The organism is Paraburkholderia ribeironis, assembly GCF_900019265.1.
GTDB classification, from domain to species: domain Bacteria; phylum Pseudomonadota; class Gammaproteobacteria; order Burkholderiales; family Burkholderiaceae; genus Paraburkholderia; species Paraburkholderia ribeironis.
In genome coordinates this window covers 56,681-112,067 of the sequence record NZ_CYGX02000047.1, presented here as the reverse complement: position 1 = coordinate 112,067, position 55,387 = coordinate 56,681, and the positions used below count along the sequence as shown (strand labels likewise).

Genomic DNA, 55,387 nt, shown 5'->3' with positions numbered 1-55,387 from the left:
CAACGCGCTCGGCCGCAATCTCGACGACTGCGCGGTCTATAGCCGCGAAGGCGTGACCGGCGAACGCGATCCGTCCACCATCGGTTTTTCGGCGATTCGCGGCGGCGACATCGTCGGTGACCACACGGTGCTGTTCGCGGGCATCGGCGAGCGCATCGAGATCACGCACAAATCGGCGAGCCGTCTGTCGTATGCGCAAGGCGCGCTTCGTGCCGTGCGCTTCCTCGCAGGCCACGAAACCGGCTTTTTTGACATGCAGGACGTACTCGGCCTGCGTTGAACGCGTGTCGGGGGCAAGCGGCCCCTGGGCGCGCCCCCTGAAATCACTTGTCCACGGCGAGGTCAGATGGCAGCCAGCAGCGGCATCATCCACTACCTGCAAACCGGCGACGCGATCACGCATGGCGTCGCGTATGTGCTGCTGGCCATGTCGATTGCGAGCTGGTGCTTTCTGATCGTCAAGAGCTGGATTCTCACGCGCGCCAAACGTCAGGCCAAGCGGGCGATTGCGCAGTTCTGGCAAGCGCCCACGCTGTCCGAAGGCGTCGCAACATTGCGGCGCGCGGATCGCGAACGGGTCTTCACGCCGCTCGCCGAAGCCGCGCTGCATGCGGCTGAAGTGGACATTCCGGGCGTGCTGCTCGCACGCGTCGAGCGCAGCGAGCGGGTGCTGCGGGCGTTGCGCCAGGCGCTCAACGCGTCGCAGCGGCGGCTCGAATTCGGCCAGGTGCTGCTGGCGTCGGTGGGTAGTACTGCGCCGTTCGTCGGGTTGCTTGGCACCGTATGGGGCATCTATCATGCGCTCGGCAGCATTGCCGCAAGCGGCCAGGCACAGATCGAGAATGTCGCCGGGCCGGTCGGCGAAGCGCTGATCATGACCGCTTTCGGCCTCGTGGTGGCGATTCCGGCGGTGCTCGCGTACAACATACTCGGGCGTCTGGTGCGTCAGCTGACGGAGGACCTCGACGGTTTCGCGCACGACCTGCACGCGTACGTATGCGCGCCGGCCGACCAGGCTCACGCGCCGGTGCGTGCACAGCAGACTTCGACCCATGAGGCGCACCGCTAGGGCGGAAACCCCAGGCAGCACGCTCAGGCAGCACGCTCAGGCAGCACGCTCAGGCAGCACATGACCTAGCACACCGGGCAGCGCGTCAGGCAGCACGTTCAGGCAGAAGGAGGCGACATGGCATTCGGCGGACTCGAGAAAAAGCATACAGCCGCACCGATGGCCGACATCAACATGACGCCGCTGATCGACGTGATGCTGGTGCTGCTGGTGATTTTTATCATCACCGCGCCGTTGTTCACGCACGCGATCCGGCTCGACCTGCCGAAAGTCGCGGCGGCGCCCGCGCGGCAGACGCCGCAAACCATCGCGCTATCGATCGACGGCGCTGGGAAGCTGTACTGGAACGGCAATCCGATCACGCTCGCACAGATGCGCACGCAGTTCGCGCAAGCGGCCAAACAGGAACAGCAGCCGGAGATTCAGCTGCGCGCAGAGCGCTCCACGCGTTATGAGGTGATTGCGCAGGTGATGGGCGCGGCGCAGCAGGCCGGGCTCGAGCGTATTGGCTTCGTGACGGACCCGCCGCCGCCGGCTGCGCCGCAATAGCGATCGGCCGCGCGTCATGGTGCGTGCCGCACCGGCGGCTGGCTGGCACGAATCACGCGGCATGGCGCGACGCAAGGCGCGCACCATCCGGGCGAAGCCGGCCACAGCGCGCGAAGCCCGCGCAGCATCGCACGCGGTGCACCCGTGCGCGAACGGTATAATCAGCCTTTTCCCCGCCGAAGGGGAAACAACGCCATTTCATCCAGCAGAGCACCAAAACGGCCGGTGCGAAAGCACCGAACCCAGCGATCCCATCACACCATGCACGAAAAATACGTTCCCTCCGACGTCGAAGCCGCCGCGCAAGGGCAATGGCGCGCCATCGACGCGTACAAGACGACGGAAACCTCCGACAAGCCCAAGTTCTATTGCGTCTCGATGCTGCCGTACCCGTCGGGCAAGCTGCATATGGGGCACGTGCGCAACTACACGATCAACGACGTGATGTACCGCTATCTGCGGATGAACGGCTACAACGTGCTGATGCCGATGGGCTGGGACGCGTTCGGCATGCCGGCGGAAAACGCGGCGATGGCCAACAACGTGCCGCCCGCGCAGTGGACCTACGACAACATCGCTTACATGAAGAAGCAGATGCAGTCGATGGGTCTCGCGATTGACTGGACGCGCGAAGTCGCGACCTGCAGCCCCGACTACTACAAGTGGAACCAGTGGCTGTTCCTGAAGATGCTCGAGAAGGGCATCGCGTACAAGAAGACCGGCACCGTCAACTGGGACCCGGTCGACCAGACCGTGCTGGCCAACGAGCAGGTGATCGACGGCCGCGGCTGGCGTTCGGGCGCGCTCGTCGAGAAGCGCGAAATCCCGATGTACTACATGCGCATCACGCAGTACGCGGACGAACTGCTGCACGATCTCGACGGCCTCGGCTGGCCCGAGCGCGTCAAGATCATGCAGCAGAACTGGATCGGCAAGAGCTTCGGCGTGAACTTCGGCTTCCCGTATGAGATCGACGGTGAACGGAAGCTGCTGCGCGTGTTCACTACGCGCGCCGACACGATCATGGGCGTGACCTTTTGCGCGATCGCCGCCGAGCATCCGCTCGCCACGCGTCTCGCGCAAGGCAAGCCGGAGCTGCAGGCGTTCAGCGACGAATGCAAGCGCGGCGGCGTCGCTGAAGCCGACGTCGCGACGATGGAAAAGAAGGGCATGGCGACCGGCTTCTACGTCACGCATCCGCTGACGCAGGAAAAGGTCGAGGTGTGGATCGGCAACTACGTGCTGATGACCTATGGCGAAGGCGCGGTGATGGGCGTGCCGGCGCACGACGAGCGCGACTTCGCGTTCGTGAAGAAATACGGTCTGCCGATCAAACAGGTGGTGACGGTCGAAGGCAAGGCGTTTTCGACCGAAGCCTGGGAAGAATGGTACGGCGAGAAGAACGGCACGCTCGTCAACAGCGGCAAGTACGACGGCCTCACCTACGACCAGGCGGTCGACCAGATCGCCGCGGACCTGAAGGAGCTGGGTCTCGGCGACAAGCAGATCACGTGGCGTCTGCGTGACTGGGGCGTGTCGCGCCAGCGTTACTGGGGCACGCCGATTCCGATCATCCACTGCCCGACGTGCGGCGACGTGCCGGTGCCGGAAAAGGATCTGCCGGTCGTGCTGCCGGAAGACCTCGTACCGGACGGCACGGGCAATCCGCTCGCGAAGTCCGAAGCGTTCCTGAACTGCACCTGCCCGAGCTGCGGCGGCGCGGCCAAACGCGAAACCGACACGATGGACACCTTCGTCGATTCGTCCTGGTACTTCTACCGCTATGCATCGCCGGACGCGAAAACGATGGTCGACGAGCGCACCGATTACTGGGCTCCGATGGACCAGTACATCGGCGGCATCGAACACGCAATTCTTCACCTGCTGTACTCGCGCTTCTGGGCCAAGGTGATGCGCGACCTGGGTCTCGTCAAGTTCGGCGAGCCAGCCAGGAACCTGCTCACGCAGGGCATGGTGCTCAACGAAACGTACTACCGCGAAAACGAAGCGGGCAAGAAGACCTGGTACAACCCGGCCGACGTCACCGTGTCGTTCGACGACAAGGGTCGCCCGGTCGGCGCGGTCCTGAACGAGGACGGCAAGCCGGTGGTGCTCGGCGGCGTCGAGAAGATGTCGAAGTCGAAGAACAACGGCGTCGATCCGCAATTGCTGATCGATCAGTATGGCGCGGACACTGCGCGTCTGTTCGTGATGTTCGCGGCGCCCCCCGAGCAGCAACTCGAGTGGTCCGGCTCGGGCGTGGAAGGCGCGAGCCGCTTTCTGCGTCGCGTGTGGAATTTTGGTCAGGCGAACGAAGCCGCGTTGCGCGCAGGCGGCCAGTTCGACGCTGCGCAAGCTGGCGATGCCGGCAAGGTGCTGCGTCGCGAAATCTACAGCGTGCTGAAGCAGGCCGACTTCGACTATCAGCGTCTGCAGTACAACACGGTAGTGTCGGCGGCGATGAAGATGCTCAACGCGCTCGACGGCGCGAAGGGCGCGCAACCGGCCGTGCTGCGCGAAACCTACGGCGTGATGCTGCGCGTGCTGTATCCGGTCGTGCCGCACCAGACGTTCCAGTTGTGGCAGGAGCTCGGTTATGCCGACGAGTTCGGCTCGCTGCTCGACGCGCCGTGGCCGAAGGTCGACGAGAAGGCGCTGGAACAGGCCGAAATCGAACTCGTGCTGCAGGTGAACGGCAAGGTGCGCGGTGCGATCACGGTGGCGAAAGACGCGTCGCGCGAAGCGATCGAACAGTTCGCGGCCGCGCACGAGATGGTCGCGAAGTTCAGCGAAGGCAGGGCGCCGAAGAAGATCGTCGTGGTGCCGGGCCGTCTCGTGAACGTGGTCGTTTGACGGTCCACGAAAACATGTCGGCAGACAGGTCGTCGCTGCGTGCGGCGGCGCTTGTCTGCGCTGCGGAATTTACTGCGAACCGGGAGCCAATGTGACTCGCAGATCGTTTTTGACGCTGGCTTGCAGCGTGATGATGTTGTCCGCCTGCGGCTTCCAGTTGCGCGGCCAGCAGGACTACGCCTTCAAACGCCTCTATGTTGCCGGTGGTTCTCCGGCGGCTGTCGCGCGCCTGACGCGCATGGTGCAAGGTGGCAGCGACACGGTCGTGGTCAATTCGCCCGCGAATGCCGACGCGTTGCTGCAACTTACGCAGAATCGCGGTCAGAGCACGCTGACGCTGAACACGCTCGGGGTGGTCCAGGAGTATCAGCTGAATCTGTCGATGATCTACACGCTCACCGGCAAGGACGGCACCGTGCTGATTCCGCAGAGCGTGATTGCGCTGAACCGCGCGATGACCTATAGCGACCAGTTCTCGCAAGCGAAGGCCGCGGAGGCCGACATTCTCTTCGCCGACATGGAGAGCGACGCGATCGATCAGCTGATTCGCCGTCTGGGGGTCGTGCGTTCGATGAACCCGGCGCCGGGCGAAGGCGTGCCGGCCATCGCCCCGCGCGCACCGCTGCCGCCGCCGCCGCTGTGAGCGGCACGCCGTGTTCGATGCGCCGCACCTCTTCAACCTCGCCGATCGGTAGCCATGCAACTGCGACTTGACGCGCTCGAAGCGCATCTCGCGAAGGGCCTCGCCGGACTGTACGTCGTGTACGGCGACGAGCATCTGCTCGCGCAGGAAGCGTGCGACCGGATCCGTGCCGCGGCGCGAGCGGCCGGGTTCACCGATCGCTCGGTGTTCACGGTCGAACGGGGTTTCGACTGGAGCTCGCTGCTGGGCGCGAGCCAGTCGATGTCGCTGTTCGGCGACCGTCAGCTGGTCGAGCTGCGCATTCCGTCGGGCAAGCCCGGCAAGGAAGGCGCGGATGCGCTGAAGGCGCTCGCCGCGGCCGTCAATGACGACGTGCTGACCATGATCACGCTGCCGCGGCTCGACGCGGCGACGCAAAAGTCGGCCTGGTTCATGGCGCTCGCTGACGCGGGCGTTGCGTTGAAGATCGATCCGGTCGAGCGTGCGCAGTTGCCGAACTGGGTCGGGCAGCGGCTCGCGGCCCAGGGCCAGCGGGTGGCCGCGGGCGAAGAAGGGCGACGCGCGCTGGCTTTCATCGCCGAACGGGTGGAAGGCAATCTGCTTGCCGCGCATCAGGAAATCCAGAAGCTCGGGCTGTTGTACCCGGCCGGCTCGTTGAGCTTCGAACAGGTTCAGGACGCGGTGCTCAACGTCGCCCGCTACGATGTGTTCAAGCTGAACGAAGCGATGCTGGCGGGTGATGTCGGCCGCCTCGCGCGCATGCTCGACGGCTTGCGCGGTGAAGGTGAGGCCGCGGTGCTGGTGTTGTGGGCGATCGTCGAGGAAGTGCGCACGCTGCTGCGCATCAAGCGTGGCGTCGCGGCCGGCAAGCCGCTCGCGATGCTCACGCGCGAGAACCGCGTGTGGGGGCCGCGTGAACGGCTGATCGGGCCCGCGCTGTCACGCGTTACCGAAGGCGCGCTGGAAAAGGCGCTCGCTTTGGCGGCGCGGCTGGATCGGCAGGTGAAGGGCTTGTCGGGCGGCACGCCGGGCAATCATCGCGACGATCCACCGCCTGATCCGTGGGACGGCCTGTTCGAGCTGGCGATGACCGTGGCCGCGCCGAAAACAGCGCCGGTGCCGCCGCCACGACCTCGGGGCGGTGCCACGACGCCGGCGCGCAGGCCAGCCTGAATCACGACGCCAACGCAACGCAAACGCGACGCGACGCAAACGCAACGCAATGCAATGCAATGCAAACGCAACGTGACGTGACGCCACCAGGCCACGACGCGAAGCGGTCCCGACAAGCTTCGCGCGGCGGCTCGGCGATTGCACAGCGCTGCATGTCCCCGAGCGTGCTGGCGTCCGCCGCGCCAGGCGCAAGGCTTCGAATCTGCAGGACAACACCGGCCGCCGTCGCGAGCAAAGCACCGGCACCCGACTTACAATCGTTTGATCTTTCGCTAATTCTGCCTGTCCGCCGCACGTCGAAGTGCGCAGCACTATGAGAACGACCATGGATATCGACCAGTACATGACCGACCTCGGCCGACGCGCCCGCCAAGCCTCGCGTGCGATGGCGCGGGCCTCGACAGCGGCCAAGAACGCCGCGCTCGCGGCCGTCGCGCAGGCGATCGAACGCGATGCCGCGCTGCTCAAGGACGCCAACGCGCGTGACCTGGCGCGCGCACGCGACAAAGGCTACGACGCCGCCTTCATCGACCGGCTGACGCTGTCGGACAAGGCGCTGAAGACGATGGTCGAAGGCTTGCGGCAGGTGGCGGCGCTGACCGATCCGATCGGCGAGATCAGCAATCTGAAGTACCGGCCGAGCGGCATCCAGGTCGGCCAGATGCGCGTGCCGCTCGGTGTGATCGGCATCATCTACGAATCGCGTCCGAACGTGACGATCGACGCCGCGGCGCTGTGCCTGAAGTCCGGCAACGCGACGATCCTGCGCGGCGGCTCGGAGGCGCTCGAATGCAATACCGCGCTGGCGAAGCTGATCGCCGAAGGGCTGGCGGCCGCCGGCTTGCCGCAGGACGCTGTCCAAGTGGTCGCCACCTCGGACCGCGCGGCGGTCGGCAAGCTGATCACGATGACCGAATACGTCGACGTGATCGTGCCGCGTGGCGGCAAGGGGCTGATCGAGCGGCTGATCAACGAAGCGCGCGTGCCGATGATCAAGCACCTCGACGGCATCTGCCACGTCTATGTCGATGACCGGGCGGATCTGGCCAAGGCGTTGACCGTGTGCGACAACGCGAAGACGCACCGCTACGGCACCTGCAACACGATGGAAACGCTGCTGGTAGCGCGCGGCATCGCCGCGGCCGTGCTGCCGCCGTTGGGCAAGCTGTATCGCGACAAGGACGTGGAGCTGCGGGTGGACGCGGCGGCGCGCACGGTGCTGGCGGATGCGGGCGTGGCTCCGCTCGTCGATGCCACCGAGGAAGACTGGCGCACCGAGTACCTCGCGCCGGTGCTGGCGATCAAGGTGGTCGACGATCTCGACGCGGCCATCGACCACATCAACACCTACAGCTCACGACATACCGACGCGATCGTCACGGAAGATCACGACCGCGCGATGCGCTTCCTGCGCGAAGTGGATTCGGCCAGCGTGATGGTCAACGCGTCGACGCGTTTTGCGGACGGCTTCGAATTCGGCCTGGGCGCGGAGATCGGCATCTCGAACGACAAGTTGCACGCACGCGGTCCGGTCGGTCTGGAAGGGCTGACCTCGCTCAAGTACATCGTGCTGGGTCATGGCGAAGGCCGTCAATAAAGCCGCGTGATGTTCTTTCCGCGTGAGTTTCACGGAAGCGGGCAGGCGAGTGCGTCTGCCCATGCCAACGTGTCGTATGAGGACCGCTGATGCTTTGGGTAAAAACGTTTCACATCGTGTTGATTGCTTCCTGGTTTGCCGGCCTGTTCTATTTGCCGCGCATCTTCGTCAATCTGGCGATGGAAACGGAACCCGCCGCAACGGCGCGACTCCTGTTCATGGCGCGCAAGCTGTTCCGCTTCATGACGATCATTGCGGTGCCCGCCTTGGCATGCGGTCTGTGGCTGTGGCTCGCGGTCGGCATCGGCAGCGGGCAGGGCTGGATTCACGCGAAGGTCGGCGTGGTGGTGCTGCTGATCGTCTATCACGCGTATTGCGGCGTGCTGCTGCGGACTTTTGAGCGCGGCGAAAATCGTCGCTCGGACAAGTGGTATCGGATGTTCAATGAACTGCCGGTGCTCGGCATGTTGGCGGCGGTCGCGTTGGTGGTGATCAAGCCGTTCTGATCCGATCCCGATGTCGGGCCGCAGTGGCGGACCACATTCATCGTTGCAAGCAGGAAAGCGCAAGGGCGGTTTGCAGATTGGTCGGCAAACCGCCCTTGCTGTATCCGGCGTTGCGCGCGCCGCGCGAAAGCCACGCTGGCCTGGCACATCACCCACGCGCCACCCACGCATCACCCACGCATCACCCACGCATCATCCACGCATCACCCGCGTATCACCCGCGTATCACCCGCGTATCACCCGCGTATCACCCACGCGAATCCACCCGGCGCCGGTGAATCACCTCCTTGGTTTGCGCGAGTTTTTCCAGCAACTCCGGCCCGCGGCTGAGCGCCACGCCCACCGCGAGAATATCGCCGATCGCCAGATGCGAGACGCGCGAAGTCATCGGCGAAAAGATGTCCGTGTCTTCGTCCACATTCGCGAACAGACCCACCGTCGCGAGCCGCGCCAGCGGCGAATTGCCGTGCGTGATCGCGATCACTTTCGCGCCGGCGTTGAGCGCGGCTTTCGCGGCGTCGATGATGTCGCGGGTGCGGCCGGTGTTCGAGATCGCGACCACGACGTCGCCAACGCTCAGCAACGCCGCCGACATCAGAAACGTATGCGGGTCCGAATACGCGACACTCGGCATGCCGAGCCGGAAGAACTTGTGCTGCACGTCGAGCGCCGCGATCCCCGAGCCGCCCGCGCCATAGAACTCGATGCGCCGCGCCTGCGCCAGTATTTCGATGGCCGCCGCCACGCTGTCCGACGACAGATTGTTGCGCACCTGGATCAGCGCGCCGATGGTCCGGTCTAACACTTTCGCGGCAACGCCCGGGGTCGGCTCGTCGGGACGCACGTCGCGGTAGACGGCGGGCACCTCGGCGGCGATGCCTTGCGCGAGCCGGATCTTGAACTCGCGAAACCCCGAAAAACCGAGCGCATGACAAAACCGCGCGATGGTCGGCTGGCTGACGCCTGCACGCGCGGCGACTTCGGTCATCGACAGGTCGAGCACCTCGCGCGGCGCCTCGATCACGTAATCGGCCAGTTTGCGCTCAGACGGGCGCAGCTGGTCGCGCATCTCTTCCACTTGGGACAGCATCATCGCAAAACTCACACTATGCTGAAGAACGACTGGACTATATCCGATTGATCGGTGATGTACAAAAACTACATTGTGCGTTCTAGGTGTTATCCCTAGGTTTTGTTCATCAAGCGCCGATCGGCTGCCAGTAAAGCCGCAAAGCCCGTTTGTCGATGCGGCGACGCAGCAGGAGTTGGCGTTGCGATCATGTAGTTTTTCTACTAAGATGGCGTGGTCGGTTGAACCGACACCCCGCGATACCTACCCGGCACCGTGCGCGCACGCCCGCCGCCAGCGACGAAGGAGCTCCGATGGTTTCCCCGCATTCGCAATTGTTGAAAGTCACGCGGCGCGTGATCGAGCGCAGCAAGCCCACGCGCGACGCATATCTGGCCCGTATCCATCACGCGCAAGGCAAATTCCCGGCGCGCGGCGCTCTCTCCTGCGCCAACCTGGCCCACGGCTTCGCCGGACTGGAGGGCAACGACAAGTTCGTCATCAAGCAGATGCGCGAGCCGAACATCGGTATCGTGTCCTCTTACAACGAGATGCTGTCGGCCCACGCGCCGTACAAAAACTATCCCGACATCATCAAGCACGCCGCGCGTGAAAACGGCGGCGTCGCGCAAGTCGCGGGCGGCGTGCCGGCCATGTGTGACGGCATCACCCAGGGCAATGCCGGCATGGAGCTGTCGCTGTTCTCGCGCGAAGTGATTGCGATGGGCACCGCGGTCGCGCTCACGCACAACATGTTCGACGCGGCGCTGTGCCTCGGCATTTGCGACAAGATCGTGCCGGGTCTCCTGATCGGCGCGCTGCAATTCGGCCATCTGCCGACCATCTTCGTGCCGGCCGGCCCAATGGGCAGCGGCCTGTCCAACGACGACAAAGCGAAGACGCGGCAACTGTTCGCGACCGGCCAGTGCGGCCGCGACGCGCTGCTCGAAGCCGAGGCCGCCGCGTATCACAGCCACGGCACCTGCACGTTCTACGGCACCGCGAACAGCAACCAGATGCTGATGGAAGTGATGGGCCTGCACCTGCCGGGTTCGGCCTTCGTGCATCCGCATACGCCGCTGCGCGACGCGCTGACCGCGCAGGCCGCGCGCCGCGTGCTCGATCTGACGGCGGAGCGCGGCCACTACATGCCGATCGGCCATGTGATCGACGAGAAAGCTATTGTCAACGGCATCGTCGCGTTGCTGGCGACGGGCGGCTCGACCAATCACACGCTGCATCTGGTGGCGATCGCGCGGGCGGCGGGCATCGTGATCGATTGGGACGACTTCGACGCGCTGTCGCAGGCGGTGCCATTGCTCGCGAAGATCTATCCGAACGGCAAGGCCGACGTCAACCACTTCCACGCGGCCGGCGGCGTCGCGTTCCTCGTGCGCAATCTGCTGGAAGGCGGCTTGCTGCACGAAGATGTGAACACCGTCGCGGGCAAGGGACTGAAGCACTACACCGAAGAGCCGAAGCTGATCGACGGCAAGCTGCAATGGGTGCCGGGCGCGCAAGCGAGCGAGGACACGGCAGTGCTGCGCGGCATCAAGGAACCGTTCCAGCCGGATGGTGGCCTGCGTCTGATGCAAGGCAAGCTCGGTCGCGGCGTAATCAAGATTTCGGCGGTGGCCGCGCAGCATCGCAAGGTGAAGGCGCCGGCAATCGTGTTCGATTCGCAGGAAGCGGTGCAGGAAGCGTTCGATAACGGCGAGCTGAAGCGCGACTTCATCGCCGTGGTGCGCTTCCAGGGCGCGCGTGCAAACGGCATGCCCGAGCTGCATCGTTTGACGCCGCTGCTCGGCGTGTTGCAGGATCAAGGTTTCCACGTCGCGCTGGTGACGGACGGCCGTATGTCGGGCGCGTCGGGCAAGGTGCCGGCGGTGATTCACCTGTCGCCGGAAGCGTTGCTGCAAGGCCCGATCGGTAAGGTGCGCACTGGCGACATGCTGGTGATCGACGCCGAAGCCGGCGTGCTCGACATCGAGATCGACGCGGCCGAATGGGCGGCGCGGCCGAATGCCGAGCCGAAGCATCAGGCGGAAAACGAAGTCGGCTTCGGCCGCGAACTGTTCGGCGTATTCCGTGCGGCGGCGGCGCCCGCGGAGCAGGGCGCGTCGGTGTTCGGCAAGATGGTGGGCGAACGTCCGCTGCACCATGGCGAGCCGGCCAAAGCGCATACCGAAAAACACATCAGCACCACGCAAGCCAGCTAGGTGCTGCAGAAACCAGGAGTCTGACTATGACGTCGAAAACAGTAAGCGAGATCGTGCGCCTCGGCCCGGTGATTCCGGTGCTCGCGTTCGACTCGGTCGAACAGGGCGAACACGTGTCGCGCGCACTGCATGCAGGCGGCGTGAAGGTGCTGGAAATCACACTGCGTACCGCGGCGGGTCTGGAAGCGATCGAGCGCGCCAGCCAGCTGGCTGAGGACATCGTGGTCGGCGTCGGCACAATCACGAAGCCCGAGCACTGTGCTCAGGCGAAGAAGGCCGGCGCGCAGTTCGGTGTCTCGCCCGGTCTGACGAAGGACATGCACAAGGCCGCGCAGGATGCGGGTCTGCCGCTCTTGCCGGGCGTGATGACACCCACCGACATCATCGCGGCGCTCGAACTCGGCTACGAGATCGTGAAGTTCTTCCCGGCGCAGCAAGCCGGCGGCGTGCCGATGCTGCAGGCATTCCACGGCCCGTTCCCGACGCTGAAGTTCTGCCCGACCGGCGGCATCACGGCTGAAACCGCCACGCATTTCCTGTCGCTGCCGAACGTGGTGTGCGTCGGTGGTTCGTGGCTTACGCCGAAGGCCGCGCTGGCCGCACAGAACTGGGACGAAGTCACGCGTCTGGCGCGTGCCGCCAGCCAACTGGCCGGTCCCGCTCACTAGGTCGAAGCCGCGCCCCGGGTTGCCGTCAGGGCCCGACACACAGGAGCCTCGTCGTTACAGCCGCTCAGGCTGTCGCGCCGAGGCTCCTGTGCACTTTGCGCGCCGCAATCCCGCGCGTTTTCAGGAAACAAACAGTAAAATTCAGCGTCCGTGCGGTCAGCCGGGTTTTCAGGTGCCGCGCAGGTCGCCGTGAGGCGAAGTGCTGGCCGTGTCCTACACTCAATAACGCCAAAAAGGAGGCGCTTCATGGAAGCTGTCCACGGCAGCATGCTGCTGGTCTACGCGGTGATCGCCATCGCATTGCTGATCCTGCTGATCACGCGCTACAAGGTTTATCCGTTCCTCGTCCTGATCATCGTTTCGCTGCTGCTGGGTCTGGCAGCCGGCATGCCGATGGCGACTATCGTCAAATCGTTCGAGACCGGTAACGGCAACACGCTCGGGCACATTGCGATCGTGGTCGGTCTCGGCACGATGCTCGGCAAGATGATGGCCGAATCCGGCGGCGCCGAGCGCATCGCCACCACGCTGATCAACCTGTTCGGCGAGAAGAACATCCATTGGGCGATGATGCTCGTGGCGATCATCGTCGGTTTGCCGGTGTTCTTCGAAGTCGGTTTCGTGCTGCTGATTCCGATCGCGTTCAACGTCGCGCGGCGCACCAACAAATCGCTGCTGTTGGTCGGCCTGCCGATGGTCGCGGGTCTGTCCGTCGTGCACGGGCTGTTGCCGCCGCACCCGGCCGCCATGCTCGCGGTGCAGGCGTATCACGCGGATATCGGCAAGACGATCGCCTACGGGCTGCTGGTCGGTGTGCCGACCGCGATCGTCGCCGGTCCGCTGTTCGCACTGCTGGTAAGCCGCTATATCCAGTTGCCGAAGGAGAATCCGCTCGCCGCGCAATTCCTCGGCGACGGCGACGTCCCTGCGAAAGCCGGCGCGGCGAAGCGCGAATTGCCGGGCTTCGGCGTCACGCTGATCACGGTTCTGCTGCCGGTGATCCTGATGCTGGTCGGCAGTTGGGCCGATCTGATCTCCACGCCGAAGACCCTGCCCAACGATCTGCTGCGCTTCTTCGGCAACACTGACGTCGCGCTGTTGACGGCGGTGCTCGTCAGCTTCTGGACCTTCGGTGCGAGCCGCGGCTTCACGCGCGAGCAGATCCAGAAGTTCTGCGGCGAATGTCTCGCGCCGATCGCGGGCATTACGCTGATCGTCGGCGCGGGCGGCGGTTTCGGTCGCGTGTTGATGGATAGCGGTATTTCGAAGGAAATCGTCAATGTGGCGAACGTGGCGCATATTTCGCCGCTGCTGTTCGGCTGGCTCGTCGCGGCGCTGATCCGCCTCGCCACCGGTTCGGCCACGGTGGCGATGACCACCGCCTGCGGTATCGTCGCGCCGATCGCGGCGGCGGGCGCGGTGCAGGTCAAGCCGGAGTTGCTGGTGCTGGCCACTGGCTCGGGTTCGCTGATCTTCTCGCACGTCAACGACGGCGGCTTCTGGCTGATCAAGGAATACTTCGGTATGACGGTGGGGCAGACCTTCAAGACATGGTCGCTCCTCGAGACCATCATTTCACTGATGGGTTTGGCCTTGACCTTCGCGCTCGCGGCGGTCTTGTAAGGAGTTTCTGATGATTCTGATCGCAATGGGCGTGTCGGGCGCCGGCAAGACGAGAATTGGCGAAATGCTGGCGGAGCGCCTGCACTGCGCGTTCACCGACGGCGACGCGTTTCACAGCGCCGCCAACAAGGAGAAGATGCACCACGGCATTCCTCTCACCGACGAAGACCGGTGGCCGTGGCTGAAATCCATCCGCGTCGCGATCGAAGAAAAACAGAAGGCAGGCGAGACGGCGGTGTTCACGTGTTCGTCACTCAAGCGCTCGTATCGCGACATTCTGCGTGCCGGCGACAAGGACGTGTGCTTCGTCTATCTGAAGGGTTCGCGCGAGGTGCTTGAAGCGCGTCTGGGACATCGCACCGGGCACTTCTTCGATCCGTCGCTGCTGCAAAGCCAGCTCGACACGCTCGAAGAGCCGGGCGCGGACGAGGCGATCACGGTCAATATCGAGTTGTCGCCGGAACAGATCGTCGACGACGTGCTGAAGCAGGTCGCGCAACGCTGAGCTTTTCGCGCACGCGTGCTTGCATGAAGTGAAGCATGAAGCAGATCAACCGATCCGCTTGGCCAGTTCGACTGCCTTGCCGATGTATGAAGCCGGCGTCATCGCGAGCAAACGATCTTTCGCGTCTTGCGGAATCGCGAGGCCGCCGACGAAGCTCTGCAGCGCTTCGCGCGTGATGCCCTTGCCGCGCGTCAGTTCCTTCAACTGCTCGTACGGGTTCTCGATGCCGTAACGGCGCATCACTGTTTGCACCGGCTCGGCCAGCACTTCCCAGCAGTTGTCGAGGTCTTCGTTCAGACGTTGAGCGTTCACTTCGAGCTTGTCGAGACCGCGGATCAGCGAGTCGTATGCGAGCAGCGAGTAGCCGAACGCGACACCCATGTTACGCAGCACGGTCGAGTCGGTGAGGTCGCGCTGCCAGCGCGACACCGGCAGCTTGTCGGCCAGATGGCGCAGCGTCGCGTTCGCCAGACCCAGGTTGCCTTCGGAGTTTTCGAAGTCGATCGGGTTGACCTTGTGCGGCATCGTCGACGAACCGATTTCGCCGGCCTTGGTGCGCTGCTTGAAGTAACCAACCGAGATGTAGCCCCACACGTCGCGGTCCAGGTCCAGCAGGATCGTGTTGGCGCGCGACACGGCGTCGAACAGTTCGGCCATGTAGTCGTGCGGCTCGATCTGGATCGTGTACGGATTGAACGTGAGCTTCAGGCGTTGCTCGACCACTTCGCGCGAGAACGCTTCCCAGTCGAACTCCGGATACGCGGACAGGTGCGCATTGAAGTTGCCGACCGCGCCGTTCATCTTGCCGAGCAGTTCGACCTTCGCGATACGGTCGATCGCGCGCTCCAGCCGCGCGGCGACGTTGGCGATTTCCTTGCCGAGCGTGGTCGGGCTGGCCGGCTGGCCATGCGTGCGCGACAGCATCGGCTGGGCGGCGTGCGCATGTGCAAGCGCGACGAGACGTTGATGCACCGAGCGCAGCGCCGGCAGGATCACGTGTTCGCGTGCGCCGGCGAGCATCAGGCCGTGCGACGTGTTGTTGATGTCTTCCGACGTGCACGCGAAGTGGATGAACTCGCTCGCGCGTTCCAGTTCTTCCTGACCCTTCACCGACTCCTTCAGCCAGTACTCGACCGCCTTCACGTCGTGATTCGTCACGCGTTCGATTTCCTTGATGCGCGCGGCGTCGTGTGCGGTGAAACGCTCGGCCAGTTGCAGCAGGAATTGTTCGGACGCCGCGGAAAAACGCGGCACTTCGGCGAAGCCGGCGCGCGACAGCGCGATCAGCCAATGGATTTCGACCGTCACGCGATTACGCATGAAGGCGGCTTCCGAGAGCCAGTCACGCAGGGCTTCGGTTTTCGATGCATAGCGGCCGTCGAGCGGGGAGAGCGCGTTCAGCGCGAACAGGGTGTCGGGGTGCGTGTCGGACATGATGGGAGCGGGTGAAAGCATTGAGCGCTCAGGGAGCGGATCGGAAACGGAGGGAACCGCGCATTTTACCACCGTGCGCATGCCTGCCCGATCCCGACCGCGATCGGGTCGCGCAGCCGGCTACGAACCGTGCTGTACCACCCGTGCGCGCCTGCTTCGCATCCGCTCCATGATCCGGCGCCACCGAGCCGAACGCGTCACGCGGTGCGCCGGCCGCTAGAATGCTGACTTCTTCCCTCCCGCCGGCAGCACATCCCCGCATGGAACTGAAATGGCTCGAAGACTTCGTGTCGCTCGCGGAAACGCGTAGTTTCAGCCGTTCGGCCGAGCTGCGCCACGTCACGCAGCCGGCGTTCTCGCGGCGCATCCAGGCGCTCGAAGCATGGCTCGGCACCGAACTGATCGACCGTTCGGTGTATCCGACGCGGCTTACCGCGGCCGGTCAGGTCTTCAACGAGCAGGCGCTCGCCATGCTGTCGCAGTTCCACGAGGCCCGCGCGCTGCTGCGCGGCCATACGGCGACGCCGCAGGCGACCATCGAATTCGCGGTGCCGCACACGCTGTCGCTGACGTACTTTCCGCGCTGGCTGCAGCGCATCGAAGCGCAGATGGGCCCGATCCATACGCGGCTGCGGGCGCTGAACGTGCACGACGCGGCTTTGTCGCTGGTTGAAGGCGGCTGCGATCTGATGATGGGCTATCACCATCCCAGTCATCCGGTCGCGCTCGATCCGGGCCGCTACGACATGCTGACGCTCGGCACCGAGCCGATCAGCCCGTTCTCGGCGCCGGGCCGCGCCGGCCGGCCGCGCCATACGCTGCCGGGTACGGCCGAGGCACCCGCTCCGTACCTGTCCTACACGCCCAACGCGTACCTTGGACGCATGACCGAAGTGATCCTCGCGAATGCGCCGGAGCGCTTGTATCTGGACCGGCTGTACGAAACCGACATGGCCGAAGGGCTCAAGGCGATGACGCTGGCCGGCCACGGCATCGCTTTTCTGCCGCACAGCGCGGTGGAAGACGCGGTCGCCGACGGCAAGCTGATCCGCCTCGATCGCGCGACGCGCGGCACACCGCAAGGGCAGCTTACGCTGAGCATGGAGATTCGCCTGTATCGCGACAAGCTCGCGGCGAAAAGTGACGACGCGCGGCAGATCCTCGTGCGGCAGTTGTGGGACGTGGTGTCGGAGGAACTGGGCCAGGACGCCGGTCAATAAGCTGCGTCGCCACGACATGAATTTGCGTCTTTCCGATGGTTATGCAAAAAAAACATAATCGGATAAGGAAACGGCATTGGATTTAAAAAGGGCGTTTTTCGACAATGCACGTACTCGAACAACGCCGGAGCGTTCATGTCTTCCCTGCAGCAAGTCGCCCAATCCGCATCATCGTTGCAATCGGTTCCCTCTTATCTCAACAGCGAAGACCTTGGCCCCTGGGGCAACTATCTGCGCCAGGTCGACCGCGTCGCGCCGTACCTCGGCTCGCTGTCGCGCTGGCTCGAAACCCTCAAGCGCCCGAAGCGCATCCTGATCGTCGATGTGCCGATCGAACTCGATAACGGCACCGTCGCGCACTTCGAAGGCTATCGCGTGCAGCACAACGTGTCGCGCGGTCCGGGCAAGGGCGGCGTGCGTTATCACCAGGACGTGACGCTGTCGGAAGTGATGGCGCTGTCCGCGTGGATGTCGGTGAAGAATGCCGCGGTGAACGTGCCGTACGGCGGCGCGAAGGGGGGTATCCGCGTCGATCCGCGCACACTGTCGCGTGGCGAACTGGAGCGCGTGACGCGCCGCTACACCAGCGAAATCGGCATCATCATCGGACCGAATACCGATATCCCCGCGCCGGACGTGAACACGAACGAGCAGATCATGGCGTGGATGATGGACACGTACTCGATGAACCAGGGGCAGACGTCCACCGGCGTGGTGACCGGCAAGCCGATCACGCTCGGCGGTTCGCTGGGCCGCCGCGAGGCGACGGGCCGCGGCGTGTTCGTGGTCGGCTGCGAAGCGGCACGCCGGATCGGCTTCGATATCGAAGGTGCGCGTGTCGCGGTGCAGGGCTTCGGCAACGTCGGCGGGATCGCCGCGCGTCTGTTCCAGGAAGCGGGCGCGAAAGTGGTCGCCGTGCAGGATCACACCGGCTCGCTGTACAAATCGACCGGCATCGATGCGGGCGCGTTGCTCGAGCACGTCGCGAAGACAGGCGGCGTGGGCGGTTTCCCGGAAGCGGATGCCGTCACCAATGAGGAGTTCTGGAGCGTCGAATCGGACATCCTGATTCCGGCCGCGCTGGAAAACCAGATCACCGAAAAGAACGCGGCGAAGATCAGGACGAAGATCATCGTGGAAGGCGCCAACGGCCCGACCACCACGGCGGCCGATGACATCCTGCACGATCGCGGTATCCTAGTGATTCCGGACGTGGTCGCCAACGCGGGCGGCGTGACGGTCTCGTATTTCGAGTGGGTGCAGGATTTCTCGAGCTTCTTCTGGACCGAAGACGAGATCAACCAGCGGCTGGAGCGCGTGATGCGTGAGGCGTTTGCCGCGGTGTGGCAGGTGTCGAGCGAACAGAATGTATCGGTGCGGACCGCGGCGTTTATCGTTGCATGTAAGCGCATTCTGCAAGCACGCGAAATGCGCGGTCTGTACCCGTGATTGTTTTGTGTGACGGCGGTCGGGCCGGCGATCCCGGCCGACGTGGATCCGTTGTCGCAGTGTTGGCATGAACGCGGTCCACAAGACGGCGTGTAGTATCCGGCGGGCTGCATCTATCGATGCCGCCCGCCGTTGCGTATTCGCAAAAAGTGGACCGACCGGCGTGCGGTGCGGCGCGAACCCATAGCAGCGTGCGCGCAACAACATCGGTTTTTGCCATACTTTCAGAATAATTACTTTGATAAACTGGCGCCGATTCTTGCCAAGGAGATCACAAATGAAGGTTAAAAAAGCTGCGCTGCTGCTCGCGACGCTCGGACTGTTTACGGTTGGCGCGCATGCGCAAGACTCGGGCACGCTGAAAAAGATCAAGGACACCGGCGTCATTTCGCTGGGTCATCGCGAATCGTCGATTCCGTTTTCTTACTATGACGACAAGCAGAACGTCATCGGCTATTCGCAGGACTTCGCCAACAAGGTGGTCGAGGCCGTCAAGCAGAAGCTGAACATGCCTAACCTGAAGGTGAAGCTCACGCCGGTCACGTCGCAAAACCGCATTCCGCTGGTGCAGAACGGCACCGTCGACATCGAGTGCGGTTCGACCACCAACAACCTCGAGCGCCAGCAACAGGCCGCGTTCTCGAACACCATTTTCGTGATCGGCACGCGCCTGATGACCAAGAAAGATTCCGGCATCAAGGACTGGTCGGACCTGAAGGGCAAGACGGTCGTGACGACCGCCGGCACCACCTCCGAGCGCCTGCTTCGCAAGATGAACCAGGACAAGAGCATGGGCATGAACATCATCAGCGCGAAGGACCACGGCGAATCGTTCCTGACGCTGTCGACGGGCCGTGCCGCGGCGTTCATGATGGACGACGCACTGCTTGCCGGCGAACGCGCGAAGTCGAACAACCCGGGCGATTTCGTGATCGTCGGCGAGCCGCAGTCGCGTGAGGCGTATGGCTGCATGCTGCGCAAGAACGATCCGGAATTCAAGAAGGTTGCCGACGATGCGATCGCGAAGACCCAGCTGTCTGGCGAAGCCGATGGAATCTACAAGAAGTGGTTCGAATCGCCGATTCCGCCGAAGGGCCTGAATCTGAACTTCCCGAAGAGCGACGACATGAGGGCGCTGTTCAAGAACCCGAATGACAAGGCTATCGACTAAAGCTGCGCCGTTTTTTGTGAAATGCTGAACGAAACGGAAGGGGCCACGTGCTTCTTCCGTTTCTTTTTGCGGGAGTCTTGTCATGTCATATCACTGGAACTGGGGCATTCTGCTGAGTCCGGTCTCCACCGGCGAACCGACCACCTACCTCGGCTGGCTGCTGTCCGGCCTGTGGGTGACGGTTACCGTGTCGCTGTCGGCATGGGTAATCGCGCTGATCGTCGGGTCGCTTTTCGGCGTTCTGCGCACGGTGCCGAACAAATGGGCGTCGGGCATCGGCACGGTCTATGTGGCGGTGTTTCGCAACATCCCGCTGATCGTGCAGTTCTTCATCTGGTATCTGGTGATACCGGAGTTGCTGCCGCCGTCGATCGGCACCTGGTTCAAGCAGTTGCCGCCGAGCGCGCAGTTCTTCTCGTCGTCGATCGTCTGTCTCGGGCTGTTCACGAGCGCGCGTGTGTGCGAGCAGGTGCGCTCGGGCATCAACGCGTTGCCGCACGGCCAGCGCGCCGCAGGTCTCGCGATGGGCTTCACGCAATGGCAGACGTATCGCTACGTGCTGCTGCCGGTCGCTTACCGGATCATCGTGCCGCCGCTCACGTCCGAGTTCCTCAATATCTTCAAGAACTCGGCGGTGGCGTCGACGATCGGTCTGCTCGATCTGTCCGCGCAAGCGCGTCAGCTGGTCGACTACACGTCGCAGACCTATGAGTCGTTTATCGCGGTCACGCTCGCGTACATGATGATCAACCTGATCGTGATGCAACTGATGCGCTGGATCGAAGCCAGAAGCCGGTTGCCTGGCTATATCGGAGGCAAGTGATGCACCATTTCGACTGGAGCGGTATTCCGGGCACACTGCCTACGCTGTGGACCGGCGCTGTCATCACGTTCAAGATCACGCTGATCGCGATCGTGTTCGGCATCGTCTGGGGCACCATTCTCGCGATGTTCCGGCTGTCGTCGGTCAAACCCCTGGCGTGGTTCGCGCAGGGCTATGTGACGATCTTCCGCTCGATCCCGCTGGTGATGGTGCTGCTGTGGTTCTTCCTGATCGTGCCGCAAGTGCTGCAAAGCGTGCTCGGCCTGTCGCCGGACATCGACATCCGGCTCGCGTCGGCGATGGTCGCTTTCTCGCTGTTCGAGGCAGCGTACTATTCGGAGATCATCCGCGCGGGCATTCAGGCGGTGCCGCGCGGCCAGGTCAACGCCGCGTTCGCGCTCGGCATGACCTACGGGCAGGCGATGCGCCTCATCGTGCTGCCGCAGGCGTTCCGCGCGATGGTGCCGCTGCTGCTCACGCAGGGTATCGTGCTGTTTCAGGATACGTCGCTCGTCTACGTGATCAGCCTCGCCGACTTCTTCCGCACCGCCACGAATATTGGCGACCGTGACGGTACGAACGTTGAGATGGTACTGTTCGCGGGCGCGGTTTATTTCGTGATCTGTGTGGTCGCGTCGAGCCTTGTCAAAGGTCTTCAGAAAAAGGTCGCAAGATGATCTCAATCAAGAATGTTTCGAAGTGGTACGGTCACTTCCAGGTGCTGACCGACTGCACGACGGAAGTCAAAAAGGGTGAAGTGGTGGTGGTGTGCGGGCCGTCGGGCTCGGGCAAGTCCACGCTGATCAAAACCGTCAACGGCCTCGAGCCGTTCCAGAAGGGCGAGATCGTCATCAACGGCCAGTCGCTGACCGACAAGAAAACCAATCTGTCGAAGCTGCGTTCGAAGGTCGGCATGGTGTTCCAGCACTTCGAGCTGTTTCCGCATCTGTCGATCACGCAGAACCTCACGCTCGCGCAGATGAAGGTGCTCGGCCGCTCGAGCGACGAAGCCACGGCGAAAGGGCTGAAGCTGCTCGATCGCGTGGGTCTGCGTGCGCACGCGGACAAGTTTCCGGGCCAGTTGTCGGGTGGTCAGCAGCAGCGCGTGGCGATTGCGCGTGCGTTGTCGATGGACCCGATCGCGATGCTGTTCGATGAGCCAACTTCGGCGCTCGATCCGGAAATGATCAACGAAGTGCTCGACGTGATGGTCGAACTCGCGCAGGAAGGCATGACCATGATGTGCGTCACGCACGAAATGGGCTTTGCGAAGAAGGTCGCGCACCGCGTGATCTTCATGGACAAGGGCTTGATCGTCGAAGACGACCGCAAGGAAGACTTCTTCGCCAATCCGAAGTCGGATCGCGCGAAGGATTTCCTGGCGAAGATCCTGCACTGAACTCGTGGCACGGCCGGCGCTGTCCGGCTGGCGTGGACCGCAAAAAAGCTGCTCCCTGGAGCGGCTTTTTTATTGCTGACATGAGGTCGTCGATCTGGCGACGAGCTTCGCGACGACGCGTGCGTACTCAGGATTCGAATGCCGCTGCGTCGTCCGCTGCTTCGAGGTCGGTTTCGCTATCGAGCGGGGCGGCAGCCTGCGTGCCAGTCAAAGCCGCAATCGTCGTGGCCGACGCCGATGCATCGAGAGCCGGATTGCGTAGTTTCTCGAGCACCGACTCCGGCACCGGCACATTGACGCGGCCGCTCACGTCGCCATGCCGGAACATGATCAGATCGCCCGGCTCGAACGCGGTCCAGACTTCGTTGTCGGTCAGCGGCTTGGTGGCGATCACCGCGACGCGGTCTTCCGGCGTCGTGTACTTGGCGAAATCGATCGACACGTCCGCGTCGACCAGATGCGCGGTGGAAAACGGCCAGCGCCGCACGATGTAGTGCAGATGCGTCGAGCAATGCGCGAACAGCGCCTGGCCATTCGACATCAGGAAATTGAACACGCCGAACCGCGTGATCTCGCGCGTGAGCGATTCGAGCGCGGCGAACAACTCTTCCAGCGGAGGTTGCTGCGCGCCCGGAAAAGCCTTGCGCAAACCTTCCAGCAGCGCGCAGAAAGCAAGCTCGCTGTCGGTGTTGCCGACCGGCTGATAGATGCCCGTCAGTTCCGGCGCATAGTTTGTCAGATCGCCGTTGTGCGCGAAGATCCAGTGACGCCCCCACAGTTCACGCATGAACGGGTGGCAGTTTTCGAGCAGGATGTGTCCTTGCGTGGCCTTGCGGATATGCGCGATCGTGTTCTTCGATTTGATCGGGTAGTGCTTGACCATCTCCGCGATCGGCGACGTGGCCGACGATTGGTGGTCGATGAACAGACGGCAGGCTTTCTCTTCGAAGAAGGCGATCCCCCAGCCGTCGGCATGGTGATCGGTGACGCCACCACGCGCCGCAAAACCGGTGAACGAGAACGTGACGTCCGTCGGCGCGGCGCAGTTCATTCCGAGAAGTTGGCACATGTTGCAGGTAAGCCTGTGAACGGGCGAGCCGTTACAATGATGATTTTCCAAGCATATCACCGAGCCAGAAACGCCAAATAGCGAAATTGACCTGTGTTTGGGCCGCAACATGGCGGTTTGACCGGATCGATTGGCTGTGGGCGCTAGTCTCGTTCTCCTCTCGCCATGACCGCTTCCAACGTTTCCCTCGACTCCCTCACGCTGACCCGCCCGGACGACTGGCACCTGCACGTGCGCGACGGCGCGATGCTGGCCGCCGTGCTGCCCGACACCGCGCGCCAGTTCGGCCGCGCGATCATCATGCCGAACCTGAAGCCACCGGTCACGACCACGGCGATGGCGCAGGCGTATCGCGAGCGGATCGTCGCCGCGATCCCCGCGGGCGCGAAATTCGAGCCGTTGATGACGCTGTACCTGACCGACAACACGCCGCCCGACGAAATCCGCCGCGCGCGCGAGAGCGGCTTCGTGCATGGCGTGAAGCTGTATCCGGCGGGCGCCACGACCAACTCCGATGCGGGCGTCACCGACATCATGAAGTGCGCGAAAACGCTGGAGACGATGCAGGAGACCGGCATGCCGCTGCTGGTGCACGGCGAAGTGACGGACTCGTCGATCGATCTGTTCGACCGCGAGAAGGTGTTTATCGACCGCGTGATGACGCCGCTGCGCCGCGCGTTTCCGGCGCTGAAGGTGGTGTTCGAGCACATCACCACCAAAGACGCCGCCGACTACGTCCGCGAAGCCGGCGTGGCGCCGGAGTTGCTCGGCGCGACGATCACGGCGCACCATCTGCTGTACAACCGCAACGCGATCTTCCAGGGCGGCATTCGTCCGCATTACTACTGCCTGCCGGTGCTCAAGCGCGAGACGCATCGCGTGGCGCTGGTCGAGGCGGCGACCTCGGGCAATCCGCGCTTTTTCCTTGGAACCGATAGCGCGCCGCATCCGAAGGGTTTGAAAGAGCATGCATGCGGCTGCGCGGGTTGCTATACGGCACTGCACGCGCTCGAACTCTATACCGAAGCATTCGACCAGGCCGGCGCGCTCGACAAGCTCGAAGGCTTTGCGAGCTTCTTCGGCGCGGATTTCTACGGACTGCCGCGCAACGTCGGGAAGGTCACGCTGCGTCGCGAGGAATGGACGCTGCCGGCGGAATTGCCGGCCGGCGACACGCCGGTCGTGCCGTTGCGCGGCGGCGAGTCGATCGGTTGGCGTCTGGTCTGAGGTTCTGCCAGATGCAGTTGCTGCATTCGCACGACGCGCGGCAAAACCCGGCGGCGCGCGAGACGACGCAGCCTGGCTTTGCCGCGATCGACTGGTCGAAGCCCTGGTTCGCGCCGTTCGCCGTGCGCGGCCAGCGCTGGCAGCAGGCCGCGCTGACGAGCTACGCAGCCTTGCTCACCGCCATGAACGCGGACGCGAGCGCAATGCGGCAGACCACCGGGCGCGGCCAGCGCCTCGCCTTCATCGCGCAGGACGATCTGCCGCCCGGCGCCGCTTACGAGGCGCATATCGCGTCGACCGGCTGCGTGCCGACGCGGCACGATCTGCACGACTTCTTCAACGGATCGATGTGGTTTGCGTTTCCACGCATCAAGGCGGCGCTGAACGCGCGGCAGTCGGTGGCGATCGACGTGCTCGGCGTCGGGCCGACCCGCGGCGACGTGCGCGATGCGCTGACCTTGTTTGATGAGAACGCGTTGCTGTTCGCCTGCGCCGATCCGGCCTTGAGCGCCGCGCTACGCGGCTTCGACTGGCACACGCTGCTGGTGGCGGGCCGCGCCGCGTGGGGCGCGAGCTGCGAAGTGCGGTGCTTTGGCCATGCGTTGCTCGAAAAGTTGATGACACCTTTCAAGGCATGCACGGGGCATGCATGGATCGTCGACGTGCCGTGCGCGTATTTCGGCTGGGATGCGGCGGCGCGCGACGCGTGGTTGGACCAATTGGTCAGCGCGGCGCTGCTCGACACCGAGGCGCTGACGAGCCGCATGTTTGCGCCGCTGCCGGTGCTGGGCATTCCGGGCTGGTGGCCCGAAAACGAATCGCCCGCGTTTTACGACGACGCGTCCGTGTTCCGCGCGGGGCGGCGCCAACGCTGAACACGCCGGGGTTCCTCAGCCGGGGTTCCTCAGCATTCGCTGCGAAAATCCGCCCCCGGCGGTGGTTCGAATTGCGCTGCACAGCCCTGGCCATTCGGCCAAGCCAACGACTGAAGCGGCTTGCCGGGCGCGCAGGTGTTAAAATCCGCCCCAGCAAAGCAGGCCAGGCAGTCGCGGCCTCTGCGGCTTCGGCCAACGAGGGCGAGGAAAGTCCGGACTCCACAGGGCAGGGTGATGGCTAACGGCCATCCGTGGCAACACGCGGAACAGGGCAACAGAAAGCAAACCGCCGATGGCCCGGCGCAAGCCGGGATCAGGTAAGGGTGAAACGGTGCGGTAAGAGCGCACCGCGGCTGCTGCGAGGCAGACCGGCACGGTAACCTCCACCCGGAGCAATTCCAAGTAGGCAGGCGCGCATCTTCGAGATGCAGGACGGGGCCCCCGTCTCGTCTGCGGGTAGGAAGCTTGAGCGCGTCAGTAATGGCGCGCCTAGAGGAATGGCTGCCACGCGCGTCGCGTTTTCGGACGTTGCGCGTGCACAGAATCCGGCTTATCGGCCCGCTTTGCCACCCAACAAAAAATGCCGGCGTCCAGGTGGACGCCGGCATTTTCGTTTGTGCGCGCAGGTCGCGAGTCGATTGCGTGCCTGTATGTAATGTGCGCTGCCCGCGGTTGCTGCGGTGCGCCGCGGCCGCCTGGCCTCGCTCAGTTCGCGACGATGTCGAACGAGTGTGTGAGCTCGGCGGTCTTCGCGATCATGATCGAGGCCGAGCAGTATTTGTCGTGCGACAGATTGATCGCGCGTTCGACGGTGGCCGGGTTCAGGTTCTTGCCGGTCACGGTGAAGTGAAAGTGAATCCTGGTGAACACCTTGGGGTCTTCGCTGGCGCGTTCGGCCTTCAGCGTCACCGAGCAACCGGCGATTTCCTGACGGCTCTTCTTCAGGATCATCACGACGTCGTAGGCGGTGCAGCCGCCTGTGCCGAGCAGAACCATTTCCATCGGACGCGGCGCGAGATTGCGGCCGCCGCCTTCAGGCGCGCCGTCCATCGCCACCAGATGACCGCTGCCCGTCTCGGCCGCAAACGCCATCCCGTCTTGCCCCATCCAGCTCACTTTGCATTCCATGCTGTGCTCCACCGCGCTTCGCTATATCGAGACGGCATTGTAGCCCGGCATCTGCGGATCCGCCCGGGGTGACCTTCGCCGGAAATTATGCCGGATAGCCGCTCATGTGTTGCAGTGCGGCATGTTTCGCGCGATTCGGGAATGCCCTGAACGAGTTAGGGGTTTTACTCTAGATAGAACTGCGCGGACACCCGGTGTTCAGGCATCAGTGGTTGATATCAAAGGGAATTTTCGGGTTGCGAATGTCAGCATCTTTATATCGCATTATGAAAATGAATTTCGCAATGCAAATGTTCTTGCGTCGCACAAGGGCGGCTCATATAATCGCTTCATCGGTTGCAGCAGTTCTGCAACCTCCGCTGTCTCCTCCACCTCCTCCTTTGGTGGATTAAACCCGAACCGCTCGTTCGGGTTTTTTTTCGTCCGCAAGGTGCAATTGGCGCTCTGCGCTGGCCAAATCGACGGGGCGGTTGCGCTGAACTCCCGCACATTTTGACTTGCTACAGCAAATTCCTTTATAATTCAGGGCTTTTCCGTATCCGCGCCCGCGGAGGAAGAACTAGGGAGAGCCTGCACGCGCCTCGATGCGCACACTACAAGCAGGAAAGAACACATTGGGCGCAGCAATTTTTTTGGATCGATCATGAAGACGTTTTCCGCAAAAGCCCATGAGGTGACGCGCGAATGGTACGTGATTGACGCGACGGATAAGGTTCTCGGGCGTGTCGCCAGCGAAGTGGCACACCGTCTTCGCGGCAAGCACAAGCCTGAATTCACTCCCCACGTCGACACCGGTGATTTCATCATCGTTATCAACGCAGGCAAGCTGAAGGTCACGGGCAACAAGGTTACTGACAAGAAGTACTACCGCCATTCGGGTTACCCGGGCGGTATCTATGAAACGACGTTCGGCAAGATGCAGGAACGCTTCCCGGGCCGCGCGCTCGAGAAAGCGGTCAAGGGCATGCTGCCGAAGGGCCCGCTCGGCTACGCGATGATCAAGAAGCTGAAGGTCTACGCTGACGCAACGCATCCGCATTCGGCACAACAGCCGAAAGCGCTCGAGATCTAAGGGGAGCCCACATGATCGGTAACTGGAATTACGGCACGGGCCGCCGCAAGAGCGCCGTCGCACGCGTGTTCATCAAGGCAGGCAAGGGCGATATCGTGGTGAACGGCAAGCCCATCGCCGACTACTTCTCGCGCGAAACGTCGCTGATGATCGTGCGTCAGCCGCTGGAACTCACGAACCACGGCGTCACGTTCGACATCAAGGTCAACGTGACGGGTGGCGGTGAAACGGGTCAAGCCGGTGCGGTTCGCCACGGCATCACCCGCGCGCTGATGGACTACGACGCAACGCTGAAGCCGGCGCTGTCGAACGCAGGCTTCGTGACGCGTGACGCTCGTGAAGTCGAACGTAAGAAGGTCGGTTTCCACAAGGCACGTCGCAGGAAGCAATTCTCGAAGCGTTAAGCGCTTCGGGTGCGAACCGGCTGCAGGGCCGGTCCGCTGCAAAAGCCGCCAACGCTTACGCGAAGGCGGCTTTTTTCATGGTTTCGCGGCTCGCGCGGGTGACGACGGATCCAGCGCCGGAGCGGCGATTTTTCCGCTCAGGCAGGCAGATGGCGGCAATCGCGCCATCCGCCGGATTGCGGGAAGAACCCATTGATTTTGTGGGCTTCAGCACGATATCGAGATCAGCCCTACAATAGCGGCTAGAAGCTTTTTGGAGAGTTCGAATGAACGCAGTCACCGACACCCCCGTGACCGAGATGCCCGCCCCCTTCGTTTTCACCGACGCCGCGGCTGACAAGGTCAAGCAACTGATCGAAGAAGAAGGCAATGCGGACCTGAAACTGCGCGTTTTCGTGCAGGGCGGCGGCTGCTCGGGCTTTCAGTACGGTTTTACGTTCGACGAAGCCGTCAACGAAGACGATACCGTGATGAACAAGGGCGGCGTCCAGCTGCTGATCGATTCGATGAGCTACCAGTATCTGGTCGGCGCCGAGATCGACTACAAGGACGACATCAACGGCGCGCAGTTCGTCATCAAGAACCCGAACGCCACGACCACTTGCGGTTGCGGCTCGTCGTTCTCGGTCTGATGCCGGGCTAGCCGACAGGCTGTGTAAAAAACGGGGTTTCGGCCCCGTTTTTTATTGTCCGCGCCGGGTGGTGGCGAACGGATGCCGAGCGTCGCTCAGCGCGGATAGATCGCTCCGAGCACGCGCTCGGCAGTCGCGCCGGTGACGGCCGGCAAATTGCCGGGCAGCCGCGCGAGGCAGCGCATCGCCAGCCACGCGAAGGCGAGCGGCTCGACCTGGCTCGGCGGCACGCCGAGCGCGTCGGTGGTCATCACGGGTACGCCGCTTACGCCGCTATCTTCGAGCGCCTGCTGCAGCGCTTTCAGGATCTCGGGATTGCGCGCGCCACCGCCGCACACATATACCGTTCTCACGTCCGACGCATGCCGCTCGATTTCGCGTGCGACCGTCACCGCGGTCAGCGCGACCAGCGTCGCTTGCACGTCGGCGGGTTCAAGCCCGGCGAACGGCTCGAGCTTCGCGTCGAGCCACGCGGCATTGAACAGGTCGCGGCCGGTGCTCTTCGGCGGCTGCTGCGCGAAAAACGGCTCGTCGAGCAACGCGTTCAGCAGCCTGCGGTCCACCTGGCCGCCGGCCGCGAAATGGCCGTTTTCGTCGAATGGCTTGCCGAGATGGCGCTGCACCCAGTCGTCGAGCAACGCGTTCGCGGGGCCGCAATCGAAGCCGCGCACGCTGCCGGTTGTGTTCAGGATCGTGATATTGCTGATGCCACCGAGATTGCAGACCACCCGCGTTTCGTTTTTCGCTCCGAACATCGTGGCATGAAAAGCCGGCACGAGTGGCGCACCCTGGCCGCCGGCCGCGACGTCGCGGCTGCGGAAGTCGGCGACCACGTCGATGTGCAGCATTTCCGCGAGCAGCGCCGGGTTGTTGATCTGCCGCGTATAGCCTTTTTCCGGCCGATGCCGCACGGTCTGGCCGTGCACGCCGATCGCGCGGACCTCCGCAGCGGACACGCGGCTGCCGAGCAGCAGTTCGTGGCAGCACACCGTATAGCGTGTGGCGAGTGCATTGGCGGCCAGCGCTTCGCGTTCGATCTCGTTGTCGCCCGGCTGCTGCAGCGCGAACAGCGCCTCGCGCACGCCGGCGGAAAAGCCGACGAACGCCTCGGCCAGCACCACCGGCGGCTGGCCATCAGTGAACCGGACGGCCACGCCGTCCACACCGTCCATGCTGGTTCCGGACATCAATCCGAAGTAGACGCCGTCTGCGGGGTGTTGCGCCACGTTGCTGCTCCTGTCGATGGTTCGTTGCGATCCGTTGTAGCAGATTATCGGCGCAAGCGCGGTCGAAAATAAGCAGCCGCGCTGCCCCCGAAATAGCCTGCCGCGCGGAAATCGTGCGCCGTTGCCTCGCTCGCGGCTGCGTCAGTGGGCGCGGCGGCGCGCATCTATGGGACAATCTCCTTTTTTTGCGACTTCACGTTTCCAGCATGAGCACCGAGTCCACCAAGCCAACCCCCGCTGCCGTTTTTCCGGTCACCGACGAAGTCCGTCACGCCCTCGCCGTCACCAGGCGCGGTGTCGACGAACTGCTGATCGAAGACGAATTCGCGCAAAAGCTCGCGAGGAGCGCGGCTACGGCCAAGCCGCTGCGCATCAAGCTCGGGCTCGATCCGACCGCGCCTGACATCCATATCGGCCACACGGTCGTGCTGAACAAGATGCGTCAGTTGCAGGATCTCGGTCACACGGTGATCTTCCTGATCGGCGATTTCACGTCGCTGATCGGCGATCCGTCGGGCCGGAACGCGACCCGTCCGCCGCTCACGCGTGAGCAGATCGAGTCGAACGCGAAGACCTATTTCGAGCAGGCCGCGCTCGTGCTCGACCGCGACAAGACCGAAATCCGCTACAACAGTGAATGGTCGATGCCGCTCGGCGCCGACGGCATGATCAAGCTCGCGTCGCGCTACACGGTCGCGCGGATTCTGGAGCGCGAGGATTTCACCAAACGTTTCCAGGGCGGCGTGCCGATCTCGATCCACGAGTTCCTGTACCCGCTGATGCAGGGCTACGATTCGGTGGCGCTCAATGCCGACCTCGAACTCGGCGGCACCGACCAGAAGTTCAACCTGCTGGTGGGCCGTGAGTTGCAGAAACAGTACGGCCAGGAGCAGCAGTGCATCCTGACGATGCCGTTGCTCGAAGGGCTCGACGGCGTCGAGAAGATGTCGAAGTCGAAGAACAACTACATCGGCATCAGCGAAAAGCCAAACGATATGTTCGGCAAGCTGATGAGCATCTCCGACGAACTGATGTGGCGTTACTTCGAACTGCTATCGTTCCGTCCGATGGACGAGATCGCCGGCTTCATCAAAGAGGCCGGAGCGGGCCGCAATCCGCGCGATTTCAAGGTGATGCTCGGCCAGGAAATCGTCGCGCGCTTCCATTCGCAAGCGGATGCGGAGCGCGCGCTCGAAGACTTCAACCGTCGCGCGAAGGGCGGCGTGCCTGACGATATTCCGGCAGTGACGCTCGCCGGCGCGCCGCTCGCGATCGGCCAGTTGCTGAAGCAGGCCAACCTCGTGCCATCGACCAGCGAAGCACTGCGCAATATCGAGCAGGGTGGCGTGAAGATCGACGGTACGACAGTGTCCGACAAGGGCCTGAAGGTCGAAGCGGGCGAGTACGTGGTGCAGGTCGGCAAGCGCCGCTTCGCACGCGTCACGCTGACGGCGTGATCGCCCGATGATCGCGCTGATCCAACGCGTGCGGCGCGCCGAAGTGCGCGTGGCCGACCGGGTGACCGGCGCGATCGACGCGGGTCTGCTCGCGCTCGTGTGCGCCGAGCGCGGCGACACCGAGTCGGCGGCCGATCGGCTGCTCGCCAAGGTGCTCGGCTATCGGGCGTTCAGCGATGCGGCGGGCAAGATGAACCTCTCCGTGCAGAATCTGGACGGCGCGGGACGCGCGGGCGGCTTGCTGCTCGTGTCGCAATTCACGCTGGCCGCGGATACCAACAGCGGCCTGCGTCCGAGCTTCACGCCGGCCGCGCCGCCGGACGAAGGCAAGCGCCTGTTCGAGTACTTCGTCGCGGCAGCGCGCGCGAAGCATCCGATCGTCGAGACGGGGGAGTTCGGCGCGGATATGCAGGTGTCGCTCGTCAACGACGGCCCGGTCACGTTCTGGCTGCAGACCAACGGCTGAGTGTCGATGACGCATGAGGCGTCCCTGAGGTGGCTCTCAAGCGCCCCTCAAGCGCGGTTCACTAGCGATTCACGCGCGGCGCGGGCGCACCTCGACCGCTGCCCACCGGCGCGCGCCACGGCGCGCACGTCTACCCGTCAGCCGTTTTTGCGACAATAGCGGCTCGGCATAACCGGCAAATCGCACCCACGCTCATCTCATGACTACGCAGATCCTGTTCATCCGGCACGGCGAGACCGACTGGAACCGCATCAAGCGCATTCAAGGTCACATCGACATCCCTCTCGCGGCAACCGGGCTACGCCAGGCGCAGCGTCTGGCCCGCCGCATCGCCGACGAGGTGAAACACGGCGCGCGGCTCGATGCGATCTATTCGAGCGACCTGCAGCGCGCGCAGCAAACCGCCCAGCCGATCGCCGACGCGCTCGGGCTGCCGCTGCAGTTGCGCGAAGGTTTGCGCGAACGCTCCTATGGTGCTTTCCAGGGCCATGACAGCGACGAAATCTCGCTGCGCTTTCCCGATGAGTACGCCCAGTGGCAAACTCGCGACCCAGGTTTCGCACCGCCTGAAGGCGAGTCGGTGCGCGTGTTCTACCATCGCGTGGTGCATGCGATCGAGCCGCTGGTGGCCGCGCATCCGGGCGGTCGAATCGCCTGTGTCGCGCATGGTGGCGTGCTCGACTGTGTGCGCCGGTTCGCGTGCGGCTTATCGCTCGACGCTCCGCGTGATTACCCGTTGTTCAACACGAGCGTGAACGTGGTGGATTACGACGGTGGCCGTGCGACGATCGTGTCGTGGGGGGACATCGCGCATCTCGACGCGCCCAGCGTCGACGACAGCTTCAAAAAAGTCCCGGAGCCTGGCCGTTGATCGACGCGCGATGGGCTGCACGGTGAAACGCTTCGCACATGCATCAGGCGCCGCACGTCGCGCACGCAAGCCGCGCGGCTCGCGCCTGTAGATCGAATCCGCCGCGTTAGTCCTGCTCGTGTGCGGCGGCCACGCGACGGCGCGCCCGCTTCGACACGCCATTCACCAGCGCCCAGCGGATCACCGGCGCGACCAGACGCACACCGGGCCGGGTCAGCGCACGGCGCAGCGCCGCATAGCGATCCAATCCCAACATGACCTGAGCCCAGTCCGGCAGAAGATCGACACCGGCGTTGAGCATCAACGCGCCGGCGGGCCGCATCAACACGCTCGGAGCAGGCGCGCTCAGCAGAATCCTCACGACTTCGCGCGTACGCTCGCTTGCCACCAACTCGGGCCGCATGGCCTGCAGATAGGCGTCAATCCCGGCGCGCGAGCGCGGAATGTTCGACGCGCCGAGCATCTCGGCGATGCGCGCCGTTTCCGCGAAGTACTGATCCTGCGCGGCAACGGGCAGCAGCGGATTCACATAGCGCAAGTGTGCGGTCATGAAACTCGACACCTCCGCGACGTGCACCCACGTCAGCAGCCCGGCTTCGCTCGCACGATACAGCCGGCCGTCCGGGGCAACGCCGCTCACGCCGAGATGAATGCGCTTGACGCGCTCGATCAGCGCCAGCGCGTCGTGCCGGTTGCCGTATGTCGTCCCGGCGACGAAGGTCGCTGTGCGGCGCAGACGCCCGAGAGTATCGGTGCGAAAGGTCGAATGGTCCCAAACGCCGGCCAGCGCCAGCGGGTGCAATGCCTGCAGCAATAGCGCGCTGATGCCGCCTGTCATCATCGACGTGAAGTCGGCGTGGACCTTCCAGCACATGGAGTCCGGTCCGAAGAGCCCCGGGTCGCCCGGCGGCGACGAGTAGTCGAGCATCGGGCCGCTGCCGCTCGTCAGATGCGTGACGCCGGCGGCCAGCTTCGAGCGTAGCCTGTGCGTAAACCGATGCGGGAGACTGCGGGATGAATCGGGTTGCGTTGTCTGGTCGGACATCCTGATCGGCCTCGCGCTACCTGCGAGTCACTTCGCAGCCGAATCCCACAGTCCGGGCAGCGTGCTCGACGAGTCCGGCGCCGCCAAACCGAAATGCCGATAGGTCAGCAGCGTGGCGACGCGGCCGCGCGGCGTGCGCTGCAGGAAGCCTTGCTGGATCAGATACGGTTCGAGCACGTCTTCGATCGTGTCGCGTTCTTCGCCGATAGCCGCCGCCAGGTTGTCGACGCCGACCGGGCCGCCGTCGAACTTGTGCAGGATCGCTTCGAGCAGCTTGCGGTCCATCAGGTCGAAGCCGATGCCGTCGACGTCGAGCATTCTGAGCGCGGCATCGGCCACTTGCGCGGTGATGTTGCCGTCCGCTTTCACCTCGGCGAAGTCGCGCACGCGGCGCAGCAGGCGGTTCGCGATACGCGGCGTGCCGCGCGCGCGTTTGGCGATTTCGAACGCGCCGTCCGGATGAATCTGCGCGTTCAGCAGCGCCGCCGAACGCGTGACGATGCGCGCCAGTTCCTCGGCGTTGTAAAACTCGAGCCGTGCGACGATGCCGAAGCGGTCGCGCAGCGGATTGGTCAGCATGCCAGCGCGCGTGGTCGCGCCGACCAGCGTGAACGGTTGCAGGTCCAGCTTCACGCTGCGCGCGGCAGGCCCTTCGCCGATCATGATGTCGATCTGATAATCCTCCAGCGCCGGGTACAGAATTTCTTCGACGACCGGCGAGAGCCGGTGGATTTCGTCGATGAAGAGCACATCGTTGGCTTCGAGATTGGTCAGCAGCGCGGCGAGGTCGCCGGCGCGTTCGAGCACCGGGCCGGACGTCTGCCGCAGATTGACACCCATCTCTCGCGCGATGATGTGCGCGAGCGTGGTTTTGCCGAGGCCCGGCGGGCCGAACAGCAGCACGTGGTCGAGCGATTCGGAACGGCGCTTGGCGGCCTCGATGAAGATTTCCAACTGGCCGCGCACTTTTTCCTGCCCGACATATTCGTCGAGCTGGCGCGGGCGCAACGCGCGCTCGAAGGCTTCTTCGTTCGGCGAGACGGGCGTGGCCGCGATGATGCGCTCGGCGGCGAGTTTGTCGGTTTCGATCATCCGCTCATTGTACCGCGCGCCCCGGAGGAAGCCCCCTTGGGGGGGCGCACCGGAGGAAGTCCTCTTGGGGGGGCGCACCGGAGGAAGCCCCTTTGGGGGACGCCGCGAAGGAAGTCCCGTTGGGAGCGCATGTGCGAAGCATTACCCAACGCGCGCAGTTCGAGCCGCCGCAGGTTGCGCATTAACCTTTTGATAATGCCTTCAACGCGAGCTTGATGCCCTCGGAAACGCCAGTGCCGGCCGGTACATTCTTGATGGCCGCTAACGCTTCCTTTTCCGAGTAACCCAGTGCGAGCAGTGCGTTCAGGATATCGGAGGCGTGGTCGGATGCGGACGCCGCGCCCGCCAGCGCGCCCAGGTCGGCGCCGAGCTTGCCCTTCAGTTCGAGGAGCAGCCGCTCCGCCGTCTTCTTGCCGATGCCCGGCACGCGCGTGAGGCGCGCCGCGTCCTGCATCGTGACGGTTTGCGCAAGCTCGTGCACGCTCATGCCCGACAGCACTGCGAGCGCCATGCGTGCGCCGATGCCGGAAATCTTCAGCAGTTCGCGGAAGGTCGAGCGTTCCGCGGCGGTGCCGAAGCCGTACAGCAGATGCGCGTCTTCGCGCACGATCAACTGCGTGAGCAGCACGACGCGTTCGCCGTTCGACGGCAGGTTGTAGAAGGTGCTCATCGGCACATCGACTTCATAGCCGACGCCGTTGCAGTCGACGAGCAGATGCGGCGGGTTTTTTTCCAGCAGAACGCCGGCAATGCGACCGATCATGGCGAATTGACTCTCGAGGGAAAGCGCGAGTGTAGCGCAGCGCGTGAGCGACAAGCAGTCGTTGTGGTCCACGCCACGTCACGCGGCGCGAGTCCAAAGCGGCGCGCACTGCGCGATGCGCAAGCGGCGAGCCACCCAGCCACCCAGCCACCAGCAGTCAGCTGGACGCGAGCGCCTTGCTATCCGACCAGACGTCCGCGCCTTACGCGCAGCCCCTTCTTCGCCAGCGCGGGCGCGATGCCGCCCAGGGTGCTTAGCGTCGTGCCGCCGTGCGCGTGGCAGATCGCCATGCCGAGCGCGTCGGCGGCGTCGGTGCCGGGTACACCGGACAGGTTGAGCAGCCTCACCACCATCTGTTGCATCTGCTCTTTGGTTGCGCGGCCGTAGCCCACCACGGCCTGCTTCAATTGCAGCGCGGTGTATTCGGCGACCGGCACGCCGCCCGCGACGAGCCCGCAGATCGCCGCGCCGCGTGCCTGACCCAGCAGCAGCGTCGATTGCGGATTGACGTTGACGAACACTTTTTCGATCGCCGAGTGATCCGGCGAATGCTGGCGGATCAGTGTCGAGATGCCTTCGAAGATGGTGCCCAGACGCGACGGCAGATCGGCGTCGGCGGTTTTGATGACGCCGCTCGCGACATAACTGAGTGTGTGGCCGTGTTGGTCGATCACGCCGAAACCGGTTACGCGCAGGCCGGGGTCGATGCCGAGAATTCTCATGAGGTGCCGCACATGCGGAAAAAACCAGGTGCTTGCGATACTACAACGAACGCGGCGCGCAACGGTCCGCTAGTAGCGATCCCGGTGGAATAAAAACTGCTGGGTGGATGGCAGGAGGCCATCGCAGATGGAGCGCTATCGGAATCTCAGCGGCGACTCGGGCGTCGATGCTTACGAAATCGGCGACGAGTTCGTCAAGGTTCGCTTCAGGTCAGGCGATGTGTATTGGTACACGCAGGCGAGCGTCGGTGCGCGGCATGTGGCGGCGCTCAAGTGTCTTGCCCGGCGCGGGCAGGGGCTTAGCGCGTACATCAGCCAGCATCCGGAGGTGAAAGAGGGTTACGCGCGCAGGGAGGCGAGTGACTGAGCGGAGCTGATCGCGGCGCAAAAGAGAAGGGCGCCAAAGAGAAGGTCACCAAAGAGAGAGGCGCCAAAGAGAACAGCACCAACGAGAACGGCACCAACGAGAACCGCGCCAAAGAGAACGGCATCCTAGTGACGCGGCCAACGGGACGCCACCAAAAAAAACGGCCCGGCGGAAAACTCCACCGGGCCGCTTCTTTCCAGCCAATCGCCAGCTAATCCAACGGCCGCCGCGTCGTCACCTCATCGCGAGGCTCGCGACCACCGTCAACAGGCCCGCATCAATGGCGGAAGTGCCGCACGCCGGTCAACACCATCGCAATGTTGTGCTCGTCGGCTGCGTCGATCACTTCGTCGTCGCGCATCGAGCCACCCGGTTGAATCACGCAGCTCGCACCCGCCGCCACGACCACGTCGAGGCCGTCGCGGAACGGGAAGAACGCATCGGACGCGACGGCCGAGCCGGTCAGCGTCAGACCGGCGTTCTGCGCCTTGATGCTGGCGATGCGTGCCGAGTCCACGCGGCTCATCTGGCCCGCGCCGACGCCGAGCGTCATGCCGTTCGCGCAGAATACGATCGCGTTCGACTTCACGTACTTCGCGACGCGCCATGCAAACAGCAGATCGTCCATTTCCTTCGGCGTCGGATGACGCTTGGTCACTACGCGCAATTCGCGCGGCTGCACGTTCTTCGAATCGAGCGATTGCACCAGCAGCCCACCGCCGACGCGCTTCAGATCGAACGCGTTATGGCCTTCGCCCAGCGCGCTTTCCAGCAGACGCACGTTCTGCTTGGCCGCGAACACCTGGCGTGCCGCTGCGCTGAACGACGGCGCGATCAGCACCTCGACGAACTGCTTGGCCACGGCTTGTGCCGCCGCTTCGTCCACTTCGCGGTTGAACGCGATGATGCCGCCGAACGCCGAGGTCGGATCGGTCTGGAACGCCTTCGCGTACGCTTCGTTCGCGTCCGCGCCGAGCGCCACGCCGCACGGATTCGCGTGCTTGACGATCACGCAGGCGGGCACGTCGAAAGTCTTCACGCATTCCCACGCCGCGTCGGAATCCGCGATGTTGTTGTACGACAGTTCTTTGCCTTGCAACTGGTTGTAGTTCGCCAGCGCGCCAGCCGGCACCGCCAGGTCGCGGTAGAACGCGGCGCTCTGGTGCGGGTTTTCGCCGTAGCGCAGATCCTGCACCTTGTTGAAGGCCAGGTTGAACGTCGCCGGATAGGTGTTGCGCGACGTGTGTTGCAGTTCGTCGGTCAGGCTCGTCAGGTAGTTCGTGATCGCACCGTCGTACTGCGCGGTGTGCGCGAACACCTTGGTGGCGAGGCGGAAGTTCGTCCTGTACGACACCTTGTTGCTGTTCGCGCGCATTTCTTCGAGCACCAGCGCGTAGTCGGCCGGATCGACCACCACCGTCACGTCGCGATGATTTTTCGCGGCCGAACGCAGCATGGTCGGGCCGCCGATGTCGATGTTCTCGATCGCGTCTTCCAGCGAGCATTCTTCTTTCGACACGGTCTGCACGAACGGGTACAGATTCACCACCAGCAGATCAATGGTCGGAATGCCGTGCTGCTCAAGCGCCGCCATGTGTTCCGGCAGGTCGCGGCGCGCGAGGATGCCGCCGTGCACCTTCGGATGCAGCGTTTTCACGCGCCCGTCGAGCATTTCCGGGAAGCCCGTGTAATCGGCGACTTCGGTGACGGACAGGCCCGCGTCCGCGAGCAGTTTCGCGGTGCCGCCGGTCGACAGGAGCTTGATGCCGAGGTCCGACAGCGATTTGGCGAAGTCGACGATGCCGGATTTGTCGGAAACGGAGATGAGCGCTTGCTTGATCATGATGAAGACAAAAAGCCGAAGGGAAACGTGGCAGGGCGCCGGAAACTACAACAATCCGTGTTGTTGCAGCTTCTTGCGCAGCGTATTGCGGTTGATGCCGAGATACTCGGCGGCCAGCGACTGGTTGCCACCGGCCTGCTCGAGCACCACTTCGAGCAGGGGTTTTTCCACGCATGAAATAACCATGTCGTAGACGTCATGCGGATTGGAGCCGTCGAGATCCTGGAAATACACATCCAGGCTGTCGCGGACAGATTGTTCGATATTGTTCTTGCTCATGCTGCTAGTCGGTCGGTAGGGTCCTCGTCCTGATTGTCGAGTGCTTCGTCGACGTAGACGAGGCGATCGGAGATCGCCTTTTGTGCGTCGAAGAACTCGTTGACGGCGAGGAGTTGTTCGCGCGTAGTGTCCAGCGTATTCATGCGATGCCGGAACACGTTGGCGCCAGAAAGGCCGCGAGTGTACCAGCCGATGTGCTTGCGCGCAGTGCGCACACCAGTAAATTCGCCGTAGAACGCATAGTGATCTTCGAGATGCTCGTTCATCACCTGCTGGATTTCGTCGATGCGCGGCGGCGGCAGCAGGTCTCCCGTCTGCAGGAAATGCTCGATCTCGCGAAACAGCCACGGGCGCCCCTGCGCGGCACGGCCGATCATGAGCGCGTCGGCGCCGGTGGCGGCCAGCACTTCACGCGCTTTCTGCGGCGACGTGATGTCGCCATTGGCGACCACCGGAATGCGCACCGACGCCTTCACTGCGGCGATGGTCTCGTATTCGGCCTCGCCGTGATACAGGTCGGCGCGCGTGCGGCCGTGCACGGTCAGCATCGAAATGCCGGCCGCCTCGGCCAGATGCGCGACGGACAGCGCGTTTTTATTATCGCGGTCCCAGCCGGTGCGGATTTTCAGCGTGACGGGCACCGCGTCGGGCCCGACGCCCACCGCGCCCACCACCGCCTCGACGATGCGCTGCACCAGCGGCTCGTTCTGCAGCAGCGCCGAACCGGCGGCCACGTTGCACACCTTCTTGGCCGGGCAGCCCATGTTGATGTCGATGATCTGCGCGCCGTTCGCTACGTTGTAGCGGGCCGCTTCGGCCATCATCGCCGGATCGGCGCCGGCGATCTGCACGGCGATCGGCTCGACTTCGCCCGCGTGATTGGCGCGGCGCATGGTCTTCTCGCTCTTCCATAGCTGCGCGTTCGACGCGACCATTTCCGACACCGCATAGCCCGCACCCAGCCGTTTGCACAGCTGCCGGAACGGCCGGTCGGTCACGCCGGCCATCGGGGCGACGAACAGGTTGTTACGCAGATTGTGGGAGCCGAGAGTGGGCATGGCGTGGACGCGTGCGCTGGCGATCGACCGTTTTAACAATCGAAGCACCGCGAAATACGAGGGAAAACGCCTATTTTAGCGTTAACAGATAGCCGACAGCCGCCATATGGGTGCCGTAAGCCATTAAATCTTCTATGAAAGTGCGCCGCTTCATAGAACGGGCCGCGCTCGCGCGGCTGGCTCCAGGCTGCCCCGAAAAGCCGCGCCGCGCGAGCGGATGGCGCGCGCTCAGCGGCGCTGTCCGAACATCATCTGCCGCGCCAGCGCGGTCTTTACCGGCGGCGCGAACTCGAGCGCGGTGAGCGCGAGGCCGCGCAGGATCGCGAGCGGCGCGAAGTCGATGGTGAACAGGCGCGCGAGCATGTCGGTGGCGCCGATCGTCATGCGCCGGTCGAGCGCGCGACGCTGTGCAAAGCTGGCGAGGGCGAGCGCGGTCGGACCTTCCGCCGACAGCGCGTCGGTGAGCGCATGCGCGTCGCGCAAGCCCAGATTCAGCCCCTGACCGGCCACCGGATGCAGCGTCTGCGCCGCGTTGCCGATCGCGACGATGTGGCCGTCGACGAGCGTCTCGACCGCGTTCAATCCAAGCGGGAACGACGCGCGCCCGACGATCCGCGTGAAGCGGCCCATGCGCTCGCCGAACGCGCTGCCGAGTTCGCGCAGGAATGCGTCGTCCGGCAGTTGCGCGCGGCGTGCGGCTTCGTCGGGCGCGCAGCACCAGACCAGCGCGTAGTCCGCGCCGCGCACACCGCCCATCGGCAGCAACGCGATCGGCCCTTGCGACGTGAAGCGCTCCCACGCCACGTGCGGTTGCGGCGCGGACACGCTGACCGTGCCGACCAGCGCGGTCTGCCCATAGTCGCGCGTGTCGTTCACGGCGGTGCCTTTGCCGGCTTTCTGGTCGCCGAACAGGCCACCTTCGGCGCTCGCCAGGATTCGCGTGCGCAGCTGGCGCGCGACGCCCGCGGTTTCGATAGGCAGCGTGACGCCGTGTTGCTGCTGGATCGGCGTTCCTGCCGATGTCGAGCGGAACCAGTGCACGGAGGTGCCGCGTACCGCCTCGGCCAGACCGTGCACGATCGAGCCGTAACGCAGCACGTAACCGAGCGCCGGCAAGCCGTGCTCGCGGTGTTCGATCAGCGTGCGGCCGAAGTGGCCACGCTGCGACACATGGATGCGCTGGATCTCGGTGGCGTCCGCGGGCCAACGCAGCGGCTCGAGGATCATCCGGCTGCCGTGCGACACGGCGATCGCACGCGGGTCGGCGATCGAGTCTTCGGGCTCGCGAGCGTCGACGAGCGCGATTTTCAGCTCCCGCGTCACGCTGCGGCGCGCCAGCCAGCCGGCGAGCGCCAGCCCGACCGGACCGGCGCCGACGATCGTCACGTCGAAATCGAATGAATGATCGATCGCGGCGGGTTTCAGAATCATCGCCGCCTGGGACATCTCGTTCATTGCGGATGACTTCCCTGTTTGATGGCCGCGCGAGCTTCCTGCATCAGCGCCTCGATCTCGTCTGCGGCCACTGGCACGTCGCGCGTGATCAGCTCGCAGCCGGCCGGCGTGACGATCGCGTCGTCCTCGATGCGGATGCCGATGTTCCAGTAGCGCTCGGGTATGTCTTCGGCCGGCCGGATGTACAGGCCGGGCTCGATGGTCAGCGTCATCGACGCGCGCAGCGTGCGCCACGGCAACGCGCCCGCTTCGTCGCGCGGCGCGCCGCGCTCACGATAGTCGCCGCAATCGTGCACGTCCATGCCGAGCCAGTGGCCGGTGCGGTGCATGTAGAACGGCGCATAGGCGTGCTCGGCGATCACGTCGTCGACCGACGCGAACTTCGCGCGCCCGATGATGCCGGTGTCGAGCAGCCCTTGCGACAGCACGCGCACGGCGGCCTGATGCGGCGCGTCGAAGGTGGCGCCGGCGCGGGTAGCGTCGACGGCGGCCTGCTGCGCGGCCAGCACGATGTCGTACAGCTCGCGCTGTGCCGGCGTGAAGCGGCCATTGGCGGGGAACGTGCGGGTGATGTCGGACGCATAGCCGTCGAGTTCGCAGGCCGCGTCGATCAGGATCAGGTCGCCGTCCCGGGCAATCGCGTTGCCGGCCGGGTAATGCAGCACGCAGGCATTCGCGCCGGCGGCGACGATCGACGTGTAGGCCGGCGCCTGCGCGCCGAATTTGCGGAACGTGAAGAGCAGCTCGGCTTCGAGTTCGTATTCACGCACGCCGGGATGGCACGCGGCCATCGCGCGACGATGCGCGACGGCGGAAATCTGCCCGGCCCGGCGCATGATCGCTAGTTCGTGTTCGTCCTTGACGAGCCGCATCTCATCGAGCAACGGCAGCAGATCGCGTGCGGCGGCAGGGGCGGCGACGCCGCCGCGGCTCTGCGCGCGTACCGCGTCGAGCCAGCCGCGCACCCTGTCGTCGAGCTGCGCCGACGCGCCGAGCGCGTAATGGAGCGCCGGTTTGTCGGCGAGCAGTCGTGGCAGTTGCGTGTCGATCTCGCCGACGGCGCAGGCCGCGTCGAAGCCGAACGCCGTGCGTGCGCCGTCCGGGCCGAAACGGAAGCCTTCCCACGTTTCCCGCTCGACGTTTTTCTCGCGGCAGAACAGAATCGACGTCGGCTCGCCGGGCGCGGCGCTCGCGTCGAGCACCAGCAACGCTTCGGGTTCGGTGAAGCCGGTCAGATAATAGAAGTAGCTGTCGTGCCGGTACGGATAATCCGTGTCCCGGTTGCGCAGCGCTTCCGGCGCGGTGGGGACGATGGCGACGCCGCCGCCCGCGGCGCGCAGCGCGGCGAGTACGCGCTCGCGGCGCGTGCGGTAGACGTCGATGGCGATGGTGGGTTCGGTCGGCTGGTTCATCGTGCGATTGTAGCGCCCCGATTGTCAGGTCCGGTTGTAGCGCTCCATACGCGGTCGTTTTGTACGGATCAGGATGGCGGGCCGGCGCCGGCCTGTTGCAATCTGTTCACAGCGCGTCCACGTGTGGTTTGCGAAGATACGGCATCAATCACGTTCGTGAAGGCCGCCGACCACTTATACTTTCGCCGGATTCAGAAAAAGGTAGATGGTCATGATGAAACTCATCGGTTCGCTCGCCAGCCCCTTCGTGCGCAAAGCGCGAGTCGTGCTGGCCGACAAGAAGATCGACTACGAGCTGGTGCCCGAGAACGTCTGGGCGTCGGACACCCGGATTCACACCTACAATCCGCTCGGCAAGGTGCCGTGCCTCGTGATGGAAGACGGGGAAGCCGTGTTCGACTCGCGGGTGATCTGCGAATACGTGGATACACTGTCGCCGGTCGGCAAGCTGATTCCCCAGTCGGGACGCGAACGCGTCGAGGTGCGGTGCTGGGAAGCGCTCGCCGACGGCGTGCTGGACGCGGCGGTGCTGATTCGCCTCGAAGGAACCCAGCGTACGCCCGAGCAGCGCGCGGACTCGTGGGTCGCGCGGCAACAGCGCAAGATCGACGAAGGTCTGATCGCGATGTCGCAGGGTCTGGGCAGCAAGCCGTGGTGCGCGAGCAATCACTACACGCTCGCGGACATCGCGGTGGGTTGCGCGCTGGGCTATCTCGACTTCCGCATGCCGGAGATGAACTGGCGCGAACCGCATCCGAATCTGGACAAACATTTCCAGAAGCTGTCGCTGCGTCAGTCGTTTATCGATACGGTGCCGGCGAATTGAGCGACGCCGGACGAGGCCGGCAAGCTGGCCACAGGAGCAGGTTCAAGCTTCTGAAAGCCTGAGGCGAAGCGTTTGCTGCCAGTGAAAATGCGCCTGTCCGTCACGCGCATTTTTTTCGGGCGTTTTTTTCAGGCGTTGATTGGCACCTGAGTTCGCATCGGCATTCGGCACGCATGCGGCCATGCAAACGGCGCGCATGGACAGCACGCACGAACAGCACATGAGCCAATGCGCTCGAGCGCGGTTTATGGCTGCTTGCCGTTGCGGCGCCGCGTAATCCCCGGTCCGAACGCGAAGCCGAACGCCAGCAGCATGACCGACACCGCCAGCACCGTATTGTTGCCGCTCGTCACGTACGGCGTGCTGCCCGAGGTGCCTTGCACTTTCACATCGAGCGAGCCGATCGTGTACGGCGTCAGCCGTCCGATCACCTTGCCGTTCGCATCGATCGCGGCCGTCATGCCAGTGTTGGTCGCGCGCAGCATCGGCCGGCCGGTTTCCAGCGAGCGCATGCGGGCGATCTGCAGGTGCTGGTCCAATGCGATCGTGTCGCCGAACCACGCGAGATTGGTCGTGTTGATGAGCACGCCGGCTGGCGTATCGCTCTCGCGGATGGTCCGCGCAATCTCTTCGCCGAAGATGTCCTCGTAGCAGATGTTGACCGCGACCGGCTGGTTATGAACCATGAACGGCTTCTGCACCGGCGCGCCACGGAAGAAATCGCCGAGCGGAATGCTCATCAGATTGACGAACCAGCGGAAGCCCCACGGCACGAATTCGCCGAACGGCACGAGGTGATGCTTGTCGTAGCGGTACACGTCGTGTGAGCCGGGCGTGACGCCGAACAGGCTGTTCGTATAGTCGATCACCTGGCCTTCCGGCGTGATGGTGCCGCCGATCGCGCCGAACAGGATCGCGCTGCCGGTCGAGTCGGAGAACTCGCGCACCGCCGCGGCGAACGGTGCCGGCAATTGCTGCGCGAGCACGGGAATGGCCGTTTCGGGCGTGACGATCAGATCGGCCGGCTTCGCGGTGATCATCTGCTGATACTGGTCGATCGCCGCGCGCATGCCGGCTTCCTCGAACTTCATCTCCTGTTTGACGTTGCCTTGCAGCAGACGCACTGTCAGTGGCGCGTTGGCCGGCGTGGTCCATTGGACGAGCGGCAGCAGCAGGCCGGCCGCGATCAGAGCGAGCGCAATACCGCCGGGCACGGCGCTGCGCGCCATGCCGCGAGGCGCCGCGCGCCGTGCTGCGCCGTGGCCGCTGTCTTCGTCGTGGCGGCGCCCGCCGGCGGCTTCGCCGCGCGGTGCGTGCGCAGCCTGCAGCGGCGGCACGAGCGGCAGCAGCGCTTGCACGATCAACGCGGCGACCAGCGCGAGCATCCAGCCGACACCGTACACGCCCACCACCGGCGCAAACCCGGCGAACGGGCCGTCCACTTGCGCATAGCCGCTCGCGAGCCACGGAAAGCCGGTGAATACCGTGCCGCGCAACCATTCGCCGATCGCCCACGCGCTCGCAAAGGCCAGCGCGCCGTGCCAGGTCGGCGAGAACGGCGGGTCGGTGTCCGCCGCGCCTTTGCCGCCGTTGCGCGCATGGCCGGCGCAGAACGACCAGATGGCCGCGGCCAGCGCCGGATAGAGCGCCAGGTACAGCGAGAACAGCACGACCGCCGCGGCGGCGAGCGGCGCAGCCATGCCGCCGTAGTAGTGCATGCTGACGTACAGCCACCACACGCCGGTCACGAAATTGCCGAAGCCGAACGCACCGCCCGTCAGCGCGGCGCTCTTCCAGCCGGTGGTCCGCGAGAGCCACGTGAAGAAGAACACGAAGATCGCCAGTTGCAGCCAGCCGCCGTGTGGCGTCGGCGCGAACGACAGCGTATTGGCCGCGCCCGCGACCAGCGCGGCGAGGTAATGCCAGCGGGGTAGCGCGCGGGCGCGTGTAGCGTCGGCAGCGGGAACGCTCACGCCGGGGCGTGAGCGGGAAGTGATCGGGTCGGCCATTGTTGCGCGGTCGGCGTGAGAAGTTATGGAAGCAAAAAAGCGAGCAAACGCAGCGGATCAGGTTTGCACGTGTTGCGCATCGCGCTCGCGCTGGCCGGCCAGCGGATCGCGGCGCACCAGCAGCATGTGAATCTGGCGGGCGTCGCCGCGCAGAATTTCGAAGATCAGATCGTCGAGGCGGACCTTTTCGCCGCGATGCGGCACGCGCCCGAAGTGATGTGTGACGAGCCCGCCGATCGTATCGACTTCCTCGTCCGAGTAGTGCGTGCCGAACACCTCATTGAACTGTTCGATCTCGGTCAGCGCGCGCACGCGGAAACGTCCGTCCGGCGAGGCGATGATGTTGCCGCTTTCCTCGTCGAAGTCGTATTCGTCCTCGATATCGCCGACGATCTGTTCCAGCACGTCCTCGATCGTGATCAGGCCGGCCACGCCGCCGTATTCGTCGACCACCACCGCGAGGTGATTGCGATTCACGCGGAAGTCGTGCAGCAGCACGTTCAGGCGCTTGGACTCGGGAATGAACACGGCTGGGCGCAGCATGCCGCGCACGTCGAACTCTTCTTCGGCGTAATAGCGCAGCAGGTCTTTGGCCAGCAGCACGCCGATGATGTTGTCGCGATTGCCTTCGTAGACCGGATAGCGCGAGTGCGCTTTTTCAAGCACGTAGGGGATAAATTCGGCAGGATTGTCCGCGATGTTGATCGCGTCCATTTGGGCGCGCGGCACCATGATGTCGCGTGCGCTGAGTTCGGACACCTGGAATACGCCTTCGATCATCGACAGCGAGTCGGCGTCGATCAGGTTGCGCTCGTGCGCGTCCTGCAGAATTTCCAGAAGTTCGGCGCGCGAGTCGGGCTCAGGCGAGATGAAGTCGGTCAGACGCTCGAGGAGCGAGCGCTTTTCTTGCGGTTTGTCGGTTTGGCGTCGACTGGGATACGTGTCGTTCATGGTAGTGCGCCCGACGAGACTGGACGCGCTGTTGCAGAGCATTAAGGATACACCAGGCACATGGCAGGACCGTGTCCCGCCGGTCTGGGCGATGGGTGATGCTGGGCGAAGCTGGGTGAAGCTGGATCAAACGGCTCCCGTCGCGAGCGGCGGGACGTAGGTCAATCCTAACTGATTGCGCGCGGAAAAGCGTCGTCGAGCAAAAAAGTGCTGCGCAAGGGGCGGCACGCGATGTGCTGCGCGGCGGCGCAGTGGCCGCTTGCGGCTGGCCTGACGGTGCGCAGCGGGCGCTGCAGCTTCAGCGGGTTCAGCAGGCTCAACAGGCTCAACAGGCTCAACAGGCTCAACCGGCTCAACCGGCTCAACAGGTTCATTGCCCCGCTAACTGGCCGGAGGGTCGGACCGATGGTTCGGCAGCTTCGCGGCGTTCCTCGCGACAGCGTCCCAGCAGCGCTTCGAGCGCGCGATCGGGCATGCCGCTTTCGCGCAGCGCCTGGACGGTCCGGCTGACGTAATCGAGCGTGGTGCCGTAGCGCCCGCATGCGCAGCCGAACACGGTTTTGACGACGTCGTCGCGCAGCTTGCCGGTGTAGCTCGGCACGTCACGGCGCATCACGAACGCCAGCGCGTCGACGCGCCGGCCGTCGGCGAGCACGCACGGCAGCCATGCCGGACGATACGAGCCCATCGCCATCTCACGGCGCCAGAGCGCTTCGAGATGCGGCATCGAGCCTTCGGCGGCGAGCCGGAACGCGATGCCGGTGCACGAACCGCCGCGGTCGAGCGCGAGCACGAGGCCCGGCTGCTCGGGCGTGCCGCGATTCACGCGCGACCACAGATACAGTCCACGGTGATAGCCATGCACCTTCGAGCGCGTCGCTTCAACCGTCGGCAGGCCAGGGTTCCAGATCAACGAGCCGTAGCCGAACAGCCACAGGTCGCTCTGGCGGTCCCAGCCGCGCAGCGTGCATTCGAGCGACGCGCGCAACTCCTCGTCGGTCAGGAGCCGCGATTCGCCGAGCGTCGGCGGATAGTCCGGGCAAGGCGTTCGGGTATCGGCTTCAGGAGACGAGGTGCTCACGGTGTGGTTCGAACGTGGGTAACGTTGGCAGTGGAATGGCGGCTGATGGCTATTGATACGGATCGGGAAACCCGAGCTTGCCAAGGATTTCGGTTTCGAGCGCTTCCATCTCCTCGGCTTCTTCTTCCACTTCGTGGTCGTAGCCCTGCGCGTGGAGCGTGCCGTGCACGAGCAGATGCGCGTAGTGCGCGACGAGCGGCTTGCCCTGCTCGGCGGCTTCCTTCTCGACCACCGGGCAGCACAGGATCAGGTCGCCCGTCACCGGATCGTCTTCCGATTCGGCGTACGCGAAGGTCAACACGTTGGTCGAATAGTCTTTGCCGCGATAGGTGCGGTTCAGCGTGCGGCCTTCTTCGGCATCGACGAAACGCACCGTCAGTTCGCCATCCGCGAAGAGCGCCGCCTTGATCCAGCTTGCCACGGTGGCGCGCGGCAGCAGCGCCTTGTGTTCCGGCCACGCGCGGGCCGCGGGGAATTGCAGGTTCAGCGTCAGTTTCGGGGCGCGGCTCATGCGGTTTCGGGTTTTTCCATTCGTTGCGTTCGTTGAATTCGTCCTCGCGGGAGCGCGTTCAGCGGCCGCGCATCAGCGCGAATCCACCGGACCGGCCGATTTCTGCGCATGCGCATCGTACGCCTCCACAATTCGCGCGACCAGCGGATGCCGCACCACATCCGCGCTGGTGAAGCGCGTCAGCGCAATGCCGCGCACGTTCGCGAGCACCTGCTGCGCTTCGATCAGCCCGCTCTTGTGGCCGCGCGGCAGGTCGATCTGGGTCGTGTCGCCGGTGACGACCGCCTTCGAGCCGAAGCCGATGCGCGTGAGGAACATCTTCATCTGTTCGGGCGTGGTGTTCTGCGCCTCGTCGAGGATGATGAACGCGTGGTTCAGCGTGCGGCCGCGCATGTACGCGAGCGGCGCAATTTCGATCATCTGCCGCTCGAACATCTTGGCGGTCTTGTCGAAGCCGAGCAGGTCGTACAGCGCGTCGTACAGCGGCCGCAGATACGGGTCGACCTTCTGCGCCAGATCGCCCGGCAGGAAGCCGAGACGCTCGCCCGCTTCGACCGCGGGCCGCGTCAGCACGATGCGTTTGACCTGATCGCGCTCCAGCGCGTCCACCGCGCAGGCCACCGCGAGATACGTCTTGCCCGTACCAGCCGGGCCGACGCCGAGAGTCACGTCGTGCGAGATGATCTGCTTCAGGTATTCGCGCTGCGCCGGCGTGCGTCCGCGCAGGTCCGCGCGCCGCGTGTACAGCTTCGGGCCGAATTCTTCGAGGTCGTCGTCGATGGCGTCGACGGGCTGGTCGAACGGATGATCCGGATTGCCCGGAAAACGCGGCTCGCCGGCTTCATCACCATTGCCGTTCGGACGGTGGCGCGCCGGATGGCGCACTTCGACCAGCGCGAGCTGGATGTCGTCGACCGACAGCGGTTCGCGTGCATTGTTGTAGAAGTTCTCGAGTGCGGTGAGCGCGAGCTTCGCGCCACGTCCGCGAATCGTGATGCGGTGGGCACGGCGCTGCAGGGTCACGTCGAGCGCCTGCTCGATCTGCCGCAGATTTTCGTCGAGCGGTCCGCAGAGGTTGGCGAGCCGCGCGTTGTCGTCGTGCGGTGCGGTGAATTCCAGATGCTGCTGAGTGGTCTTCAAGGCGGTGGGTCGATCCTGTCGGTTTCGATACGGCTCAGTGGGCGGTGGCCGGCGCGTCGTCATGAACGAGCACGAGCTCGCCACGCAGCGAATGCGGGTACGCATGGACGATCTTCACGTCCACCATCTGACCGATCAGCCGCGCGTGCGACGCCACCGGCGCCGGGAAATTCACCACCCGGTTGTTCTCGGTGCGGCCCGCGAGTTCGTTCGGGTCCTTGCGCGCCGGGCGCTCGACCAGAATGCGCTCGATCTTGCCGACCATCGCATCGCTGATGCGCTGAACGTTCTCCTCGATGGTGGCCTGCAGGTGTTGCAGACGCCTGAGCTTCACCTCGCGCGGCGTGTCGTCGTGCAGGTTCGCGGCGGGCGTGCCGGGGCGCGGGCTATAGATGAACGAGAAGCTGGTGTCGTACTTCATCTCGTGGACGAGCGCCATCATCTTGTCGAAGTCTTCTTCCGTCTCGCCAGGGAAGCCGACGATCATGTCGGTGGACAGCGACAGATCCGGGCGGATCGCGCGCAGCTTGCGGATCACCGACTTGTATTCGAGCACTGTGTAGCCGCGCTTCATCGCCATCAGGATGCGATCGGAGCCGTGCTGCACCGGCAGATGCAGATGGCTGACGAGCTTGGGCACCTTCGCGTAGGTGTCGATCAGACGCTGTGTGAATTCCTTCGGATGCGACGTGGTGTAGCGAATCCGTTCGATGCCCGGAATATCGGCGACGTATTCGATCAAGGTCGCGAAGTCGGCGATCTCCGACGAACCGAGCGTGAGGCCGCCGCGATATGCGTTGACGTTCTGGCCGAGCAGCGTGACTTCGCGCACGCCTTGGTCGGCGAGGCCGGCGATTTCGGTCAGCACGTCATCCAGCGGGCGCGACACTTCTTCGCCGCGCGTGTACGGCACGACGCAATAGCTGCAGTACTTGCTGCAGCCTTCCATGATCGACACGAACGCGCTCGGGCCGTCGACGCGCGCCGGCGGCAGGTGATCGAACTTTTCGATTTCCGGGAATGTGATGTCAACTTGCGCGCGGCCGCTCGCGCGGCGCTGGTCGATCATCTGCGGCAGACGGTGCAGCGTTTGCGGACCGAACACCAGGTCGACATACGGTGCACGCGCAACGATCGCCGCGCCTTCCTGGCTGGCCACGCAACCGCCCACGCCAATGATCAGATCGGGATTCGCTTCCTTCAGCTCGCGCACGCGGCCGAGGTCGGAGAAGACCTTCTCCTGTGCTTTTTCGCGCACCGAGCAGGTGTTGAACAGGATCACGTCCGCGTCTTCCGGCGTGTCGGTCTTGACGAGTCCTTCGGCCGCGCCGAGTACGTCGACCATCTTGTCGGAGTCGTACTCGTTCATCTGGCAGCCAAAGGTCTTTACATAAACTTTCTTGGTCATCGAAGTTCGCCGGTCGCAGTGGTTAATCTGGGGGCGTCGTGTAAAAGGTGAGGGGGACAAACGTACGGGCGACGTGCGCAAGGGCCGCGGGGCGGTGTCTGGGTCCGCCGTGAACCGCGTCGGGTCGCCTCGTCCAGCCAGCGAGGCACGTCTGCAGCGTAACGTCACATTATAGCCCTTCACGAAATCCGGCTGGCGCGCCCGGATCGGCGCGTGGCGGCGCCGGGGAATGGCTGGCTTGCTGAATCGCCTGCTTACGGCAGGCGTCGATTTTCAATCTACGCAAGTCGCGCCCGTGAAGCGCGCCCAGAGCGAGGCGCTGATGCTATAAGGCCGTTCGTTTGGATCGTCGTGCATGAAGTTGTGCATCAGCAGCACGAGCCTGCGTCGATATGAAAAATGCGCACAAGCTTTGCGAATATCGCTCTCCGCAATGCTGATAACAGTGTGAAGATAACTTCGTTGGGCGCGGCACAACGCGATGCTATCGTGCTTTCACTTATCGCTTGCGCGTCGTCCGTCGGCGCTTTGGAGGCAATCATGCATTCCCCGCTCGCGCTGGTTCGCGATCCCTTGGCCAGTACCGATGCGCCGCCGCGTGCCGCCGAACCCTTCGATGCACTGGAACAACTGGTCGGCGTCAACCTCTCGCGCTTGCGTGCCGAGCGGCAGTTGTCGCTCGATGCATTGGCGCGCGCCTCCGGCGTGTCGCGGGCGATGCTCGCGCAGATCGAGTCGGCGCGCAGCGTGCCGTCCATCAAGGTGCTGTGCAAGGTTGCGGCGGCGTTGAAGGTGTCGGTGGCGGCGTTCTTGCGGCGTTACGCGACCAACGGCTTCGAACACTTGCCGGCCGATCGCTCGACGCGCGTCGTCAGTTCGAACGGCCGCTATTCGGCCCGGCCGCTTTACCCCGACGCCGAGCCGACCGCCGCCGAGTTTCACGAGCTGCGCATTGCGCCGTTGCACACCGAGGTCGGCATACGTCGCGCGCCGGGTACGACGGTGAACCTCGTGGTCAGCGAAGGCACGCTGGAAGTCAGCGTGCACGATCGGCGCCAGTTGCTTGCCACCGGTGACGCGATCGTGTTCGACGCCGACCAGCCGCACAGTCTGCGCAATCCGGGCGACACCGAAGCACGCGCGTTTCGCGTGACGCTGAGGGCGGAGACGCCGCCGCGCTGGGATGTGCCGGCGCAACGCGAGGTACAACACGAGGCGCAGAGCGAGGCGCAACACGAGGCGCAACACGAGGCGCGGCACGAACCGCTGCACAAAGCGGCGCGCGAGGCCACACCGGTTTAGCCGCATGTCCGCAACGGGACGCGTGGTACTTTGACGATCTCCGTGTGTTCAGTAGGGGTTGCGCTGCAAGGTCCTGCGCGACTGTTGTATGCTTCGTCAGCCGGTCGATCCGGCAATCAGTGCGTCTTCAGGGCGGGGCGAAATTCCCCACCGGCGGTATGCCGGCAACGCGAAAGCGTGAGCCGACGAGCCCGCGAGCGCCCGCATCGTGCGGTCTTCCGGTTAGTGGAAACCGCAGCGGGGTCAGCAGATCTGGTGAGAGGCCAGAGCCGACGGTTACAGTCCGGATGGAAGAAGATGTGCAGATAGTCATGTGCGTTTCCGTGGCGCCGCCAGTGGTTCGGGCGGCGCGCGAGCGTCGCTTTGCGCGGCGTTCAACGGCGCGTGCCCGTCTGTTTGCAATGCCCTGAAACGTTTTTCGCCCAACTTTTGCGATGAGCGTTTCAACCATGTCCTTTGCTAGATTTCCTGTTCCGTCGACGATTGCGGAAGATGCATTCGCCGATCTCCCTCTGCTCGCCACCGAGCCCGTTCCGCCACGTATCGCCGCCGCCTTGCAGGCGATGCGCGATGGCCGCGCCGTCGTCCTGCAAGACGACCACGACCGCGAGAACGAAGCCGATCTGATCGTGTCCGCCGAGCGTCTGTCCGTCGAAACCATGGCGTTGCTGATCCGCGAATGCAGCGGCATCGTTTGCCTGTGCCTGCCCGACGACAAGATCCGCGCGCTCGAATTGCCGCCGATGGCCGTCAATAACGAAAGCCGTCACGGCACTGCGTTCACGGTTTCGATCGAAGCACGCGACGGCGTGACCACCGGCGTGTCCGCGCTCGATCGCGTGACGACGATTCGCGCCGCGATCGCCGATGCGGCGAAGCCCGCCGACATCGTGCGCCCGGGCCATGTGTTCCCGTTGCGGGCGATGCCCGGCGGCGTGCTGGCGCGCCGCGGCCACACCGAGGGCACGGTCGATCTGGCGATTCTCGCCGGCCTGAAGCCGGCCGGCGTGCTGTGCGAGTTGATGAACGCGGACGGCACCATGACGCGCGGCGCGGATGTCGAGCGCTTCGCTGCGCAACACAATCTGCCGATGCTGACGATCGCCGAGCTGGTAGAGTTTCGTACCGCGCTCGCGCAGGCGCGCGAATGCGTCGCTGACGAAGTGTGATGCGCGCGGCGTGCATCTGAAGCGCGCTGCAAAAAACGATCAAGGCCGGTTCGAACGGGAACCGGCCTTTTTTCTCATCGCTGCCGAGGTGGGCCACATCTGCACGCCGCTAAGCCACGCTACGACTGCACATCACCGAAGTCGCCGCGCACGCCGGCTTCGACCAGCGCCGGCAATTCGTCCATGTGCTTCATGATGCGCGTCATGCCCATCTTGCGCAGCGCGTCCGCATAGCCATCGGGAATATGGCTCGCGCCGACGAAGGCGATCGTCTTCATGCCCGCCGCGCGTGCCGCGTTCAAACCCGCCACGCTGTCCTCGACCACGATGCAGCGCGACGGCGCGACACCCAGCGTCTGGGCGGCGAACAGATACACATCGGGATAAGGCTTCGGCCGCGCCACCTGTTCGGCGCTGAAAATCCGTTCGCCGAAAATCTGCAGCAAACCCGCGCGCCGCACCGACGCATTCACGCGCGTCATCCGGCTGTTCGAGACGACCGCGGCCGGCAGCGTCACGCGTTGCAAGGCCTCGCGCACGCCGTTGATCGGGCTGAGCGACGCCGCGAGCGCAAGCTCGACGTTGTGTTCGATGGTGTCGAGAAAGTCGGCGGGCAGCTTGAGCTCGAAGGACTTCTCGATGCCTTCGAGAAAGCGCGATGTCTGCTGTCCGAAGGCGGTTTTGACGACGGGTTCGAAATCGATGCCTGGAAAGGTCGCCGTGAGTGTTTCGAACATCACGCGGTCGGCGATGATTTCACTGTCGACGAGCACGCCGTCGCAGTCACAGATGAGGTGGTCGATCATGCATTGAAACGCAAAAGCGGGAAGCGCATGAGCCGGGCTGTTGCAAGCTCAGGCGCGTCGAGATTGAAAGCGTCATGATACGTGCTTTACCGCTCAAGCCGCTCAAGCCGCTCAAGCCGCTCAAGCCGCTCAACGCGCCCAACGCGCTCAACACGTCCAACACGTCCAACACGTCCAACACGTCCAACACGTCCAACACGTCCAACACGTCCAACACGTCCAACACGCCCAACACGCCCAACACGCCCAACACGCCCAACACGCCCAACACGCCCAACACGCCCAACGCGCTCAGGCTGCTCGGGTCGACCAGGCCGCCGCTCAGGGTGTATCGGCCCACGCCTTCGCGGCGCGGATTGCGCGCTGCCAGCCGTCCAGGCATGCCTTGACGTCGGCGTGCGGCAGCGCGGGCGTAAAGCGGCGCTCGACCTTCCACTGGCTTTGCAGTTCGTCGACGTCCTTCCAGTAGCCGACCGCGAGACCAGCGAGGTAGGCCGCACCCAGTGCGGTCGTCTCCGACACCCTGGGGCGCACCGCGTCGACACCGAGAATGTCCGCCTGGAACTGCATCAGCAGATTGTTCACGCAGGCGCCGCCATCCACGCGCAACTCGCCGATGCGAATGCCGGAGTCGGCTTCCATCGCCTTCAGCACATCGAGCGATTGATAGGCGATCGAGTCGAGCGCGGCACGCGCGATATGCGCGGCGCTCGTGCCGCGCGTCACGCCGAACAGTGTGCCGCGAGCGCGAGCATTCCAGTGTGGCGCGCCGAGCCCGGCAAAGGCGGGCACCAGGTACACGCCGTCACAATGCGGCACGGTGCGCGCGAGGGTTTCGATCTCGCCGGCACTCCTGATGACGCCGAGGCCATCGCGCAGCCATTGCACCACCGCGCCGCCAATGAAGATGCTGCCTTCGAGCGCATAGTCGATCCGGTCGCCGATCTGCCACGCAATCGTGGTGACCAGATTGTTCTTCGATTCGATCGGCTTGTCGCCGGTGTTCATCACGAGGAAACAGCCGGTGCCATAGGTGTTCTTCACCATGCCGGACTGCGTGCACATCTGGCCGAAGAGGGCGGCGTGCTGGTCGCCGGCGATGCCCGCAAGCGGAATCTTCGACGCGAACACGGTGGTTTGGCTCGGTCCATACACTTCCGACGAAGCGCGCACTTGCGGCAGCAGGCTGCGCGGAATGTCGAGCGCGTCGAGCAGCTCGTCGTCCCACTTGAGCGTGTGAATGTTGAAGAGCATCGTGCGCGACGCGTTGGTCACGTCCGTGATGTGCAGGCCGCCTTTGGTGAAGTTCCACATCAGCCAGCTATCGACCGTGCCAAACGCGAGGCGGCCCTGTTTCGCCTTTTCGCGTGCGCCTTCGACGTTGTCGAGAATCCAGCGGATCTTGGTCGCCGAGAAATACGAGTCGATCGGCAGACCGGTTTTCGCGCGGACCTTTTCTTCGAGCCCCTGCGCCTTGAGCTGGTCGCAGAAGTCGGCCGTGCGGCGGTCTTGCCAGACGATCGCGTTATAGACCGGGTGGCCGGTTTCGCGGTCCCACACGATGGTGGTTTCGCGTTGATTGGTGATGCCGATCGCAGCGATCGATGTGCCGCTCATGCCGGCGCGCGTCACGGCCTCCGCGGCGACGCCTGCCTGGGTCGACCAGATTTCCAGCGGATCGTGCTCGACCCACCCCGGCTGCGGATAGATTTGCTGGAATTCTTTCTGAGCGGTCGACACCACATTGCCGA

At 64.3% G+C, this 55,387-nt stretch carries 56 protein-coding genes, 1 other RNA gene, 1 pseudogene and 1 riboswitch (2 of these 59 cut by a window edge); of the genes and pseudogenes, 33 read left to right on the top strand and 25 right to left on the bottom strand.

The window, feature by feature from the left end:
- The 8 genes from dapB to BN2475_RS21320 all read left to right on the top strand — a co-directional run.
- Nucleotides 1–280 carry the end of a 4-hydroxy-tetrahydrodipicolinate reductase gene (gene dapB, locus BN2475_RS21355; protein WP_094781487.1) on the top strand. The gene continues 518 nt to the left of window position 1, outside the view, so 280 of the gene's 798 nt are visible here — the last part of the coding sequence; its start codon lies off the left edge, out of view; it ends in the stop codon at nt 278–280.
- A 66-nt stretch (nt 281–346) separates the two neighbouring features.
- Entirely contained in the window at nt 347–1,069 is a 723-nt protein-coding gene (locus BN2475_RS21350) for a MotA/TolQ/ExbB proton channel family protein (RefSeq protein ID WP_094781486.1), read from the top strand.
- Between the two features lie 117 nt (nt 1,070–1,186).
- Nucleotides 1,187–1,618 carry an ExbD/TolR family protein gene (locus tag BN2475_RS21345; RefSeq protein WP_094781485.1) on the top strand — a complete coding sequence of 144 codons (432 nt, stop codon included), beginning with the start codon at nt 1,187–1,189 and terminating at the stop codon, nt 1,616–1,618.
- A 261-nt stretch (nt 1,619–1,879) separates the two neighbouring features.
- Nucleotides 1,880–4,471, top strand: a complete 2,592-nt coding sequence (leuS, locus tag BN2475_RS21340; protein ID WP_094781484.1) for a leucine--tRNA ligase — start codon at nt 1,880–1,882, stop codon at nt 4,469–4,471.
- A gap of 91 nt (nt 4,472–4,562) precedes the next feature.
- Nucleotides 4,563–5,114: an LPS-assembly lipoprotein LptE gene (locus BN2475_RS21335; RefSeq protein WP_174642015.1), complete on the top strand. Its 552-nt coding sequence runs from the start codon at nt 4,563–4,565 to the stop codon at nt 5,112–5,114.
- A 54-nt stretch (nt 5,115–5,168) separates the two neighbouring features.
- Entirely contained in the window at nt 5,169–6,287 is a 1,119-nt protein-coding gene (gene holA / locus BN2475_RS21330; protein WP_094781482.1) for a DNA polymerase III subunit delta, read from the top strand.
- Between the two features lie 325 nt (nt 6,288–6,612).
- A complete protein-coding gene (locus tag BN2475_RS21325) occupies nt 6,613–7,884 on the top strand; it encodes a glutamate-5-semialdehyde dehydrogenase (protein ID WP_094781481.1) in 1,272 nt (423 codons plus the stop codon).
- 89 nt (nt 7,885–7,973) lie between these two features.
- Nucleotides 7,974–8,390, top strand: a complete 417-nt coding sequence (locus BN2475_RS21320) for a CopD family protein (protein ID WP_094781480.1) — start codon at nt 7,974–7,976, stop codon at nt 8,388–8,390.
- A 247-nt stretch (nt 8,391–8,637) separates the two neighbouring features.
- On the opposite strand, the gene BN2475_RS21315 is transcribed toward BN2475_RS21320, so the two are convergent.
- The gene (locus tag BN2475_RS21315; protein WP_094781479.1) at nt 8,638–9,483 is read right to left on the bottom strand and encodes a MurR/RpiR family transcriptional regulator; all 846 of its coding nucleotides are present in this window, start codon (nt 9,481–9,483) and stop codon (nt 8,638–8,640) included.
- Between the two features lie 290 nt (nt 9,484–9,773).
- Here BN2475_RS21315 and edd point away from each other — a divergent pair, with 290 nt between their 5' ends.
- The 4 genes from edd to BN2475_RS21295 all read left to right on the top strand — a co-directional run bounded on the left by edd (nt 9,774) and on the right by BN2475_RS21295 (nt 14,474).
- Nucleotides 9,774–11,678 carry a phosphogluconate dehydratase gene (gene edd, locus BN2475_RS21310; RefSeq protein ID WP_094781478.1) on the top strand — a complete coding sequence of 635 codons (1,905 nt, stop codon included), beginning with the start codon at nt 9,774–9,776 and terminating at the stop codon, nt 11,676–11,678.
- 26 nt (nt 11,679–11,704) lie between these two features.
- Nucleotides 11,705–12,346 carry a bifunctional 4-hydroxy-2-oxoglutarate aldolase/2-dehydro-3-deoxy-phosphogluconate aldolase gene (gene eda / locus BN2475_RS21305; protein WP_094781477.1) on the top strand — a complete coding sequence of 214 codons (642 nt, stop codon included), beginning with the start codon at nt 11,705–11,707 and terminating at the stop codon, nt 12,344–12,346.
- A gap of 246 nt (nt 12,347–12,592) precedes the next feature.
- On the top strand, nt 12,593–13,969 hold the full coding sequence (locus BN2475_RS21300; protein WP_094781476.1) for a GntT/GntP/DsdX family permease: 1,377 nt from the start codon (nt 12,593–12,595) through the stop codon (nt 13,967–13,969).
- Between the two features lie 10 nt (nt 13,970–13,979).
- Entirely contained in the window at nt 13,980–14,474 is a 495-nt protein-coding gene (locus BN2475_RS21295) for a gluconokinase (RefSeq protein WP_094781475.1), read from the top strand.
- A 45-nt stretch (nt 14,475–14,519) separates the two neighbouring features.
- Here BN2475_RS21295 and purB read toward each other — a convergent pair whose 3' ends face one another.
- Nucleotides 14,520–15,908, bottom strand: coding sequence for an adenylosuccinate lyase (gene purB / locus BN2475_RS21290; RefSeq protein WP_094781474.1), 1,389 nt, complete (start codon nt 15,906–15,908; stop codon nt 14,520–14,522).
- 260 nt (nt 15,909–16,168) lie between these two features.
- Here purB and BN2475_RS21285 point away from each other — a divergent pair, with 260 nt between their 5' ends.
- The 6 genes from BN2475_RS21285 (at nt 16,169) to BN2475_RS21260 (ending at nt 21,970) form a co-directional block, all read left to right on the top strand.
- The gene (locus BN2475_RS21285; protein ID WP_094781473.1) at nt 16,169–17,128 is read left to right on the top strand and encodes a LysR family transcriptional regulator; all 960 of its coding nucleotides are present in this window, start codon (nt 16,169–16,171) and stop codon (nt 17,126–17,128) included.
- 135 nt (nt 17,129–17,263) lie between these two features.
- Nucleotides 17,264–18,577: a Glu/Leu/Phe/Val family dehydrogenase gene (locus BN2475_RS21280; RefSeq protein WP_094781472.1), complete on the top strand. Its 1,314-nt coding sequence runs from the start codon at nt 17,264–17,266 to the stop codon at nt 18,575–18,577.
- A gap of 277 nt (nt 18,578–18,854) precedes the next feature.
- Nucleotides 18,855–19,748 carry a glutamate/aspartate ABC transporter substrate-binding protein gene (locus tag BN2475_RS21275; protein ID WP_094781471.1) on the top strand — a complete coding sequence of 298 codons (894 nt, stop codon included), beginning with the start codon at nt 18,855–18,857 and terminating at the stop codon, nt 19,746–19,748.
- An 82-nt stretch (nt 19,749–19,830) separates the two neighbouring features.
- Complete coding sequence (locus tag BN2475_RS21270) at nt 19,831–20,571, top strand: amino acid ABC transporter permease (protein WP_094781470.1); 741 nt, start codon at nt 19,831–19,833, stop codon at nt 20,569–20,571.
- Nucleotides 20,571–21,248, top strand: a complete 678-nt coding sequence (gene gltK / locus BN2475_RS21265) for a glutamate/aspartate ABC transporter permease GltK (RefSeq protein ID WP_094781469.1) — start codon at nt 20,571–20,573, stop codon at nt 21,246–21,248. The genes BN2475_RS21270 and gltK overlap by 1 nt, the downstream gene beginning before the upstream one ends.
- Complete coding sequence (locus tag BN2475_RS21260) at nt 21,245–21,970, top strand: amino acid ABC transporter ATP-binding protein (RefSeq protein WP_094781468.1); 726 nt, start codon at nt 21,245–21,247, stop codon at nt 21,968–21,970. The genes gltK and BN2475_RS21260 overlap by 4 nt, the downstream gene beginning before the upstream one ends.
- Before the next feature lie 127 nt (nt 21,971–22,097).
- Here the strand turns inward: BN2475_RS21260 and BN2475_RS21255 are convergent, their stop codons facing one another.
- Nucleotides 22,098–23,039 carry a class II glutamine amidotransferase gene (locus tag BN2475_RS21255; protein WP_094781467.1) on the bottom strand — a complete coding sequence of 314 codons (942 nt, stop codon included), beginning with the start codon at nt 23,037–23,039 and terminating at the stop codon, nt 22,098–22,100.
- 165 nt (nt 23,040–23,204) lie between these two features.
- Here BN2475_RS21255 and pyrC point away from each other — a divergent pair, with 165 nt between their 5' ends.
- From pyrC to rnpB, 3 genes are all read left to right on the top strand, one after another.
- Nucleotides 23,205–24,266 (top strand): dihydroorotase, encoded by a 1,062-nt coding sequence (pyrC, locus tag BN2475_RS21250; protein WP_094781466.1) that lies wholly within the window; start codon nt 23,205–23,207, stop codon nt 24,264–24,266.
- An 11-nt stretch (nt 24,267–24,277) separates the two neighbouring features.
- Nucleotides 24,278–25,141 (top strand): DUF3025 domain-containing protein, encoded by an 864-nt coding sequence (locus tag BN2475_RS21245; RefSeq protein ID WP_094781465.1) that lies wholly within the window; start codon nt 24,278–24,280, stop codon nt 25,139–25,141.
- 155 nt (nt 25,142–25,296) lie between these two features.
- Nucleotides 25,297–25,710: RNase P RNA component class A (gene rnpB / locus BN2475_RS21240), an RNA gene on the top strand.
- A gap of 136 nt (nt 25,711–25,846) precedes the next feature.
- On the opposite strand, the gene BN2475_RS21235 is transcribed toward rnpB, so the two are convergent.
- Nucleotides 25,847–26,269, bottom strand: a complete 423-nt coding sequence (locus BN2475_RS21235; protein ID WP_094781464.1) for an OsmC family protein — start codon at nt 26,267–26,269, stop codon at nt 25,847–25,849.
- A gap of 208 nt (nt 26,270–26,477) precedes the next feature.
- Between BN2475_RS21235 and BN2475_RS33740 the strand changes: the two genes are divergently transcribed.
- The 3 genes from BN2475_RS33740 to rpsI all read left to right on the top strand — a co-directional run bounded on the left by BN2475_RS33740 (nt 26,478) and on the right by rpsI (nt 27,745).
- The gene (locus BN2475_RS33740) at nt 26,478–26,765 is read left to right on the top strand and encodes a hypothetical protein (protein ID WP_143325835.1); all 288 of its coding nucleotides are present in this window, start codon (nt 26,478–26,480) and stop codon (nt 26,763–26,765) included.
- A gap of 147 nt (nt 26,766–26,912) precedes the next feature.
- Nucleotides 26,913–27,341: a 50S ribosomal protein L13 gene (rplM, locus tag BN2475_RS21230; RefSeq protein WP_013090508.1), complete on the top strand. Its 429-nt coding sequence runs from the start codon at nt 26,913–26,915 to the stop codon at nt 27,339–27,341.
- An 11-nt stretch (nt 27,342–27,352) separates the two neighbouring features.
- Entirely contained in the window at nt 27,353–27,745 is a 393-nt protein-coding gene (gene rpsI, locus BN2475_RS21225) for a 30S ribosomal protein S9 (RefSeq protein WP_094781463.1), read from the top strand.
- 55 nt (nt 27,746–27,800) lie between these two features.
- Here the strand turns inward: rpsI and BN2475_RS33735 are convergent, their stop codons facing one another.
- Nucleotides 27,801–28,025 (bottom strand): hypothetical protein, encoded by a 225-nt coding sequence (locus tag BN2475_RS33735; protein ID WP_143325834.1) that lies wholly within the window; start codon nt 28,023–28,025, stop codon nt 27,801–27,803.
- On the opposite strand from BN2475_RS33735, the gene erpA reads away from it, so the two are divergent.
- Nucleotides 28,012–28,377 (top strand): iron-sulfur cluster insertion protein ErpA, encoded by a 366-nt coding sequence (erpA, locus tag BN2475_RS21220; RefSeq protein WP_094781462.1) that lies wholly within the window; start codon nt 28,012–28,014, stop codon nt 28,375–28,377. The two genes, BN2475_RS33735 and erpA, sit on opposite strands and share 14 nt — an antisense overlap.
- 95 nt (nt 28,378–28,472) lie before the next feature.
- Here the strand turns inward: erpA and BN2475_RS21215 are convergent, their stop codons facing one another.
- The gene (locus BN2475_RS21215) at nt 28,473–29,603 is read right to left on the bottom strand and encodes an anhydro-N-acetylmuramic acid kinase (RefSeq protein ID WP_094781461.1); all 1,131 of its coding nucleotides are present in this window, start codon (nt 29,601–29,603) and stop codon (nt 28,473–28,475) included.
- Between the two features lie 206 nt (nt 29,604–29,809).
- Between BN2475_RS21215 and tyrS the strand changes: the two genes are divergently transcribed.
- From tyrS to BN2475_RS21200, 3 genes are all read left to right on the top strand, one after another.
- Nucleotides 29,810–31,060: a tyrosine--tRNA ligase gene (gene tyrS / locus BN2475_RS21210; RefSeq protein WP_094781460.1), complete on the top strand. Its 1,251-nt coding sequence runs from the start codon at nt 29,810–29,812 to the stop codon at nt 31,058–31,060.
- Nucleotides 31,061–31,067: 7 nt separating this feature from the next.
- A complete protein-coding gene (dtd, locus tag BN2475_RS21205; protein WP_094781459.1) occupies nt 31,068–31,526 on the top strand; it encodes a D-aminoacyl-tRNA deacylase in 459 nt (152 codons plus the stop codon).
- A 199-nt stretch (nt 31,527–31,725) separates the two neighbouring features.
- Nucleotides 31,726–32,397: a histidine phosphatase family protein gene (locus BN2475_RS21200; RefSeq protein WP_094781458.1), complete on the top strand. Its 672-nt coding sequence runs from the start codon at nt 31,726–31,728 to the stop codon at nt 32,395–32,397.
- 106 nt (nt 32,398–32,503) lie between these two features.
- Here BN2475_RS21200 and BN2475_RS21195 read toward each other — a convergent pair whose 3' ends face one another.
- From BN2475_RS21195 to ruvC, 4 genes are all read right to left on the bottom strand, one after another.
- Nucleotides 32,504–33,442: an oxygenase MpaB family protein gene (locus BN2475_RS21195; RefSeq protein ID WP_094781457.1), complete on the bottom strand. Its 939-nt coding sequence runs from the start codon at nt 33,440–33,442 to the stop codon at nt 32,504–32,506.
- 27 nt (nt 33,443–33,469) lie between these two features.
- Nucleotides 33,470–34,534, bottom strand: a complete 1,065-nt coding sequence (gene ruvB / locus BN2475_RS21190; RefSeq protein ID WP_094781456.1) for a Holliday junction branch migration DNA helicase RuvB — start codon at nt 34,532–34,534, stop codon at nt 33,470–33,472.
- 181 nt (nt 34,535–34,715) lie between these two features.
- Nucleotides 34,716–35,297 (bottom strand): Holliday junction branch migration protein RuvA, encoded by a 582-nt coding sequence (gene ruvA / locus BN2475_RS21185; protein WP_094781455.1) that lies wholly within the window; start codon nt 35,295–35,297, stop codon nt 34,716–34,718.
- A 179-nt stretch (nt 35,298–35,476) separates the two neighbouring features.
- A complete protein-coding gene (gene ruvC, locus BN2475_RS21180) occupies nt 35,477–36,019 on the bottom strand; it encodes a crossover junction endodeoxyribonuclease RuvC (protein WP_094781454.1) in 543 nt (180 codons plus the stop codon).
- A gap of 127 nt (nt 36,020–36,146) precedes the next feature.
- Here ruvC and BN2475_RS21175 point away from each other — a divergent pair, with 127 nt between their 5' ends.
- Nucleotides 36,147–36,386: a hypothetical protein gene (locus tag BN2475_RS21175; protein WP_094781453.1), complete on the top strand. Its 240-nt coding sequence runs from the start codon at nt 36,147–36,149 to the stop codon at nt 36,384–36,386.
- A 277-nt stretch (nt 36,387–36,663) separates the two neighbouring features.
- Here BN2475_RS21175 and purH read toward each other — a convergent pair whose 3' ends face one another.
- The 5 genes from purH to BN2475_RS21150 form a co-directional block, all read right to left on the bottom strand.
- Complete coding sequence (gene purH, locus BN2475_RS21170) at nt 36,664–38,229, bottom strand: bifunctional phosphoribosylaminoimidazolecarboxamide formyltransferase/IMP cyclohydrolase (RefSeq protein ID WP_094781452.1); 1,566 nt, start codon at nt 38,227–38,229, stop codon at nt 36,664–36,666.
- Between the two features lie 45 nt (nt 38,230–38,274).
- Entirely contained in the window at nt 38,275–38,508 is a 234-nt protein-coding gene (locus BN2475_RS21165) for a Fis family transcriptional regulator (RefSeq protein ID WP_008919619.1), read from the bottom strand.
- Nucleotides 38,505–39,566 (bottom strand): tRNA dihydrouridine synthase DusB, encoded by a 1,062-nt coding sequence (gene dusB / locus BN2475_RS21160; RefSeq protein WP_094781451.1) that lies wholly within the window; start codon nt 39,564–39,566, stop codon nt 38,505–38,507. Before dusB ends, BN2475_RS21165 begins: the two co-directional genes overlap by 4 nt.
- 228 nt (nt 39,567–39,794) lie before the next feature.
- Nucleotides 39,795–41,021: a UbiH/UbiF/VisC/COQ6 family ubiquinone biosynthesis hydroxylase gene (locus tag BN2475_RS21155; RefSeq protein ID WP_094781450.1), complete on the bottom strand. Its 1,227-nt coding sequence runs from the start codon at nt 41,019–41,021 to the stop codon at nt 39,795–39,797.
- Nucleotides 41,018–42,433, bottom strand: coding sequence for an aminopeptidase P N-terminal domain-containing protein (locus BN2475_RS21150; RefSeq protein WP_094781449.1), 1,416 nt, complete (start codon nt 42,431–42,433; stop codon nt 41,018–41,020). The genes BN2475_RS21155 and BN2475_RS21150 overlap by 4 nt, the downstream gene beginning before the upstream one ends.
- A gap of 211 nt (nt 42,434–42,644) precedes the next feature.
- Between BN2475_RS21150 and BN2475_RS21145 the strand changes: the two genes are divergently transcribed.
- On the top strand, nt 42,645–43,259 hold the full coding sequence (locus BN2475_RS21145) for a glutathione S-transferase N-terminal domain-containing protein (RefSeq protein WP_174642013.1): 615 nt from the start codon (nt 42,645–42,647) through the stop codon (nt 43,257–43,259).
- Nucleotides 43,260–43,301: 42 nt separating this feature from the next.
- Here BN2475_RS21145 and BN2475_RS36240 read toward each other — a convergent pair whose 3' ends face one another.
- The 8 genes from BN2475_RS36240 to miaB all read right to left on the bottom strand — a co-directional run bounded on the left by BN2475_RS36240 (nt 43,302) and on the right by miaB (nt 50,359).
- A complete protein-coding gene (locus BN2475_RS36240; RefSeq protein WP_281254248.1) occupies nt 43,302–43,430 on the bottom strand; it encodes a hypothetical protein in 129 nt (42 codons plus the stop codon).
- 74 nt (nt 43,431–43,504) lie between these two features.
- Nucleotides 43,505–45,268 (bottom strand): apolipoprotein N-acyltransferase, encoded by a 1,764-nt coding sequence (gene lnt / locus BN2475_RS21140; RefSeq protein ID WP_094781447.1) that lies wholly within the window; start codon nt 45,266–45,268, stop codon nt 43,505–43,507.
- Between the two features lie 57 nt (nt 45,269–45,325).
- On the bottom strand, nt 45,326–46,219 hold the full coding sequence (locus BN2475_RS21135) for a CorC family transporter (protein ID WP_094781578.1): 894 nt from the start codon (nt 46,217–46,219) through the stop codon (nt 45,326–45,328).
- Between the two features lie 167 nt (nt 46,220–46,386).
- Nucleotides 46,387–46,593 carry a hypothetical protein gene (locus BN2475_RS34335; RefSeq protein WP_094781446.1) on the bottom strand — a complete coding sequence of 69 codons (207 nt, stop codon included), beginning with the start codon at nt 46,591–46,593 and terminating at the stop codon, nt 46,387–46,389.
- Nucleotides 46,590–47,300: a gamma-glutamylcyclotransferase gene (locus BN2475_RS21125; protein WP_094781445.1), complete on the bottom strand. Its 711-nt coding sequence runs from the start codon at nt 47,298–47,300 to the stop codon at nt 46,590–46,592. The genes BN2475_RS34335 and BN2475_RS21125 overlap by 4 nt, the downstream gene beginning before the upstream one ends.
- Before the next feature lie 49 nt (nt 47,301–47,349).
- Nucleotides 47,350–47,811: an rRNA maturation RNase YbeY gene (gene ybeY, locus BN2475_RS21120; protein ID WP_094781444.1), complete on the bottom strand. Its 462-nt coding sequence runs from the start codon at nt 47,809–47,811 to the stop codon at nt 47,350–47,352.
- Nucleotides 47,812–47,883: 72 nt separating this feature from the next.
- Nucleotides 47,884–48,951, bottom strand: a complete 1,068-nt coding sequence (locus tag BN2475_RS21115; protein WP_094781443.1) for a PhoH family protein — start codon at nt 48,949–48,951, stop codon at nt 47,884–47,886.
- 34 nt (nt 48,952–48,985) lie between these two features.
- Entirely contained in the window at nt 48,986–50,359 is a 1,374-nt protein-coding gene (gene miaB / locus BN2475_RS21110) for a tRNA (N6-isopentenyl adenosine(37)-C2)-methylthiotransferase MiaB (RefSeq protein WP_094781442.1), read from the bottom strand.
- Nucleotides 50,360–50,899: 540 nt separating this feature from the next.
- Here miaB and BN2475_RS21105 point away from each other — a divergent pair.
- Nucleotides 50,900–51,577 (top strand): annotated as a pseudogene (locus BN2475_RS21105) (helix-turn-helix domain-containing protein); the annotation flags it as partial.
- Between the two features lie 203 nt (nt 51,578–51,780).
- Nucleotides 51,781–51,964, top strand: a riboswitch (FMN riboswitch).
- A gap of 146 nt (nt 51,965–52,110) precedes the next feature.
- Complete coding sequence (gene ribB, locus BN2475_RS21100; RefSeq protein WP_094781441.1) at nt 52,111–52,830, top strand: 3,4-dihydroxy-2-butanone-4-phosphate synthase; 720 nt, start codon at nt 52,111–52,113, stop codon at nt 52,828–52,830.
- Nucleotides 52,831–52,949: 119 nt separating this feature from the next.
- Here ribB and BN2475_RS21095 read toward each other — a convergent pair whose 3' ends face one another.
- Complete coding sequence (locus BN2475_RS21095) at nt 52,950–53,636, bottom strand: HAD family hydrolase (RefSeq protein ID WP_094781440.1); 687 nt, start codon at nt 53,634–53,636, stop codon at nt 52,950–52,952.
- A 74-nt stretch (nt 53,637–53,710) separates the two neighbouring features.
- Here BN2475_RS21095 and BN2475_RS34860 point away from each other — a divergent pair, with 74 nt between their 5' ends.
- Nucleotides 53,711–54,025 (top strand): hypothetical protein, encoded by a 315-nt coding sequence (locus tag BN2475_RS34860; protein WP_174642011.1) that lies wholly within the window; start codon nt 53,711–53,713, stop codon nt 54,023–54,025.
- Here the strand turns inward: BN2475_RS34860 and glpK are convergent.
- Nucleotides 53,958–55,387, bottom strand: partial view of a glycerol kinase GlpK gene (glpK, locus tag BN2475_RS21085; protein WP_094781439.1) — the 3' portion only. The gene runs 70 nt beyond the window's last position; the window shows 1,430 of its 1,500 coding nt (coding positions 71–1,500); its start codon lies beyond the right edge, outside the window; the stop codon is at nt 53,958–53,960. The two genes, BN2475_RS34860 and glpK, sit on opposite strands and share 68 nt — an antisense overlap.

Bases quoted from the DNA above. Each gene is read 5' to 3' on its own strand.
- miaB (WP_094781442.1), bottom strand. From the start codon at position 50,359: ATGACCAAGAAAGTTTATGTAAAGACCTTTGGCTGCCAGATGAACGAG.
- tyrS (WP_094781460.1), top strand. From the start codon at position 29,810: ATGAGCACCGAGTCCACCAAGCCAACCCCCGCTGCCGTTTTTCCGGTC.
- holA (WP_094781482.1), top strand. From the start codon at position 5,169: ATGCAACTGCGACTTGACGCGCTCGAAGCGCATCTCGCGAAGGGCCTC.
- dtd (WP_094781459.1), top strand. From the start codon at position 31,068: ATGATCGCGCTGATCCAACGCGTGCGGCGCGCCGAAGTGCGCGTGGCC.
- BN2475_RS21095 (WP_094781440.1), bottom strand. From the start codon at position 53,636: ATGATCGACCACCTCATCTGTGACTGCGACGGCGTGCTCGTCGACAGT.
- BN2475_RS21135 (WP_094781578.1), bottom strand. From the start codon at position 46,219: ATGAACGACACGTATCCCAGTCGACGCCAAACCGACAAACCGCAAGAA.
- BN2475_RS21260 (WP_094781468.1), top strand. From the start codon at position 21,245: ATGATCTCAATCAAGAATGTTTCGAAGTGGTACGGTCACTTCCAGGTG.
- BN2475_RS21145 (WP_174642013.1), top strand. From the start codon at position 42,645: ATGATGAAACTCATCGGTTCGCTCGCCAGCCCCTTCGTGCGCAAAGCG.
- ribB (WP_094781441.1), top strand. From the start codon at position 52,111: ATGTCCTTTGCTAGATTTCCTGTTCCGTCGACGATTGCGGAAGATGCA.
- rplM (WP_013090508.1), top strand. From the start codon at position 26,913: ATGAAGACGTTTTCCGCAAAAGCCCATGAGGTGACGCGCGAATGGTAC.
- BN2475_RS21235 (WP_094781464.1), bottom strand. From the start codon at position 26,269: ATGGAATGCAAAGTGAGCTGGATGGGGCAAGACGGGATGGCGTTTGCG.
- BN2475_RS21315 (WP_094781479.1), bottom strand. From the start codon at position 9,483: ATGATGCTGTCCCAAGTGGAAGAGATGCGCGACCAGCTGCGCCCGTCT.
- BN2475_RS21280 (WP_094781472.1), top strand. From the start codon at position 17,264: ATGTCTTCCCTGCAGCAAGTCGCCCAATCCGCATCATCGTTGCAATCG.
- rpsI (WP_094781463.1), top strand. From the start codon at position 27,353: ATGATCGGTAACTGGAATTACGGCACGGGCCGCCGCAAGAGCGCCGTC.
- erpA (WP_094781462.1), top strand. From the start codon at position 28,012: ATGAACGCAGTCACCGACACCCCCGTGACCGAGATGCCCGCCCCCTTC.
- gltK (WP_094781469.1), top strand. From the start codon at position 20,571: ATGCACCATTTCGACTGGAGCGGTATTCCGGGCACACTGCCTACGCTG.
- ruvC (WP_094781454.1), bottom strand. From the start codon at position 36,019: ATGAGAATTCTCGGCATCGACCCCGGCCTGCGCGTAACCGGTTTCGGC.
- BN2475_RS21345 (WP_094781485.1), top strand. From the start codon at position 1,187: ATGGCATTCGGCGGACTCGAGAAAAAGCATACAGCCGCACCGATGGCC.
- ybeY (WP_094781444.1), bottom strand. From the start codon at position 47,811: ATGAGCCGCGCCCCGAAACTGACGCTGAACCTGCAATTCCCCGCGGCC.
- BN2475_RS21325 (WP_094781481.1), top strand. From the start codon at position 6,613: ATGGATATCGACCAGTACATGACCGACCTCGGCCGACGCGCCCGCCAA.
- BN2475_RS21275 (WP_094781471.1), top strand. From the start codon at position 18,855: ATGAAGGTTAAAAAAGCTGCGCTGCTGCTCGCGACGCTCGGACTGTTT.
- dusB (WP_094781451.1), bottom strand. From the start codon at position 39,566: ATGCCCACTCTCGGCTCCCACAATCTGCGTAACAACCTGTTCGTCGCC.
- BN2475_RS34860 (WP_174642011.1), top strand. From the start codon at position 53,711: ATGATACGTGCTTTACCGCTCAAGCCGCTCAAGCCGCTCAAGCCGCTC.
- lnt (WP_094781447.1), bottom strand. From the start codon at position 45,268: ATGGCCGACCCGATCACTTCCCGCTCACGCCCCGGCGTGAGCGTTCCC.
- leuS (WP_094781484.1), top strand. From the start codon at position 1,880: ATGCACGAAAAATACGTTCCCTCCGACGTCGAAGCCGCCGCGCAAGGG.
- BN2475_RS21350 (WP_094781486.1), top strand. From the start codon at position 347: ATGGCAGCCAGCAGCGGCATCATCCACTACCTGCAAACCGGCGACGCG.
- BN2475_RS21175 (WP_094781453.1), top strand. From the start codon at position 36,147: ATGGAGCGCTATCGGAATCTCAGCGGCGACTCGGGCGTCGATGCTTAC.
- purH (WP_094781452.1), bottom strand. From the start codon at position 38,229: ATGATCAAGCAAGCGCTCATCTCCGTTTCCGACAAATCCGGCATCGTC.
- pyrC (WP_094781466.1), top strand. From the start codon at position 23,205: ATGACCGCTTCCAACGTTTCCCTCGACTCCCTCACGCTGACCCGCCCG.
- BN2475_RS21195 (WP_094781457.1), bottom strand. From the start codon at position 33,442: ATGTCCGACCAGACAACGCAACCCGATTCATCCCGCAGTCTCCCGCAT.
- BN2475_RS21295 (WP_094781475.1), top strand. From the start codon at position 13,980: ATGATTCTGATCGCAATGGGCGTGTCGGGCGCCGGCAAGACGAGAATT.
- purB (WP_094781474.1), bottom strand. From the start codon at position 15,908: ATGTCCGACACGCACCCCGACACCCTGTTCGCGCTGAACGCGCTCTCC.
- BN2475_RS21255 (WP_094781467.1), bottom strand. From the start codon at position 23,039: ATGTGCCAACTTCTCGGAATGAACTGCGCCGCGCCGACGGACGTCACG.
- eda (WP_094781477.1), top strand. From the start codon at position 11,705: ATGACGTCGAAAACAGTAAGCGAGATCGTGCGCCTCGGCCCGGTGATT.
- ruvA (WP_094781455.1), bottom strand. From the start codon at position 35,297: ATGATCGGTCGCATTGCCGGCGTTCTGCTGGAAAAAAACCCGCCGCAT.
- edd (WP_094781478.1), top strand. From the start codon at position 9,774: ATGGTTTCCCCGCATTCGCAATTGTTGAAAGTCACGCGGCGCGTGATC.
- BN2475_RS21155 (WP_094781450.1), bottom strand. From the start codon at position 41,021: ATGAACGAGATGTCCCAGGCGGCGATGATTCTGAAACCCGCCGCGATC.
- ruvB (WP_094781456.1), bottom strand. From the start codon at position 34,534: ATGATCGAAACCGACAAACTCGCCGCCGAGCGCATCATCGCGGCCACG.
- BN2475_RS21165 (WP_008919619.1), bottom strand. From the start codon at position 38,508: ATGAGCAAGAACAATATCGAACAATCTGTCCGCGACAGCCTGGATGTG.
- BN2475_RS34335 (WP_094781446.1), bottom strand. From the start codon at position 46,593: ATGAACCTGTTGAGCCGGTTGAGCCGGTTGAGCCTGTTGAGCCTGTTG.
- BN2475_RS21150 (WP_094781449.1), bottom strand. From the start codon at position 42,433: ATGAACCAGCCGACCGAACCCACCATCGCCATCGACGTCTACCGCACG.
- BN2475_RS21320 (WP_094781480.1), top strand. From the start codon at position 7,974: ATGCTTTGGGTAAAAACGTTTCACATCGTGTTGATTGCTTCCTGGTTT.
- BN2475_RS21270 (WP_094781470.1), top strand. From the start codon at position 19,831: ATGTCATATCACTGGAACTGGGGCATTCTGCTGAGTCCGGTCTCCACC.
- BN2475_RS21200 (WP_094781458.1), top strand. From the start codon at position 31,726: ATGACTACGCAGATCCTGTTCATCCGGCACGGCGAGACCGACTGGAAC.
- BN2475_RS21300 (WP_094781476.1), top strand. From the start codon at position 12,593: ATGGAAGCTGTCCACGGCAGCATGCTGCTGGTCTACGCGGTGATCGCC.
- BN2475_RS21285 (WP_094781473.1), top strand. From the start codon at position 16,169: ATGGAACTGAAATGGCTCGAAGACTTCGTGTCGCTCGCGGAAACGCGT.
- BN2475_RS21245 (WP_094781465.1), top strand. From the start codon at position 24,278: ATGCAGTTGCTGCATTCGCACGACGCGCGGCAAAACCCGGCGGCGCGC.